The sequence below is a fragment of the Acidimicrobiales bacterium genome (assembly GCA_035294085.1).
GTDB lineage: Bacteria > Actinomycetota > Acidimicrobiia > Acidimicrobiales > Bog-793 > DATGLP01.
Genome location: DATGLP010000022.1, coordinates 1 through 57,526, shown reverse-complemented (window position 1 = coordinate 57,526; position 57,526 = coordinate 1). Strand labels below are relative to the sequence as shown.

At 72.5% G+C, this 57,526-nt stretch carries 54 protein-coding genes (1 of these 54 cut by a window edge); 46 read left to right on the top strand and 8 right to left on the bottom strand.

Features of this window, described 5'->3' with window-relative positions:
- Positions 1 to 907, top strand: partial view of a hypothetical protein gene (locus VKV23_07550; protein HLI15889.1) — the end only. It extends 1,946 nt beyond the left edge of the window; only the last 907 of its 2,853 coding nucleotides appear in the window; its start codon lies off the left edge, out of view; it ends in the stop codon at positions 905 to 907.
- On the opposite strand, the gene VKV23_07545 is transcribed toward VKV23_07550, so the two are convergent.
- The 4 genes from VKV23_07545 to VKV23_07530 form a co-directional block, all read right to left on the bottom strand.
- The gene (locus VKV23_07545) at positions 871 to 1,653 is read right to left on the bottom strand and encodes an MGMT family protein (protein ID HLI15888.1); all 783 of its coding nucleotides are present in this window, start codon (positions 1,651 to 1,653) and stop codon (positions 871 to 873) included. The two genes, VKV23_07550 and VKV23_07545, sit on opposite strands and share 37 nt — an antisense overlap.
- A 48-nt stretch (positions 1,654 to 1,701) precedes the next feature.
- Complete coding sequence (glnII, locus tag VKV23_07540) at positions 1,702 to 2,709, bottom strand: glutamine synthetase GlnII (protein ID HLI15887.1); 1,008 nt, start codon at positions 2,707 to 2,709, stop codon at positions 1,702 to 1,704.
- Positions 2,710 to 2,868: 159 nt separating this feature from the next.
- Positions 2,869 to 4,179 (bottom strand): sensor domain-containing diguanylate cyclase, encoded by a 1,311-nt coding sequence (locus VKV23_07535; protein HLI15886.1) that lies wholly within the window; start codon positions 4,177 to 4,179, stop codon positions 2,869 to 2,871.
- Between the two features lie 107 nt (positions 4,180 to 4,286).
- Positions 4,287 to 5,249 (bottom strand): aldo/keto reductase, encoded by a 963-nt coding sequence (locus VKV23_07530; protein ID HLI15885.1) that lies wholly within the window; start codon positions 5,247 to 5,249, stop codon positions 4,287 to 4,289.
- Between the two features lie 133 nt (positions 5,250 to 5,382).
- Here VKV23_07530 and idi point away from each other — a divergent pair, with 133 nt between their 5' ends.
- From idi to VKV23_07445, 17 genes are all read left to right on the top strand, one after another.
- Positions 5,383 to 5,907 (top strand): isopentenyl-diphosphate Delta-isomerase, encoded by a 525-nt coding sequence (gene idi, locus VKV23_07525; protein ID HLI15884.1) that lies wholly within the window; start codon positions 5,383 to 5,385, stop codon positions 5,905 to 5,907.
- Positions 5,908 to 5,943: 36 nt separating this feature from the next.
- Positions 5,944 to 7,299: an adenosylmethionine--8-amino-7-oxononanoate transaminase gene (gene bioA, locus VKV23_07520; GenBank protein ID HLI15883.1), complete on the top strand. Its 1,356-nt coding sequence runs from the start codon at positions 5,944 to 5,946 to the stop codon at positions 7,297 to 7,299.
- Complete coding sequence (gene bioD / locus VKV23_07515) at positions 7,296 to 8,009, top strand: dethiobiotin synthase (protein ID HLI15882.1); 714 nt, start codon at positions 7,296 to 7,298, stop codon at positions 8,007 to 8,009. Before bioA ends, bioD begins: the two co-directional genes overlap by 4 nt.
- Positions 8,002 to 9,000 (top strand): biotin synthase BioB, encoded by a 999-nt coding sequence (gene bioB / locus VKV23_07510; protein ID HLI15881.1) that lies wholly within the window; start codon positions 8,002 to 8,004, stop codon positions 8,998 to 9,000. Before bioD ends, bioB begins: the two co-directional genes overlap by 8 nt.
- Complete coding sequence (bioF, locus tag VKV23_07505; protein HLI15880.1) at positions 8,988 to 10,190, top strand: 8-amino-7-oxononanoate synthase; 1,203 nt, start codon at positions 8,988 to 8,990, stop codon at positions 10,188 to 10,190. The genes bioB and bioF overlap by 13 nt, the downstream gene beginning before the upstream one ends.
- A complete protein-coding gene (locus VKV23_07500) occupies positions 10,102 to 10,896 on the top strand; it encodes an alpha/beta hydrolase (protein ID HLI15879.1) in 795 nt (264 codons plus the stop codon). Before bioF ends, VKV23_07500 begins: the two co-directional genes overlap by 89 nt.
- Entirely contained in the window at positions 10,893 to 11,699 is an 807-nt protein-coding gene (locus tag VKV23_07495; GenBank protein HLI15878.1) for a methyltransferase domain-containing protein, read from the top strand. The genes VKV23_07500 and VKV23_07495 overlap by 4 nt, the downstream gene beginning before the upstream one ends.
- 9 nt (positions 11,700 to 11,708) lie before the next feature.
- Positions 11,709 to 12,878, top strand: a complete 1,170-nt coding sequence (locus tag VKV23_07490) for a hypothetical protein (protein HLI15877.1) — start codon at positions 11,709 to 11,711, stop codon at positions 12,876 to 12,878.
- 226 nt (positions 12,879 to 13,104) lie between these two features.
- Entirely contained in the window at positions 13,105 to 13,902 is a 798-nt protein-coding gene (locus VKV23_07485; protein HLI15876.1) for an IclR family transcriptional regulator, read from the top strand.
- Between the two features lie 260 nt (positions 13,903 to 14,162).
- On the top strand, positions 14,163 to 15,173 hold the full coding sequence (locus VKV23_07480; protein ID HLI15875.1) for a DUF6282 family protein: 1,011 nt from the start codon (positions 14,163 to 14,165) through the stop codon (positions 15,171 to 15,173).
- 4 nt (positions 15,174 to 15,177) lie between these two features.
- Positions 15,178 to 15,993 (top strand): CoA-transferase, encoded by an 816-nt coding sequence (locus VKV23_07475; GenBank protein ID HLI15874.1) that lies wholly within the window; start codon positions 15,178 to 15,180, stop codon positions 15,991 to 15,993.
- Complete coding sequence (locus tag VKV23_07470) at positions 15,993 to 16,787, top strand: CoA-transferase (protein ID HLI15873.1); 795 nt, start codon at positions 15,993 to 15,995, stop codon at positions 16,785 to 16,787. The genes VKV23_07475 and VKV23_07470 overlap by 1 nt, the downstream gene beginning before the upstream one ends.
- Before the next feature lie 46 nt (positions 16,788 to 16,833).
- Complete coding sequence (locus VKV23_07465; protein HLI15872.1) at positions 16,834 to 17,862, top strand: LLM class flavin-dependent oxidoreductase; 1,029 nt, start codon at positions 16,834 to 16,836, stop codon at positions 17,860 to 17,862.
- A gap of 3 nt (positions 17,863 to 17,865) precedes the next feature.
- Positions 17,866 to 19,032 carry an acyl-CoA dehydrogenase family protein gene (locus VKV23_07460; protein HLI15871.1) on the top strand — a complete coding sequence of 389 codons (1,167 nt, stop codon included), beginning with the start codon at positions 17,866 to 17,868 and terminating at the stop codon, positions 19,030 to 19,032.
- Between the two features lie 3 nt (positions 19,033 to 19,035).
- Positions 19,036 to 19,935, top strand: coding sequence for a CoA ester lyase (locus VKV23_07455; protein HLI15870.1), 900 nt, complete (start codon positions 19,036 to 19,038; stop codon positions 19,933 to 19,935).
- Positions 19,935 to 20,447 carry a MaoC family dehydratase gene (locus VKV23_07450; protein ID HLI15869.1) on the top strand — a complete coding sequence of 171 codons (513 nt, stop codon included), beginning with the start codon at positions 19,935 to 19,937 and terminating at the stop codon, positions 20,445 to 20,447. The genes VKV23_07455 and VKV23_07450 overlap by 1 nt, the downstream gene beginning before the upstream one ends.
- Complete coding sequence (locus VKV23_07445; GenBank protein ID HLI15868.1) at positions 20,437 to 21,633, top strand: CaiB/BaiF CoA-transferase family protein; 1,197 nt, start codon at positions 20,437 to 20,439, stop codon at positions 21,631 to 21,633. Before VKV23_07450 ends, VKV23_07445 begins: the two co-directional genes overlap by 11 nt.
- A 40-nt stretch (positions 21,634 to 21,673) precedes the next feature.
- Here the strand turns inward: VKV23_07445 and VKV23_07440 are convergent, their stop codons facing one another.
- A complete protein-coding gene (locus VKV23_07440; GenBank protein ID HLI15867.1) occupies positions 21,674 to 22,834 on the bottom strand; it encodes a cupin domain-containing protein in 1,161 nt (386 codons plus the stop codon).
- Between the two features lie 472 nt (positions 22,835 to 23,306).
- Here VKV23_07440 and VKV23_07435 point away from each other — a divergent pair, with 472 nt between their 5' ends.
- From VKV23_07435 to VKV23_07340, 20 genes are all read left to right on the top strand, one after another.
- Positions 23,307 to 24,440, top strand: coding sequence for an ABC transporter substrate-binding protein (locus VKV23_07435; GenBank protein HLI15866.1), 1,134 nt, complete (start codon positions 23,307 to 23,309; stop codon positions 24,438 to 24,440).
- Between the two features lie 203 nt (positions 24,441 to 24,643).
- Complete coding sequence (locus VKV23_07430; protein HLI15865.1) at positions 24,644 to 25,495, top strand: ABC transporter permease; 852 nt, start codon at positions 24,644 to 24,646, stop codon at positions 25,493 to 25,495.
- A gap of 3 nt (positions 25,496 to 25,498) precedes the next feature.
- A complete protein-coding gene (locus VKV23_07425; protein HLI15864.1) occupies positions 25,499 to 26,425 on the top strand; it encodes an ABC transporter permease in 927 nt (308 codons plus the stop codon).
- Entirely contained in the window at positions 26,422 to 27,237 is an 816-nt protein-coding gene (locus tag VKV23_07420) for an ABC transporter ATP-binding protein (GenBank protein HLI15863.1), read from the top strand. Before VKV23_07425 ends, VKV23_07420 begins: the two co-directional genes overlap by 4 nt.
- Positions 27,238 to 27,653: 416 nt before the next feature.
- Positions 27,654 to 29,018, top strand: a complete 1,365-nt coding sequence (locus VKV23_07415) for a biotin carboxylase N-terminal domain-containing protein (GenBank protein ID HLI15862.1) — start codon at positions 27,654 to 27,656, stop codon at positions 29,016 to 29,018.
- A gap of 167 nt (positions 29,019 to 29,185) precedes the next feature.
- Positions 29,186 to 30,646 (top strand): hypothetical protein, encoded by a 1,461-nt coding sequence (locus tag VKV23_07410; protein HLI15861.1) that lies wholly within the window; start codon positions 29,186 to 29,188, stop codon positions 30,644 to 30,646.
- A gap of 15 nt (positions 30,647 to 30,661) precedes the next feature.
- Positions 30,662 to 31,888 (top strand): CaiB/BaiF CoA-transferase family protein, encoded by a 1,227-nt coding sequence (locus tag VKV23_07405; protein ID HLI15860.1) that lies wholly within the window; start codon positions 30,662 to 30,664, stop codon positions 31,886 to 31,888.
- A gap of 52 nt (positions 31,889 to 31,940) precedes the next feature.
- Complete coding sequence (locus VKV23_07400) at positions 31,941 to 32,810, top strand: amidohydrolase family protein (protein HLI15859.1); 870 nt, start codon at positions 31,941 to 31,943, stop codon at positions 32,808 to 32,810.
- A 562-nt stretch (positions 32,811 to 33,372) separates the two neighbouring features.
- Complete coding sequence (locus VKV23_07395) at positions 33,373 to 33,936, top strand: biotin/lipoyl-containing protein (protein ID HLI15858.1); 564 nt, start codon at positions 33,373 to 33,375, stop codon at positions 33,934 to 33,936.
- An 883-nt stretch (positions 33,937 to 34,819) separates the two neighbouring features.
- A complete protein-coding gene (locus VKV23_07390) occupies positions 34,820 to 35,794 on the top strand; it encodes an amidohydrolase family protein (GenBank protein ID HLI15857.1) in 975 nt (324 codons plus the stop codon).
- Positions 35,795 to 35,930: 136 nt separating this feature from the next.
- Entirely contained in the window at positions 35,931 to 37,109 is a 1,179-nt protein-coding gene (locus VKV23_07385; GenBank protein HLI15856.1) for a Rieske 2Fe-2S domain-containing protein, read from the top strand.
- Between the two features lie 18 nt (positions 37,110 to 37,127).
- Complete coding sequence (locus VKV23_07380; GenBank protein ID HLI15855.1) at positions 37,128 to 37,370, top strand: hypothetical protein; 243 nt, start codon at positions 37,128 to 37,130, stop codon at positions 37,368 to 37,370.
- Between the two features lie 67 nt (positions 37,371 to 37,437).
- The gene (locus VKV23_07375) at positions 37,438 to 38,511 is read left to right on the top strand and encodes a hypothetical protein (GenBank protein ID HLI15854.1); all 1,074 of its coding nucleotides are present in this window, start codon (positions 37,438 to 37,440) and stop codon (positions 38,509 to 38,511) included.
- Positions 38,508 to 39,458: a hypothetical protein gene (locus VKV23_07370; GenBank protein ID HLI15853.1), complete on the top strand. Its 951-nt coding sequence runs from the start codon at positions 38,508 to 38,510 to the stop codon at positions 39,456 to 39,458. The genes VKV23_07375 and VKV23_07370 overlap by 4 nt, the downstream gene beginning before the upstream one ends.
- A gap of 37 nt (positions 39,459 to 39,495) precedes the next feature.
- Entirely contained in the window at positions 39,496 to 40,326 is an 831-nt protein-coding gene (locus VKV23_07365; protein ID HLI15852.1) for an alpha/beta hydrolase, read from the top strand.
- Positions 40,327 to 40,551: 225 nt separating this feature from the next.
- Positions 40,552 to 41,334 carry a 2-keto-4-pentenoate hydratase gene (locus VKV23_07360; protein HLI15851.1) on the top strand — a complete coding sequence of 261 codons (783 nt, stop codon included), beginning with the start codon at positions 40,552 to 40,554 and terminating at the stop codon, positions 41,332 to 41,334.
- A gap of 60 nt (positions 41,335 to 41,394) precedes the next feature.
- Positions 41,395 to 42,270, top strand: coding sequence for an acetaldehyde dehydrogenase (acetylating) (locus VKV23_07355; protein HLI15850.1), 876 nt, complete (start codon positions 41,395 to 41,397; stop codon positions 42,268 to 42,270).
- On the top strand, positions 42,270 to 43,328 hold the full coding sequence (dmpG, locus tag VKV23_07350) for a 4-hydroxy-2-oxovalerate aldolase (GenBank protein HLI15849.1): 1,059 nt from the start codon (positions 42,270 to 42,272) through the stop codon (positions 43,326 to 43,328). Before VKV23_07355 ends, dmpG begins: the two co-directional genes overlap by 1 nt.
- 328 nt (positions 43,329 to 43,656) lie before the next feature.
- Complete coding sequence (locus tag VKV23_07345) at positions 43,657 to 44,502, top strand: IclR family transcriptional regulator (GenBank protein ID HLI15848.1); 846 nt, start codon at positions 43,657 to 43,659, stop codon at positions 44,500 to 44,502.
- Positions 44,499 to 44,942, top strand: coding sequence for a cupin domain-containing protein (locus tag VKV23_07340; GenBank protein HLI15847.1), 444 nt, complete (start codon positions 44,499 to 44,501; stop codon positions 44,940 to 44,942). Before VKV23_07345 ends, VKV23_07340 begins: the two co-directional genes overlap by 4 nt.
- Before the next feature lie 16 nt (positions 44,943 to 44,958).
- Here the strand turns inward: VKV23_07340 and VKV23_07335 are convergent, their stop codons facing one another.
- Positions 44,959 to 46,008: a hypothetical protein gene (locus VKV23_07335; GenBank protein HLI15846.1), complete on the bottom strand. Its 1,050-nt coding sequence runs from the start codon at positions 46,006 to 46,008 to the stop codon at positions 44,959 to 44,961.
- 229 nt (positions 46,009 to 46,237) lie between these two features.
- Here VKV23_07335 and VKV23_07330 point away from each other — a divergent pair, with 229 nt between their 5' ends.
- From VKV23_07330 to VKV23_07305, 6 genes are all read left to right on the top strand, one after another.
- Positions 46,238 to 47,365, top strand: coding sequence for a hypothetical protein (locus VKV23_07330; GenBank protein HLI15845.1), 1,128 nt, complete (start codon positions 46,238 to 46,240; stop codon positions 47,363 to 47,365).
- A gap of 84 nt (positions 47,366 to 47,449) precedes the next feature.
- The gene (locus VKV23_07325; protein ID HLI15844.1) at positions 47,450 to 48,823 is read left to right on the top strand and encodes a hypothetical protein; all 1,374 of its coding nucleotides are present in this window, start codon (positions 47,450 to 47,452) and stop codon (positions 48,821 to 48,823) included.
- Between the two features lie 468 nt (positions 48,824 to 49,291).
- Positions 49,292 to 50,398, top strand: coding sequence for an ABC transporter substrate-binding protein (locus VKV23_07320; protein HLI15843.1), 1,107 nt, complete (start codon positions 49,292 to 49,294; stop codon positions 50,396 to 50,398).
- Positions 50,399 to 50,725: 327 nt separating this feature from the next.
- Positions 50,726 to 51,598, top strand: a complete 873-nt coding sequence (locus VKV23_07315; protein ID HLI15842.1) for an ABC transporter ATP-binding protein — start codon at positions 50,726 to 50,728, stop codon at positions 51,596 to 51,598.
- Positions 51,599 to 51,702: 104 nt separating this feature from the next.
- Positions 51,703 to 53,340, top strand: a complete 1,638-nt coding sequence (locus VKV23_07310; protein ID HLI15841.1) for a CocE/NonD family hydrolase — start codon at positions 51,703 to 51,705, stop codon at positions 53,338 to 53,340.
- 91 nt (positions 53,341 to 53,431) lie between these two features.
- Positions 53,432 to 54,289, top strand: a complete 858-nt coding sequence (locus VKV23_07305) for an ABC transporter permease (GenBank protein HLI15840.1) — start codon at positions 53,432 to 53,434, stop codon at positions 54,287 to 54,289.
- An 81-nt stretch (positions 54,290 to 54,370) separates the two neighbouring features.
- Here VKV23_07305 and VKV23_07300 read toward each other — a convergent pair whose 3' ends face one another.
- Positions 54,371 to 55,315 (bottom strand): zinc-binding dehydrogenase, encoded by a 945-nt coding sequence (locus VKV23_07300; GenBank protein HLI15839.1) that lies wholly within the window; start codon positions 55,313 to 55,315, stop codon positions 54,371 to 54,373.
- A gap of 126 nt (positions 55,316 to 55,441) precedes the next feature.
- Between VKV23_07300 and VKV23_07295 the strand changes: the two genes are divergently transcribed.
- Positions 55,442 to 56,239, top strand: a complete 798-nt coding sequence (locus VKV23_07295; protein HLI15838.1) for an SDR family NAD(P)-dependent oxidoreductase — start codon at positions 55,442 to 55,444, stop codon at positions 56,237 to 56,239.
- A 29-nt stretch (positions 56,240 to 56,268) separates the two neighbouring features.
- Here the strand turns inward: VKV23_07295 and VKV23_07290 are convergent, their stop codons facing one another.
- Complete coding sequence (locus VKV23_07290; GenBank protein HLI15837.1) at positions 56,269 to 57,204, bottom strand: C-terminal binding protein; 936 nt, start codon at positions 57,202 to 57,204, stop codon at positions 56,269 to 56,271.
- 70 nt (positions 57,205 to 57,274) lie between these two features.
- Here VKV23_07290 and VKV23_07285 point away from each other — a divergent pair.
- Positions 57,275 to 57,526: aminopeptidase P family N-terminal domain-containing protein (locus VKV23_07285; protein HLI15836.1), on the top strand; the 252-nt coding region annotated here is incomplete at its 3' end.

Genomic DNA, 57,526 nt, shown 5'->3' with positions numbered 1-57,526 from the left:
CCCGCGTCCGGGGACCGCCTTCGGAACGGGCGCCGCCGCGACGTTGCGTCGCAGCGGGCCGTGGCGGCTCGCGCCAGGCGCGCGCCAGGCCTTCGCTCTCGGGCAGGTGCACGACGTCGTGCGAGCCACGGTCGCGCTCGCGGGTCCGGCGGCGCCACGGACGCTCGAGATCGGCGTCGGGCGCGCCGGTGCCCTCCTCGCCGCACGCCCTGTCCCCGTCCGCAGCCGGGCGGCCGAGCTCGTGCTCGCGAGCCCGCGGCGCGCCGACGAGATCGTCGTCGCCAACCGGTCGTCTCGGCCAGCCGTGGTCGAGAGCGTCGTCGTCGTCGCCCACGACCCCGGCGAGGACGAGCGGCTCGTCCTCGACGGCCCGCTCCAGGGGGCGCTCGCGCCGAGCCGCTGGCGCCTCGTCGCGTCGCTCGACGGCCTCAGCTTCTTCCGCAACGGCGGGGCCCGCGGGCTCGCCTGGCTCGCCGCGCCCGGCGCGCGCGACCCCGCCGCCCCGCCGCTGCGGGCGGGTCGGATCTCCGTGCGGCTCGAGCGCGCCACGGCCGCCGAGACGATGCTCGTCGACGTGCCCCGACCGGCGCTCCTCGTTCGCAGCGAGACCTACTCGGCAGGCTGGACCGCGCGGGTCACGCCGGTGGGCGGCGGTCCGACGCGCGTCCTCACCGTCGAGCGGCTCGGCCTCGTCCAGGCGGTGCGCCTCGGGCCCGGCCGCTACCGCGTCGTGTGGCGCTACGCGCCGGTCTCGATCGTCGCCGGCCTGCTGGCGAGCGGGCTCGGCCTCGCGGCGCTGCTCTCGGGCCTCGCCGTGGCGCTGCGCGCCGGCGAGGCGGGCGAGGAGCGCAACCGGCCGGGCGCGCCGGCTCAGCGGGTGGGCCGGCAGGCGGGGCAGGGGCGGTAGCCGGCGGCGAGCGCGTCGGCCAGTCGGGCGAAGCCGCCGTGCCGCCCCGGCGTGTCCTGCCGGGCGCGCCGGCACGACGGCAGGCAGACGGCGCGCCCCGAGCGGGACACGACGAGCCGGACCCCGGCGCGCCGGAGCGCCTCGAGGGCCGCGAGGTCGACGCCCTCGGCCGAGAGGAGCGCCGCCTTCATCGGCGCTCCGTAGGCGTAGTTGCCGATCGCGCCGTCGCTGCGGATCACCCGGTGGCAGGGGACGAGGATCGGCACGGGGTTGCGCGCCAGCGCCGAGCCGACGGCGCGCACGGCGCCCGGCCGCCCGATCTCGGCCGCCACCCAGGCGTAGGGGCGCACCTCGCCACGGGGGATCTCGGCGACGACGGCGAGCACGGCACGATCGAAGTCGCCCATCCCGCCGAGGTCGAGCGGGACCTCGCCGCGGCCGGCGAGCGCCGGCTCGAGCCCGGGCGGCGGGGCGGCCTCGTGCACCGCCTCGCCGAAGCGCTCCCGCCAGCGCGCCGCGAAGCGCCCCGGGTCGTCGCCGACGAGCGCGACCGGCTCGACGAGGCGGACACCGAGGTCGCCGAAGGCGACGAAGAGCGGGCCGGCGGGGCCGTCGAGGCGTGCGAAGCGGGCGCCGGCGCCTCCAGCCGAGTGCGAGCCCGCCGCCGCCTGAGGACGGCGGACCTGCCTCGTCCTCGGTGCCCAGGCGGGCGTCGCCGCCTGCCCCGGGTGCTCGGGTAGCGCCACCCCGGCGAGCCTACCGGGGGGGCCTGGGACCGGGCCTTCGCCGTCCGCTCAGTCGCCGCCCGCCGCCGCGCCGCAGATCGTCTCGATCATCAGGCGGGCGACGACGTAGGGGTCGGCGTTCGCGTTCGGGCGCCGGTCCTCGAGCCAGCCCTTCTTCGCCTTCTCCACCGACCAGGGGATGCGCACCGAGGCGCCGCGGTCGGAGGTCCCGTAGGAGAAGGTGTGCCAGGGGGCCGTCTCGTGGGCGCCGGTGAGGCGGTCTCGGATCCCGTGGCCGTAGTTCTCGATGTGCTCGTCGACGCGCTTCGCGAGCGCCTCGCAGCCGGCGATGATGGCGTCGTAGCTCTCGCGCATCGCCTTCGTCGAGAAGTTCGTGTGGGCGCCGGCCCCGTTCCAGTCGCCGTGCACCGGCTTCGCGTCGAGGCTGACGCTCACGCCGTAGTCCTCGGCGATGCGCTCGAGCAGCCAGCGGGCGAGCCAGAGGTGGTCGCCGATCTGCGGCGGCGGCAGGATGCCGATCTGGTACTCCCACTGGCCCTTCATGACCTCGGCGTTCGTCCCCTCGATGGCCAAGCCGGCGTCGATGCACGCCTGCGTGTGGCGCTCGACGATCTCGCGCCCGACGATGCGGTCGCCGCCGACGCCGCAGTAGTAGGGCCCCTGCGGGGCGGGGTAGCCGACCTCGGGCCAGCCGAGCGGCCGGGCGTTGCGGAACAGGGTGTACTCCTGCTCGATGCCGAAGAGCGGCTCCTGGTCGGCGTAGCGCTCGGCCACCGCCACGCACGCCGCGCGCGTGTTCGAGGGGTGCGGGCTGAAGTCGGTGAGGAGGACCTCGCACAGCACGAGGACGTTGTCGCCCTTGCGGATCGGGTCGGGCGTGACGAGGACCGGCTGCAGGACGCAGTCGGAGTTCGAGCCCGGCGCCTGGTTCGTGCTCGACCCGTCGAAGCCCCAGATGCCCGGCTCCCTGCCGTCGGCGATGATCTTCGTCTTGCACCGCAGCATCGCCGTCGGCTCGGTCCCGTCGATCCAGATGTACTCGGCCTGGTAGCTCACGCAGCCACTCCCGCTCGTCTCGCTCGACCCCGCGCCGCAGCGCCGGCTCGCGTGCCCGTGCGGCACGCGTCGAGCCTGTCAGCTGGCGATTTCCCGGCGGTGTCCTCGGTGTGAACGCTGTGTGAACCTGCGCCACACGAGCAACGGAGCGACCAGCGCTCAGGGGCGCGTCGCCCGGGCGAGGAGGTCGCCGCCGACCGTGGCGATCCCTCGGCGCCGCTTCTCGGCGTACATCGCCCGGTCGGCGCGCCGGACGAGCGAGCGGGGGGAGTCGCCCCGCCGGCCGCGGGCCACGCCGGCGCTCGCGCTGACGCCGTAGCCGACGGCGGCGCCGATCGCCGCCTCGAGGCGCCTGGCCAGCGCGTCGAGGTCGCGCGCCTCGTCCTGGTCGACGATGACGAGGAACTCGTCCCCGCCGAAGCGCGCCACCGCGTCCTCGGCCCGCGTGCCCGCCCGGAGCGTCCGGGCCGCCTCGACGAGCACGGCGTCGCCCGCGTCGTGGCCGTAGGTGTCGTTCACGACCTTGAAGCGGTCGAGGTCGAGGTAGACGAGGGCAACGTGCTCGGCGCCGCGCCGGATCCGCTCCCGCAGCACCGCCTCGGCGCCGCGCCGATTGAGCAGCCCGGTGAGCGGGTCGGAGGACGCCTGGCGCCGCAGCTCGTGCTCGGTGTGGTGCCGGTCGGTGACGTCCTCGAGCGCGGCGACGAGGGAGGGCGTGCCCGTCGCCCTGGCGCGCGCCGAGAGGTGGACCTCGAGGAGCGGGGCGGCCGGCGAGGCGCCGTGCGGGTCGAGGTGCATCGTGAGCGTGGCATCTCCCGGTGCCGCCTCGAGCGCCTCGAGCGCGGCACGGACCTCGCCGCGCTCGTCGGGCGGGCACAGCGCGAGGAGCCCGCCGCGCGTCGCCGCCTCGAGGTGGTCGCCGAGGAGCTTGCGCGCCGCCGCGTTGGCGAAGGAGGCCCGCCCGACCTCGTCGAAGAAGAGCACCGGGACCGGCAGCGCGTCGGCCAGCGCGTCGAGGTCGAGCTCGAGGCGCCGCGGCTCGCGCTCGGCGGCGGGGAGGACCTGGCGCAGCCGCACGACGAAGCCGGCGAGCGCCGGGTCGTCGCGACGGTCCACGACGGCGACGTCGTAGCTGCGGTAGCCGCCACCGGCGTGGCGCAGCCGGATCGGTCCGCACGCCTGCCCGTCCGGCGCGCGCGAGAGGGCCTCGAGCGCCCGTTCGGGCTCGGCGGGGCGGTCGTCGGGGTGGAGGTGGTCGACGAGCGCCGTGCCGATCGGGTTCCCCGTGCCGAGCACGCCGGGCGCGCCGAGGGCGGCGCGGATGCGGCCGTCGGCGCCGACGACGCACACCGCCTCGCTGAGGAACTCGCCGAGGCGGCCGTCGACCGGCTCGGGGCCGTGGCCAGGGTCCGACGAGTTCGCCCCCTCGGCCGCCCTGGCCGTCGCGAACGACCTCGGACGCTCGGGCATCTCGGCGACAGTACCCGACGTGGCCGGGCGGGTCCACCACTCAGCGTGTCACCGCGGCCACCGTGGGTGACGGCCGCCGGGGCACCCCGGCTCGGGGCTGGGCGCCCTCAGCGCGGCGCGGTCAGCTCGTCGAGGCGAGCGAGCACCGAGTCGTCGAGGCGCTCGAGCACCTCGAGCGCGCCGAGGTTCTCCTCGAGCTGCTCGAGGCTGCTCGCGCCGGTGATCACGGTCGACACGTGCGGGTTGCGCGCGCACCAGGCGATCGACAGGCGTGCGAGGCTGACCCCGAGCTCGTCGGCGACCTGCTGGAGCGCAGCGACCGTGCGAGTGCGCTCCTCGCTCAGGTTGGCGCTGAGCCACTGGTACTCCGGGAGCGTGAGGCGCGCGCCCTGCGGCGCGCCGGCGAGGTACTTGCCGGTGAGCACGCCGGAGGCGAGCGGGCTGTAGGTCGTCAGACCGAGGCCGACGTCCTCGTAGAGGCGGGCGTACTCGTGCTCGACGCGCCGACGGAAGAGCAGGTTGTACTGAGGCTGCTCGACGACCGGCGGGTGCAGGTGGTGGCGCTCGGCGAAGGCGTGGGCGGCGCGGATCTCGTCCGCCGACCACTCCGAGGTGCCCCAGTAGAGGGCCTTCCCGGAGCTCACGATGTCGTGCATCGCCCACACCGTCTCGCCGACGGGCGTCTCGGGGTCGGGGCGGTGGCAGAAGACCAGGTCGACGAAGTCGAGGCCGAGGCGCTGGAGCGAGCCGTCGATCGCCTGGAGGAGGTACTTGCGGTTCAAGGTCCGCCGCATGTTCACGCAGTCGTGCAGGCCCCAGAAGAGCTTCGTCGAGACGAGGTAGCTGTGCCGGGGCCAGCCGAGGCGTCGGATGGCCTCGCCCATCACGACCTCGGCCTCACCCCCGGCGTAGACCTCGGCGTTGTCGAAGAAGTTGACGCCTGCCTCGTAGGCGGCCTTGAGGCACGCCTCCGAGACCGATCGGTCGCGCCCGCCCCCGAAGGTCACCCACGAGCCGAACGACAGCACGCTCACCTTGATCCCGGACCGACCGAGCCGGCGGTACTCCATGCGACGATCCTCCCCGTCCGAGCCTGCCCCTCGCCTCCGCCGGCGCCGCGAAGCGCCCGGCAGGGCCGGTAGCATTCTGGCCGACCCGGTCGGCCCGCCGCCGAGCCGGGCGAGGACGCTCGGCGGAGATCGCGTGGCCAGCTCAACTCGACAGGTCGTCGTGCTCGTCGACGAGCGCGACCGGGAGCTCGGAGTGGCGGGCAAGCTCGCCGCGCACGAGCCGCCGGGCCGCCTGCACCGCGCCTTCTCGGTGTTCCTGCTCGACGGCTCGGGGCGCACGCTCCTCCAGCAGCGCGCGGCGGCGAAGTACCACTTCCCGCTGCACTGGGCGAACGCCTGCTGCTCGCACCCCGGGCCAGGCGAGGACGTCCTCGCCTCGGCGTCCCGACGCGTGCGCGAGGAGCTCGGGGTCGAGGCGACCCTCGAGCCGGCGGGCGCCTTCACCTACCGGGCGACCTGCCCGGCGAGCGGCCTCGTCGAGCACGAGCACGACCACGTCTTCGTCGGCGCCTTCGACGGCGACCTGTCGCCCGACCCAGCGGAGGTGGCGTCGACCGCCTGGGTGCACGTCGACGACCTCGCCGCCGGGCGCTTCGGCGAGCCGCTCGCCCCGTGGCTGCTCGAGGGCCTCGCCCTCGCCACGCGGGTGCGCCGCTGAGGCCCGGGCGCTGCGAGCGCGCCGATAATGGCCCCGATGGCACCGCCTCGCCGCTACGAGGAGCTCCTCGAGAAGAACCGGCGCTACCTGTGGAACCCCTTCACGCAGATGAAGGACTACCTGGCCGACGAGCCGGTGATCGTCGAGCGGGGCGAGGGCTGCCGCCTCGTCGACGTGAACGGGACCGCCTACCTCGACGGCAACGCGTCGCTGTGGCTGAACGTCCACGGGCATGCCCGGCGGGAGCTGAACGAGGCGATCGCCGCCCAGCTCGCGAAGGTGGCGCACTCGACGCTGCTCGGGATGGGCAGCGTGCCGGCGATCGAGCTCGCCGAGCGGCTCGTCGCCCTCACGCCGAGCTCGCTCCGGAAGGTCTTCTTCTCCGACTCGGGTGCCGCCGCGGTGGAGGTCGGCCTGAAGATCGCCTTCGCCTACTGGCGGCGGGTCGGCCGGCCGGGCAAGCGTCGCTTCGTGTGCTTCGAGAACGGCTACCACGGGGACACGATCGGCGCGATGAGCGTCTCGGGCATCGAGCTGTACCACGCGGAGTTCGGACCGCTCCTCTTCCCTGCCGACCGCGTCCCCTACCCCTACCCCTACCGCTTCCCCGGCAGCGAGCAGGAGTGCGTCGCCTACTGCCTCGGGCGCCTCGAGGAGCTGCTCGACCGGCAGGCCGACGAGACCGCCTGCATCGTCGTCGAGCCGGTGATGCAGGGCGCCGGGGGGATGATCGCGATGCCGCCGGGCTTCCTGGCGGCCCTCGCCGACCTCGCCCGGCGCTACGAGGTCCTCCTCTTCGCCGACGAGGTGGCGACCGGCTTCGGGCGCACCGGGAGGCTGTTCGCCTGCGAGCACGAGCAGGTGGCGCCCGACCTGATGGCGGTGGGCAAGGGGCTCACCGGCGGCTACCTCCCGGTCGCCGCGACGCTCACCTCCGACGCCCTCTACGACGCGTTCTGGGGGGAGCCGGCGGAGCTGAAGGCCCTCTACCACGGCCACTCGTTCACGGGCAACCAGCTCGGCTGCGCGGCCGCGCTCGCGAGCCTCGACCTGTTCGAGCGCGAGGACCTCGTCCGGCGGGCGGCCGAGGCCGGCGAGCGCCTCGGGGCCGCGCTCGGCGGCCTCGCCGAGCTCGAGCACGTCGGGGAGGTGCGCCGTCGCGGCCTCATGGTCGGCATCGAGCTCGTCGCCGAGCGCGACTCGAAGGCCCGCTACGACCCGAAGGAGCGCGTCGGCTGGGCCGTGTGCCGCCGGGCTCGCGAGCTCGGGCTGCTGACGCGCCCCCTCGGCGACGTCGTCGTGCTCATGCCCCCCCTCGTGGCGAGCGACGCCGAGCTCGACGAGATGGCGGCCGTCGTCACGCAGGCGGTCGCCGAGGTGACGGGACGGTGAGGGGCCTGTTCGTCACCGGGACGGACACCGAGGTCGGCAAGACCTTCGTCGCCTCGGCGCTCGTCCGAGCGCTGCTGCGCCGTGGCGTCGACGTCGGCGTCGCGAAGCCCTTCCAGAGCGGGGCGCTCGCCACCGACCCGGCCGGCGACGCGGCGGCGCTCGCCCGGGCGGCCGGGGTGGCCGACCCGCTCGAGGCGATCGCACCGAACGCCTTCCGGGCCCCCCTCGCCCCCCTCGTCGCGGCCCGCCTCGAGGGCCGAGAGGCCGACCTCGACGCGACGCTCGGCGCGCTCGAGGCGCTCGCCGCCCGCCACGACGCCCTCGTCGTCGAGGGGGCGGGCGGCCTCCTCGTCCCCGTGGCGCCGGGCGCGACGATCGCCGACCTCGCCGCCGCCTGCGGCCTGCCGCTCGTCGTCGTCGCCCGGGCCGGCCTCGGGACGGTGAACCACGTCGCGCTGACCTGCGCGCTCGCCGCGGCGCGGGGGCTGCGGGTCGCGGGCGTGGTGCTGAACGGCGCGGCCGACGCGTCGAGCGCGGGGAACCCCGGGCTCATCGAGGAGCTCGCCGCCGTGCGCGTCCTCGGGCACCTCCCGCCGCTCGTCGGCCCCGCGTCCCCTGACGCGCTCGCGGACCACCTCGAGCGCCACGTCGACCTCGCGCCGCTCCTCGCGGCGGTGGCGCCAGCTCGGAAGGAGGAGCTCCGTGCCTGAGCCCGTGCCCGCGGGCCGCTTCGAGCAGCTTGCCGACAAGGTCCTCGCCGGCGAGGCGCCGACGAGGGGGGAGGCGCTCGCCGTCCTCGCCTGCGACGACGACGAGCTCCTCGCCCTCCTCCAGGCCGCCTTCCGCGTCCGCCGGGCGCACTTCGGGCGCCGGGTGAAGCTCAACATGCTCGTCAACGCGAAGAGCGGCCTGTGCCCCGAGGACTGCGGCTACTGCTCGCAGTCGGCCGTCTCGACCGCCCCGGTCGAGCGCTACCGGCTCCTCGATCGGGAGGTGCTCCTCGCCGGGGCGCGCGAGGCCGCGGCGAGGCGGGCCGGCACCTACTGCATCGTCGCGAGCGGGCGCCGTCCGAACCCGCGCGAGCTGCGGGCGGTCGCCGAGGCGGTGCGCGCCATCAAGGCCGAGCTGCCGCTCAAGGTGTGCGCGTGCCTCGGCCTGCTCTCGGAGGCCGACGCCGCGCTCTTGGCCGAGGCCGGCGTCGACCGCTACAACCACAACCTCAACACCTCGTCGGACCACTTCGCGCAGGTGACGACGACGCACACCTACGCGGACCGCCTCGCCACGCTCGAAGCGGTGAAGGCGGCGGGCATCTCCCCGTGCTCGGGGCTCATCGCCGGCCTCGGCGAGACCGACGAGCAGCTCGTGGACCTCGCCTTCGCGCTGCGGGCGCTCGACGCGGACTCGATCCCCGTGAACTTCCTCCACGCGATCGACGGGACCCCCTTCGGCGGCATGCCCGGGCCCGACCCGCGACGGTGCCTCAAGGTCCTCGCGCTGATGCGCTTCGTCTGCCCGACGAAGGAGATCCGTGTCGCCGGCGGGCGGGAGGTGAACCTCGCCAGCCTGCAGCCGCTCGCGCTCTTCGCGGCGAACGCGCTCTTCGTCGGCGACTACCTCACGACCGCCGGCCAGCCGCCCGAGGCCGACTACCGGATGATCGAGGACCTCGGCTTCGAGATCGAGGCGTGCGCGCGCTAGCGGGCCACCTCGAGGCCGATCTCGAGGCGCAGGCCCGCCGGCGCCGCGACGCCGGGCTCGAGCGGCGCCTGCGCCCCCTCGAGCGGCGCGCCGGGCACATCCTGACGGCGGACGGCCGTCGCCTCCTCGACCTCTCCTCGAACGACTACCTCGGCCTCGCCGGCCACCCGGCGGTGCGCGAGGCGGCGGCCGAGGCCGCCGCCGGCGCTGCCGGCGCGGGGGCGTCGCGCCTCGTCACGGGGACGAGCCGCGCCGTCGCCGAGCTCGAGGAGCGCCTCGCTGCCCACCGCCAGGCGCAGGCCGCCCTCGTGCTCTCGAGCGGCTACCTCGCCAACCTCGGGGTGATCGGCGCGCTCGTCGGGCGCGGCGACGCCGTGGTCTGCGACCGGCGCAACCACGCGAGCATCCTCGACGGGTGCCGACTGTCGCGCGCCACCCTGTACCGCTACCGCCACGGCGACCTCGCCGACCTCGAGGCCAAGCTCGACCTCGCCCGCTCCCGCGGGGCGCGCCGCGTCCTCGTCGTCACCGAGAGCGTCTTCTCGATGGACGGCGACGTCGCGCCGCTCGCCGAGATCGTCGAGCTGAAGGAGCGCTACGGCGCCGTGCTCTACCTCGACGAGGCGCACGCGGAGGGCGTGTTCGGGCCGCGGGGGGCGGGGGTGGCCGCCGCGGCCGGTCTCGGGCAGGCCGTCGAGTGCCATCTCGGGACCTTCTCCAAGGCCTACGGCGCCTACGGGGCCTACATCGCCGGCTCGCGACGCCTCGTCGACCACGTGGCGAGCACGGCTCGGCCCTTCCTGTTCACGACGGCGCTCCCGCCGGCGGTCGTCGGCGCCGTCGCCGCCGCGCTCCCGCTGCTCGAGGCGGCTGACGCGGCCCGCGCCCGCCTCCTCGAGCAGGCCGCCCGCCTGCGCGAGGGGCTCGCGCGGCTCGGCGCGGACGTGGGGCGCTCGGCGAGCCAGATCGTCCCGCTCCTCGTCGGCTCGGCGGCTCGGGCGAGCGAGCTGTCCGCGCTGGCCGAGGCGCGCGGCGTCCTCGCCGTGGCGATCCGCCCGCCGACCGTCCCGCCGGGCACGGCACGCCTCCGCCTGTCCCTCAGTGCCGCCCACCGCGCCGAGGACGTGGAGCGGGCGCTCGACGCGCTCGGTTCCTGTCTCGCCGAGTCAGAGGCCGCGAGCGATCGCTGACGAGCCGGTCTGCTGGCTGCCGGGGTGGTCGTTCGGCCCCGGCGTGTTCGCCGAGGCGATCGCGGCCCTCCCCGGTTACCGCCACCTGGCCTGCGAGTTCGCGTCGTGCCGGGCCGCGGCCGACCACGCGGCCGCCGCTCGGCGCCTCCTCGAGGGCTGCGGTGCCCCGGCCCGCGTCGTCGGCTGGTCGCTCGGCGCGCTCGTCGCCCTGGAGGTGGCAGCTGCCGCGCCCGCGCTCGTGCGCCGGCTCCACCTCGTCGCCCCGACGCGCCGCTTCGTCGCCGACGGGCCGGGCGAGCCCGGCGTCGCCCCGGAGGCCCTCGACGCGCTCGGCGCGCGCCTGCGCCGCGACCGCGAGGGCGCGCTGCGCGCCTTCCGACGGCAGATGCTCTCGGCGGCGGAGCGGCGGGGCGGGCTCGACGCCGTGCTCGGCGCGCCGGCCGCTGCGCCGCCCGCCCCGCTCGAGGCCCTCCTCGCAGGGCTCGAGTATTTCGCGTCCTTCGAGATCGACCCGGCGGCGATCGCGGTGCCCGTCGACGTGCTCGTCGGCGCGGCGGACCGGATCGTCCCCGCGCGCGCGGCGCGCGTCCTCGTGGGCGGGCTCGCACAGGCCAGCCTCGTGGAGCTGCCGCAGGTGGGCCACGCGCCGCCGATCTCGGCACCGGAGGCGTTTCGCGCCTGGCTCGGCGAGGTGCTCGCGCGGTGACGGCCCACGTCCTCGACAAGCGCCGCGTCGCGGCGCGCTTCGGCCGGCACGCGGGCACCTACGAGGCGAACGCGCTCGTCCAGGACGAGATGGCGGACCGGCTCGTCGCCGCGCTCGCGCGCCTCGCCCTCGCGCCGTCGTCGATCCTCGAGCTCGGGTGCGGGACGGGCCGCCTCACCGAGCGCCTCGCCGTCGCCTACCCCTCCGCCCGTCTGCTCGCCGTCGACATCGCTCGGCCGATGGTCGAGGCCGCACGGGCCCGGCTGGCCGGGCGGCCCCGCGTCGAGGTCCGCCTCGCCGACGCCGAGGCGCTCGAGAGCGCCGAGCGCTTCGACCTCGTCGTCTCGAACGCGACGATCCAGTGGTTCGCCGCGCCCGCGGCCAGCCTGCGCCGGCTGGCCGGGCTGCTTGCCCCGGGCGGGGCGATGGCGCACGCCACCTTGGGACCGGCCACCTTCGTCGAGCTCCTCGCCGCGCTCGGCACCCCGCGCGAGCGCGGCGGGCACGGCGGGCCCTCGCTCGTGCTCCACCCGGCACGCCGCTGGGCCGCCTGGCTCGTCGAGGCCGGCCTCGCCGACGTCGAGGCGCGCCGGCGCCTCGTGCGCCGCGACTACGAGAGCGCCCGCGCCTTCCTCGCGGCGCTGCGCGCGACAGGCGCCGCCTACGCCCACGAGCCCCGCCGCGCCGGACGGCGCCTCGGCGAGGCGATGCGCCGCTACGACGCCGCCTACCGCTCGCCGGCCGGGACCTACGCCACCTTCGAGGTCATCGAGCTGTACGCGCGCGCCGCCGGCGGGTGCTGAGGGCGAGCAGTGAGCGCCCTCCTGCTCGCGTCGGGCGTGCTCGTCGTCGTCCTCTCCGCCTCGGGCGTGCTCTTCACGCTCGTGCTGGCGCGGACCCCGGCCGGCTTCGAGCTCGTCCCCCTCGCCGTGGCCCGCGGCGTGCACGCCGCCTTCTGCGGCCTCGCCCGCCTCGCTCGCACCTACGAGGCGAAGGACGGCCTCCTCGCGCTCGGCGCCCCGACGGCGGTGGCCGCGGGGATCGCCGTCTGGGCGGGGGGCTTCGTCCTCGGGTTCGGGCTCGTCATCACGCCGCACGTGCACAGCCTCGGCGCGGGCGTCGCGCAGGCGGCGGCCGCGCTCTTCACCGCCGGCACCCTGCACGCGGCCGGGCCGCGCGACCTCGCCCCGGACGTCGCCGCCGGCGCCAGCTGGGCCGTCATCGTCGCCCTCCAGATCGCCTACCTGCCGACGCTCTACTCGGCCTTCAACCGACGCGAGACGCTCGTCTCGCTGCTCGAGAGCCGGGCGGGACTCCCCGCGTGGGGGCCCGAGCTCCTGGTCCGCCACGAGCTCGTCGGGATCACCGACACGCTCGCCGAGCTCTACGCCTCCTGGGAGGCGTGGGCGGCGGAGGTCGCCGAGACGCACACGACCTACCCCGTGCTCTGCTTCTTCCGTTCGCCCGAGCCCTGGTACTCCTGGCTCGGCGGGCTGCTCGCCGTGCTCGACGCCGCGGCGATGCAGCTCGCGCTCGCACCGGCCGGGGCGCCCTCGACGGCGCGCCTGTGCCTGCGGATGGGCTTCACGGCGCTTCGCCGCATCGGCACGATGCTCGCCGTGCCGATCGACCCCGATCCGAGCCCCGAGGGGCCGATCCGCCTCGCCTTCGAGGAGTTCGCCGCGGCCGTCGCCATGCTCGAGTCGGCTGGCTTCCCGCTCGAGCGCGGAGCCGAGGCGGCGTGGCCGGACTTCGTCGGCTGGCGCGTCAACTACGAGGACGCTGCGTACCGCCTCGGCGACCTCCTCCTCACGCCGCCGAGCCCGTGGTCCGGTCCCCGCCGCCAGCTCCCACCGACGCCCGTCCCGCCGCGCCGGCCTCCCCAGCGCCGGCCCCGCTCGACGCCGCCTCCGGGCCGCCACCCGGCATCTCCCCGCGACGGGGCGGGCCCGGCCGCTGGGCCGCCGGCGACGGGAGCGTGAGCGGCGAGCCAACGGGTGCGCACATGGCCCGTCGGCCTCGCCCGATCGCTTAGCCTGAGAGCATGTCGCGTCCTGACCGTCCGGTGAGGCCCGTCGCGCCGGCGCGCGCCGGGGAGCCCCGGGACCGAGCGCGGCCGGGCGGCGAGCGGCGCCGCGGCGTCGTCCCCGGCGCCTCCAGCGCGGGACCGGGAGGCGGGCTCGGCCGCGCGCCGCGCCCCTGAGAGCCATGGGTCGTCCCGCACGCGGACCGAACACGGCCGAGCCGCGCGGCAACGTCACGGCGGCCCGCGCCATTGACCTGCTCTCGCTCTTCGACGACCAGCACCCGGTGATCTCCGCGGGCGAGGCGGCGAAGGCCCTGGGGATGTCGCGCAGCACGACCTACCGCTACCTCCAGAGCCTGCGGGCGGCGGGCCTGGTGGAGGACGACGAGACCTCGGGCGGCCTGCGCCTCGGTCCCCGGGTGCTGCAGCTCGCGGCGATCGCCCGCGCGAGCTGGGACCTCGGCGCGGTCGCCGTGCCGGTGATGCGGCGCCTGACGGAGGCCACCCGTGAGACGACGGTCCTCACGCGCCGGACCGGCGATCACGTCATCTGCGTGGAGGAGGTGCGCAGCCCGAACCCGATCCGGCTGTCCTACGAGCGCGGCCGCGTCCTGCCCGTCCACGCCGGCGCGTCGGCGAAGGTGCTCATCGCCTGGCTGGCGGGCGAGGAGCTCACCGCCCTCCTCGAGCGGACGCAGCTGCGGGACTTCACCGGCGCGACGGTGACGAGCGAGGCGTCGCTGCGCCAGGACCTCGAGCGCATCAGGGCGCGCGGGTACGCGATCACCCGTGGCGAGGTGGACGCCGGCGTGCTCGGCGTGGCGGCCCCGATCTTCCGGCGCAGCGGCGAGGTGGTCGCCGGCCTCAGCGTCGTCGCGCCCGAGTACCGGGTCGCCGAGGGCGAGGTCGACGGCCTCGTCGCGCTGACGCTCGAGGCCGCGACCGAGCTGACGAGGCGCGTGGTCGAGCACGACGTCTGAGGGCGCGCGGCGCACCTCTCGCGGCGCGGGCGCGCCGCTGGCCCGGCTCGGGGACCGGTCGCGACGCCGGGCCTGCGCTGTCCACGGGCGGCACCGCTCCTCGTGTTTCTGCGAGCGCGCGCGATCGCGGGGTTGTCCCGCACCGGAGCAGGGGTTACAGTTCGCTGTAGCGATAGTCGAGCTAGTGATCCCAAAAAATGAGACGGTGAGGAGCGCCCACCGGCGGGGCGCCAGCCGTGAACGCCCGCGAAGGAGGCGCCGTGTGCGATGAGCACGAGCTCTACCGGCCGGGGATGGTCGGCCGGACGCTGAGCGTCGAACGGGTGCGCCAGCTGAACTCGCGCACGTACTTCTACGAGATGCTGAAGGACAACCCGCAGCTGCGCGAGATCCGGCCCGGCGTCGAGGACGACGTGCTCGTCGGGGCGATCGACCACCACATCCACGCCTTCCCCGACTTCGTCCCGCGCTCGCAGGACATGGTGCAGATCGCCGTCGAAGCGTCGAAGGCGAGGATGCGCGCCATCGCCTTCAAGGACCACTGGAACCTCACGGCGAACGCGGCGTACCTCGTCCAGCGCCAGATCGACGAGATGGTGCGCGACGGGCGCCTGGAGCACCGCGTCGAGGTCTACGGCGGCCTCGGCCTCAACCACGGCGTCAACCCCGAGGCGGTGCGCATCGGCCTGCAGTACCCGAACTTCCGGTGCATCTGGTTCCCGACCTTCAAGTCCTACGGCTGGGCACGCTCCGCCGGTCTCGACCCGAGCGAGGACGAGTACGTGCGCCTCGTCGACCCCGACGGCACCGTCCGCCCCGCGGTGCGGGAGGTGCTGCAGCTCGCGGCGGACGCCAACGTCGCCGTGGCGCTCGGACACACGGACTTCGAGGAGCTCCTGCCGCTCGCGACCCTGGCGCGCGAGCTCGGCGTCCGCACCGTCCTCGATCACCCCCTGCTCGAGCTGAACAAGCTTCTCATCGACGAGATGGAGCAGCTCGCAGCGCTCGGCACCTACGTCGGCACCTACTGCCAGCCGATGATCCCCTCGCTGTACCAGCCCGTGCAGGACCCGATGGAGACCGTGGAGACCATCCGTCGGATCGGGCCGGACCGGTGCGTGGCGGGGAGCGACTTCGGCCAGGTGCTCCACCTCGACGCCATCGACGGGATGCGGGTGTTCGTGCGCGCGCTGCTCGGCTTCGGCATCCCCGCGTCCGACGTGCGCAAGATCCTGTGCGACAACCCGGCCAAGCTGCTCGGCCTGGAGTGACGCCGTGAGCAAGGTCGCCCGGCTCGAGGAGGCGGTCGCCCTCGTCGGGGACGGGTGCGAGCTCGCGCTCTGCGGCTTCGCCATCAATCGCAACGCGATCGCCGCGGTCGCCGCGATCGTCGCCCAGGGGACGCGCCGCCTGCGCCTCGTGCAGGTCGTCGGCGGCATGGAGACGGACATCCTGGTCGGCGCGGGCTGCGTCGAGCGCCTCGTCTACTCGGGCGGCTCGCTCGACCGTTTCGGCCCGCTGCACGCGGTGAACCGGGCCATCGCGACGGGGAGCGTGGATGCCCTCGAGTACTCGACCTTGAGCCTCACCCTGCGCCTGTTCGCGGGGAGCCTCGGCCTCCCGTTCGTCCCGAGCCGGACCCTCCTCGGATCCGAGCTGCTGCCCCCCCTCGTCGCGGCGGGCGGGGCCGCGACGATCGAGGACCCGTTCTCCGGGCGCCCCTGCGTCGCCCTGCCGGCGCTTCGCCCCGAGGTGGCGATCGTGCACGCCAACGCGTGCGACGAGGAGGGCAACGCCGTCGTCGTCGGTCCGGCGTGGTCGATCCGCGAGACCGCGCTCGCCGCCGAGCGCGTGATCGTCACCGCCGAGCGGGTCGTGGCGGCGGGGACCCTCGAGCCGGGCGCGGTCACGATCCCCGGCGTGACGGTCGCCGCCGTCGCCGAGGTGCCCTTCGGGGCTCGCCCGACGGCCGTGTTCGGCGCCTACGACTTCGACGCGGCCTGGTTCGACGAGCACGTCGCCGCGAGCCGGGAGGGTGGCGACGAGTTCGCTGCCTACCTCGACAAGCGCGTCGTGGGCGGGTGGGCGTGATGGACGGGCGCGGCGCGATGCCGACGGCCGCCGGCCTCGAGTGGACGCCCGGCGAGATGCTCGCCGCCGCCGCGGCGTCGTTCATCACGAGCGACGACGTCGTCCTCGTGGGGCTCGGGCTGCCGCAGGTCGCCGCGCAGCTCGCCCAGCGCACGCACGCCCCGGGGATGCGGATGCTCCTCGAGATCGGCGTGTTCGCGCCCTGCCCGCGCGAGCCCTCGGCCGGGATCGCCGATCCCCGCATGTGGAGCGGGGCGAGCGCCTACGGCGGCGTCCTCGACGTCCTCGGGACGATGCTGCACGGCGGGCGCGTGACCCTCGGACTGCTCGGCGCGCTGCAGGTCGACGGGGACGGCTCGATCAACACGACGCTCGTGCACGACCGCGCGGGCCGGACGCGGCGCTTCAACGGGTCGGGAGGGGGCAACGACGTGGCCTCGCTGGCCGAGCGCGTCCTCGTCGTGATGCGGCACGATCCCCGCAAGTTCGCGCCCGCGCTCGACTTCCTGACGAGCCCGGGACGGCGGGTCAACGGGCGCGCCCGAGGCGACGTCGGCCTCGCGGGCCGCGGGACGGTCGCCGTCGTCACGGACCGGGCGGTCCTCGAGATCGGCGACCAGGGGCCGGTCCTCGCCTCGGTGCACCCCGGCGAGGACGTCGACGCGGTCCTCGCCGACACGCCGCTTACGGTGCACCTGCCGCCCGGTGGCCCGGCGCGCACCGATCCGCCCACCGCCGAGCAGTGCCGCGTCGTTCGCGAGGAGCTCGACCCGAAGCGGTGGTACACGGCATGAGGGGCACGCTTGGCCCGGTCGGGCGGGAGCGAGGAGGACGACGCCGATGATCATCGACACCGAGTTCAACTCGGCGGCGCAGGTGCCGATCGACATCTGCGTGCGCGCGGCGGAGGAGGCCGAGCGGCGCGGGTTCGGTGCCGTGTGGAAGGGGGAGTCGAACAGCCGCGACCCGCTCGTCATGCTCTCGGCGATGGCGGCGCGCACCGAGCGCCTCGCGCTCGGCACCGCCATCTACCACGTGTTCGGGCGCTCGCCCGTCACGATGGGGATCCAGGCGGCGACGCTCAACGAGCTGAGCCGCGGTCGCCTGATCCTCGGGCTGGGGGTCGGCAACGAGGTCATCGCCGGGTGGCACGGCGAGCGCTTCGAGCGGCCCCTGCGGCTCGCTCGCGAGTACGTCGACATCGTGCGCGCCGTCTACTCGGGGCAGAAGCTCCCCGACTACGTCGGCGAGCGGTTCGCGACGCGCGGCGGGTTCCGGCTGGCCTTCGAGCCCCCCGAGTACGAGCTGCCGATCTGGCTGGCCGCCCTCGGGCCCCAGATGGCACGCCTGGCCGGCAAGCTGTGCGGCGGCATCATCATCAACATGGCGAACGGCGACATGATCGCCGAGATCGTGAAGAGCTTCCACGAGGGGGCGCGCGAGGCAGGGCGCGATCCGTCGCAGCTGGCGGTGGTGTCGAAGATCCGGGTCTGCCTGAGCGATGACGTCGGCGCGGCGCGCTGGGCGCTGAAGAAGGTGCTCACCTTCTACTGCCTCCAGCGGGGCTACTCCGACCTCCTGCGGCGCATGGGGTGGAGCGAGGTCGTGGACCGGGTGAAGCAGCTGCACCTGACGGAGGGCTTCACGGCGGCGCGCCGCTCCATCCCCGACGAGATGGTGGACGACGTCCCGATGTACGCCGGGCGCGACCTCGGGGGGCTCCCCGCCAAGCTCGCCGGGCACGAGCGGGCCGGCGTCACCCGCTGCATCGTCGCGTGCGTCCCCGAGGCCGAGGACCGCCAGTGGGAGGAGCTCTCGAGCTTCCTCCGGCAGGCGGAGCCGCTCGTCCGGTCGGGCCACTTCGCCTGAGCCATGGACTTCGCCCTCAGCGAGGACCAGCTCGCGATCCGCGACGCCATCCGCGAGCTGTGCTCGAAGTTCCCCGGCTCGTACTGGCGGGACCTCGAGGAACGCCGGGAGTACCCGAGCGAGTTCGTCGACACCCTGACGAGCCTCGGGTGGCTCTCCATCCTCATCCCGACCGAGTACGGTGGCGGCGGCCTCGGCGTCACGGAAGCGGCGATCGTCCTCGAGGAGATCCACCGCTCCGGCGGCAACGCCAACGCCTGCCACGCCCAGATGTACACGATGGGCGCGCTCCTGCGGCACGGCAGCGAGGAGCAGAAGCGTCGGTACCTCCCCGAGATCGCCGCCGGCCGGCTGCGCCTCCAGGCGTTCGGCGTCACCGAGCCCGACGCCGGCTCCGACACGACGCGCATCTCGACCCGGGCCGAGCGCCGCGGCGACACCTACGTCATCAGCGGCCAGAAGGTGTTCATCTCGCGCGTCGACCAGTCCGACCTCATGCTGCTCCTCGCTCGCACGACGCCGCTCAAGGACGTCGAGCAGCGCACGGACGGGCTGTCGCTCTTCCTCGTCGACCTGCGCGAGGCGCGCCGGGCGGGGACGATCGAGACGCACCGCATCCCGGTCATGTTCAACCACCACACCTACCAGGTGTTCCTCTCGGACCTGGAGGTACCGGCCGAGAACCTGATCGGCGCGGAGGGCCAGGGGTTCCGGCTGATCATCGACGGGTGGAACGCCGAGCGCTGCCTGATCGCCTCCGAGGCGATCGGGGACGGCCGCTTCCTCGTCGAGCGGGCGAGCGAGTACGCGTCCCGCCGCGTCGTGTTCGGCCGGCCCGTCGGTGCGAACCAGGGCGTCGCCTTCCCCCTCGCCCAGGCCTTCGCCGCGCTCGAGGCCGCGTCCCTGCTGCGCTTCAAGGCGACCACGCTCTTCGATGCCGGTGCGCCCGCCGGCATCGAGGCCAACGCCGCGAAGCTGCTCGCCTCGCAGGCCTCGGTGCAGGCGGCGAACGCGGCGATGCTCGCCTTCGGCGGCAACGGCTTCGCAACCGAGTACGACGTCGAGAGGAAGTACCGTGAGACCAAGCTGCTCGAGATCGCCCCGGTCAACAACAACCTCGTGCTCGCCTTCCTTGCCCAGCGCGCGCTCGGCCTGCCCCGGTCGTACTGAGCGATGACGCCAGCGATCGAACCGAGGAGCGCGCGACCGGCGCGCTCGTGGATGTTCGTGCCGGGCAACCGCGAGCGCTTCCTCGAGAAGGCCGCCTCCTCGGACGCGGACTGCGTCCTGCTCGACCTCGAGGACGGCGTGCTGCCCGAGCACAAGGCCGAGGCGCGCGCGATGGTGGCCGAGGCGCTGCGCAAGCCCTTCCAGCCGCAGCGCTTCGTGCGCGTCAACGCGGTGGCGACCAGCTGGTTCGAGGAGGACCTCGCCGCCGTCGTGCCGGCCGCGCCGGACGGCATCTGCCTGCCGAAGGTCGAGGAGCCGGGCGACGTGGGACGGGTCGCCGCCCTGCTGGAGCGGCTCGAGGCGGCGCACGGCCTCGAGCCAGGCTCGATCGGCATTCTGGCGGCGATCGAGAGCCCCCGCGCCGTGCTCGGCGCGGCAGAGATCGCCCGCTCGCACCGGCGCCTCGTCGGCTTGATGCTCGGCGCCGAGGACCTCGCGCTCGAGATCGGCCTCGGCACCGAGCGGGTGGGCGAGGCGGCGCAGCTGCTCTTCGCGCGCTCGTTCGTCGTCTTCGCCGCCGCGGCGGCCCGGGTGCTGTCGGTCGACGGCGTGTTCCCGAACCTCGACGACCCGGAGGGGATGGAGCGGGACGCGCTGACGGCGCGCCGCCTCGGCTTCTCGGCCAAGTCGACGTTCAACCCTCGCCAGGTCGAGGTGATCAACCGGGTCTTCAGCCCGCAGCCCGACGAGCTCGCCTACGCCCGCCGGGTCGCCGACGCCTTCGAGGCGGCCCAAGCCCGCGGGGACGCCTCGGTGGCGCTCGGAGGCCAGCTCGTCGACCGACCCATCGTGCTGCGGGCGCTGCGGGTGCTCGAGCTCGCCGGCGAGCCGAGGGGGCAGTGATGGGGACCGTCAAGCCGGGCTGGGAGGGGCGCTTCTTCGAGGACTTCGAGGTCGGTGACGTCTACCGCTGCCGGTACGGCAGGACGGTGACGGAGGCGGAGAACACCATGTTCACCCTCCTCACGAACAACACGAACCAGATCCACTTCAACCGTCACTACGCGCAGCGGACGGAGTGGGGCAGGCCGCTCGTCAACAGCGCCTTCACCCTCGCGATCGTCGCCGGGATGGGCGTCGCGGACGTGAGCGAGAACGGCTTCGCGCTCGGCTGGGACGAGATCTCGCTGCCGCACCCGGTCTTCGCCGGCGACACCCTCTACTCGGAGTCCGAGGTGCTCGAGACGCGCGAGTCCCGCAGCCGACCGGGGCAGGGGATCGTCAAGATCGAGACGCGCGGGTACAACCAGGACGGCACGCTCGTCATCCGGTACCGCCGCTCCGTCATGGTCTGGCGGCGCGACCACGCGCCCTCGGTCAACCTCTTCCCGGCCGTCGACGGCGATGGGGCCTGAGCGCGCCGGCGAGGCCGAAGCCGCCACCGGGCCCGCCGGCGCGACCGGGGCTGGCCCGCTCGCCGGCGTGCGCGTCCTCGCGCTCGAGCAGGCCGTCTCCATGCCCTTCTGCTCGTTCGCGCTCGCCGAGATGGGCGCCGAGGTGATCAAGATCGAGCGGCCCGGCAGCGGGGACCTCGTGCGCGGCTGGGACTCGGCGGTGCGAGGGCTGTCCACCGGCTTCGTGTGGCTGAACGCGAACAAGCGCGACGTGACGCTCGACCTGGCGAGCGAGGCCGGGCGCGAGGCGGTGCGCCGGCTCGCCGCCCGCTGCGACGTCGTGCTCGAGAACTTCGCGCCGGGCGTGGTCGGGCGCCTCGGCCTCGGGCCCGAGGAGCTGCGGCGCGACAACCCGCGCCTCGTGTACTGCTCGCTCTCCGGCTACGGCCAGGACGGCCCGTACCGTGACGTGAAGGCCTACGACCTGCTCATCCAGGGCGAGTCGGGGATCCTGCTCACCAACGGCCAGCCCGACGCGCCGGCCAAGGTGGGCCTGCCGATCACCGACCTGATCGGCGGGCTCACCGCCGCGCTCGGCGTCGTGGGCGCGCTCTTGCGCCGCGAGCGCACGGGCGAGGGGGCGTACCTCGACGTCGCGATGCTCGACTCGGCGGTCTCCTGGCTCGGCTACTTCCCCCAGCACGCCTGGCACGGCGGGGGGGAGCCGCCGCGCACCGGGATGCGCCACCAGTACCTGTGCCCGTACGGGCCGTACCTCGCGGCGGACGGGCGCTGGGTGAGCGTCGTCGTCGCCACGCCGAGCGACTGGGAGCGCTTCTGCACGCGCGTGGTCCGTCGGCCCGAGTGGCTCGACGACCTCCGCTTCGCCGACGCGCCGTCTCGCCGGGCCAATCGCAGCGAGCTCGAGGCGCTCGTCGAGGCCGCCTTCCGGGAGGAGCCCGCCGACGTCTGGCTCGAGCGCCTCCAGGCGGCCGGGCTCCCGCACGGCGAGGTCCGGACGATCGCCTCGGTGCTCTCCCACCCGCAGCTCCTCGCCAGGCGGATGTTCGTCGAGGCGACCTCGCCCGTCGGCACGCTGCCGATCGTCCGCTTCCCGCTCGGCTCGCCCGACGCGCCCCGTCACATCCCCGCGCTCGGCGAGCACAGCGCGCAGGTGCTCGCCGAGATCGGCTACCCCGCCGGGTAGGAGCGCGCGCAGGTCGTCCCTGGCAGGCCGAAGGCGGCGCTCAGGTGTCGCGCTCGTCGGTCGGGCCGACCTCGCCCGTGCACCAGGGGACGAACGCCCGCATCCGGCACGGCGCGCCGCGCCGGGCCAGCTCGGCCTCGAAGAGCTCGTGGACCTGCCTCGCCTCGTCCTCGTACTCGATCTGCCAGCCGCCTTCCTGGATGCTCACCTGGGCGTCGGGACGGCGGTAGGAGGGGGGCGCGGTGGTCCCCATGTTCCCGGGCCGGATGGCGAGGTAGCGGGCGCGTGCGGTGCCGGTGTTGAAGTGCTGGTGGAAGCAGGCGTGGCTCGGGATGATGACCATCGAGTTCTTCGACCAGTCCCGCTTCTCGAGGTCGGACATGTCCGGCGCCGTCCACAGCAGACTGAAGCCGTGGCCGCCGAGGATGACGAGGTGGTAGCCCGGCCCGTGCCGGTGGGCCTTCTTGTAGGTGCCGACCGGGAACTCGGAGATGTGCGGCTTGAGCGAGGTGTTGCCCCCCATCTCGAGGAGCACGTTGGCGCCCCCGCCGCCGCGCTCCTTCCAGGCGTAGACGTCGGCCGCCGGCGCGTCCGGCACGAAGTTCGAGCGCCACACCCGCGGCGCGTACAGCCGGCCGCCGGCGGAGTAGAAGTCGGGGTCGATCTCGTAGCGGCCGGGGAAGGCGAGCGGGCAGTCGAACACGGCGTCGTCGTCGGCCAGCAGGCGCATCATCGGCGGCGCGTTCGTGACGGCGAGGTACCGGAGCGGCTCGGTCCCGCTCAGGTTGCGGTGCTCGTACCACGCGTTGAGCGGGATCGGGAAGAGCGCGCCCGCGCCCCACTCGACGCGGGCCCGGCGGTTGCCGGACCAGATGGTCGTCTCCCCGTGGCCGGCGAGGACGTAGACGAGCTCCTCGTAGAGGTGGTGCTCGGGCTCGGACCGGCCCGCGGGCGCGATCTCGACGAGGTGCGCGTCGGTCAGCAAGGTCTCGCCCGCGAGGTTGACGACCGCCCCGCGCCCGCCCTTGCGAGGCCACGGCCCGAGCTCGACGGCGAGCAGGTCGCCGAAGGCGTGGTCCGTGATCACCTCGACGCCCTCGCGTGCCAGCCACTCACGGTAGGGGTCGCGAAGCTCGAGCTCCTCGAGGGTGGCCGGGGGTGCTACGGCCGGTTCGCTGCGGCGCACGTCCACCTCTGCCATGTCCGAACCCCCTGCGATCGACGTGCCGAATGCCGCGGCCAGCGCGAGGGCGGGCGGAGCGTCGGCGCAAGACGCCATGTCGCGCCGCCCGTTCGCCGCCCGCGCGCCGATCCCGAGCCTACGCCACCCGGAACCAACGGCAAAGGGGTGCAGCGGTCTCGCCGTGCTGACCGGGCTCGAGGACGGCCTGCCGAGCTGGCGCCGCGGCGCTCGCCCGCGGCCCGTCCACGCCGCGAAGCCGGCAGCTGCGGCGGGACTCTTCTTCGCTCCAGCGATTCGTTCCATTGAGTGGTCGGCCGTGCTTGACGTGCACGCCAGCGCCCGTACCCTGGGAGCGTCGCAAGACGGTGCTGCGACCGGGGGCCGTTGCGTGGCGCATCGGCCGCTCGAACGTACGCGTTCCGTGACCGCCAGAGGCGGGTCGTGCACCACGCCTCTGGGCGGTCGATCGAACTGGGGGGTTCTGACCGAGATGCATCGCAGATCCAAGGTTTCACTCATCGCCAGCCTCGCCGTCGCGCCGCTGCTCGTCCTCGGCCTCGGCGCCTTCCCGGCTGGCGCCACGGTCCGTCACCCGGCATCGGTGCACCACTCGAAGAAGCGTGGGCCGACGAAAGCGAGGGTGACGAGAACGACGGCGAAGAAGCTCGGCTTCACGTCGCGCGGGACGCCGAACCTGAAGGGGTGGAACATCCCGATCGCGACGGCCGGGAGTCACCCGGGCGTCGAGGACACGCTCGGCTACATCATCGAGCAGACGCTGCAGAAGTGGGGCGCGACCTCGAGCCTGACCCTCGCGGAGTCGCCGACGGGCCAGGACGCCGTCGTCGCCGGCAAGATCGACGCGATCAACAGCGACATGCCGAGCCTCATCAACCTGCCGCTCGAGATCTTCATGCCGAACCAGGCGCGCCTCGACTACGTCTTCGTGGCCCGGGACGTGCCGACGCTCGCCCAGCTGAAGGGCAAGACCATCGACGTCGGCACGACGACGAGCGCGGAGTACACGCTGATGCCGGCACTGCTGCGCTACGCGCACCTGAAGCGGAGCCAGGTGACCTACGACGTCACGGGCTCGTCGTCGGGGTCGTCGATCGGCGCCGTCCTGATCGCCGGCAAGGCCGACGCGGCGTGGATCCACGTGTCTGCGCTGCAGAGCCTGCGCTCCGCGCTCGGCGGGCACCTGTACGTCCTGGCCCGCGCGTCGCAGGTCGACCCCGGCATCGCCGACAGCTTCTGGGGGGCGACGCCGCAGTTCATCGCGCACGACCCGGCGATCGTCGAGGCGCTGTGCCTCGCGTGGATCTCGGCCGCGAAGACCTTCAACGACCACTGGATGCGCTGGGTCACCTACGCCGAGCACTACACGCTGAACGCGGATCCGCCGTCGGCCGTCGAGAACGACCACACCATCTTCAAGAGCCTCAACCTGTGGCCGCTCCAGGAGTCCGACTACACGCCTCAGATCGTCCGGTACAACTACGACTTCTACAAGGCCTACGGCGAGTTCGCCGGTGCGGGCCTCCGTCCGCTGAACCGGGTGGCGGTGTTCGGGCCGTGGAAGGCCGCCTGGAAGGTCTATGAGGCGCACCCGAACGCGTACTAGGCGCGAGGCGCACCCGTCCGACGGGTCGCTCCGTGAGAGGGTGGCGGGTGTCCGCCACCCTCTCACCACGCGCGCTACGGTGCGCGGGTGGGTGCCCGGCGGGCGGCACGGCCTCGTCGCAGGTGTGACGCGAGGAAGCGCTGCCGCGAGGGCGGACCGGGGATCTGCAGAGGATCTTGCATGAGCACGGCAGAGGGTCTTGCATGAGCGTGGCTGGTTCGACGATGGTCGAGGACCCGGGCACGGCTGCGGCCGACGCGCCAGCAGCGCGGACGAGCTCGCTGCTGCGAGCGTGGGACGGCCGGGGCATCGGCCTCGTCGCCGTCGCCGTCTTCGTCGGCCTCTGGCAGTGGTACGGCGACAGCTACCCGCACGCGCTCTACCTCTTCTCGACCCCGAGCGCCGTCGCGACCGCGTTCGGCCACATCGTTGCCAGCGCCGAGCTGCCGCGCGCGTTCGCCGACAGCGTCGCCGAGGAGGTCGTGGGCTTCGCCATCGCCGCGGTCCTCGGGATCGCCGTCGGGCTCGCGATGGGGTCGCTCCGCTTCGTTGAGATGTCGCTCGACCCGCTCGTGACGATCGGCATCGCCACGCCGGTCGTCGTGCTCCTGCCCGTGATGGAGGACTGGTTCGGCTTCGGCTACGTGGCGCGCGTCGCCTTCATCACGGTGCTGTCGGTCTGGCCGATCCTGCTGAACTCCTGGATCGGCGTGAGGAACGTGAGCAGTACCTACCACCTCGTGAGCAGGGCGCTCACGCTCGGGCGCCGCCAGCGCGTCTGGAAGGTCGTCCTCCCGGCGGCCGCGCCGTACATCTTCGTCGGCCTTCGCCTCGGTCTCGCCATGGCGACCCTCGGGATGGTCCTCGCCGGCCAGGAGGTCGGGGACGCGGGGCTGGGCGGGTTGACGGAGATCTTCGGGCAGAAGGGGCTGGTGGGCGCGCTCATCGCCGCGATCCTGTCGGCGACCGGCCTCGCCTTCCTGCTCTTCTGGCTCCTCAGAGTGGCCGAGGAGCGGCTCTTCCCGTGGATCCGGGAGACGAGCGGGAGCCGCTGAGCCATGGCCGACGAGATGCTCGAGCTCGAGTCCCGCGGGGCTGGGCCCCTGCTCGCGGAGGGAGCCGCGATCGGCGCGCGCTCGGCGAGCCGCGCGCGCGAAGCGCGCGAGGCGGAGGTCGCGGCGCTCCTTCGCAGCCTGCCGGGGCGCAGCCGCACGAGGGAGCGCTGGCTGCGCGTCCTGCTGCCGGCGGGGGCGATGGCGCTGCTGCTCGGCGCCTGGCAGCTCTCCAGCCTGTGGCTGAACCCGCTCCTCTTCTCGAACCCGTGGCGGGTCGCGCGCGCCTACCGGTACCTGTTCGACTCGGGGACCCTCGGGTCGGCGCTCGCCTCGACGATGTCGGAGTGGGCGATCTCGCTCGCGATCGGCATGGTCGGGGGCGTCCTGATCGGCACGGTGATGGGTCGCTTCCGCCTGGTGGAGCGACTCCTGAACCCGTTCGTGAACTTCCTCATGGCGACGCCGCGCGTGGTCCTCATCCCGCTGCTCATCGTCTGGATCGGCGTCGCGTCCGAGGGCCGGATCCTCTTCGCCGTGCTGACGAACATCTTCGTCGTGATCCTCAACACGATGGCCGGCGTGCGCAACGTGAACAGGACCTACCTCGACGTCGCCCGCGCGACGGGGCTCACTGCCTGGCAGACGACGCGCAAGATCAGAGTCCCCGCCGCCGTGCCCTACATCCTCGCCGGCGCGCGCCTGTGCGCGAGCGTCAGCCTCGTCGGCCTCATCATCGCCGAGCTCGAGTTCTCGAACGTCGGCATCGGCTACCTCCTGCAGCTCTACCAGACGGAGCTCGCGACGGACAGGATCCTCGCCATCGTCGTCGTCACGGCGGGGATTGGTCTCGGAATCGTCGGACTGTTCAAGGGGATCGAGAGAATGTTCTTCAGCTGGGTGCGCGCGACGGGCACGATGGGGCAGGCATGACCGCCGACGTGGACGGCCAGGCGATCCTCGAGGCCCGCAACATCACGAAGGTCTTCGAGGTCAAGCGGACGCGGGTCGCGGCGCTCTACGACGTCAGCCTCTCGGTGCGGCGGGGCGAGTTCCTCAGCCTGGTCGGACCGAGCGGCTGCGGCAAGACGACCCTGCTGCGGATCCTCGACAACCTCACGACCCCGGATGCCGGCGAGGTGCTCTTCGAGGGCGAGCCGCTGCGCACGAGCTCGCGTGACATGGCGTTCGTCTTCCAGGAGACAGCGCTCCTGCCCTGGCGGAGCGTCTGCCGGAACGTGGAGCTGGGCCTCGAGGCTCGCGGGATCACCGGCAAGGAAGCCCGGGCCGCGGCGATGGAGGTGCTCCGCCTCGTCGGGCTGGGCTCGGTCTCCGAGCAGCCGCCCTACACGCTCTCAGGCGGGATGCAGCAGCGCGTCGGGATCGCGCGAGCGCTCGTGACGCAGCCGAAGGTGCTCCTCATGGACGAGCCGTTCTCCCACCTCGACAACTTCACCCGGGAGGCGCTGCAGGTCGAGCTCCAGCGGCTGTGGTCGCAGTTCCGGATGACGACGGTCTTCGTGACCCACGACATCGACGAGGCGATCTTCCTCTCCGACCGGATCGCGCTCTTCCGCTCGCATCCGGGAAGGATCGTCGACATCGCCGACGTGCCGCTCGAGCGCCCGCGGACCCAGTCGCAGGTGCGCGCGGACCCCACGGCGATCAAGCTGCGGGAGCTCATCGTCGAGGAGCTCGGCGTCCAGGCCGCCGAGGACGCTGCGGCGGCCTCCCCGAAGGCGTGAAGGCTGGGCGTCGACCGTGCTCGCCGACGCCCACGTCCTCCTGTCCCCGCCGGACGACCTGCGCCGAGTGGGAGAGCACGGTGGCGCTCGCGCGCCTCTACGCGGCGCCGCTGGGCAGGATGTCGCTCGCCGAGCGGGTTCGAGCGCCTGGACCGCGCCCGCCTCGATCTGCGGGTGCTCTCCGGCGACGTCCTCCCGCCCTGCTTCGAGGACCGCAGGGTCGCGTCGCCGTCGACCTCCCGAAGCAGCCGAACACCGAACAGACCGCATGGCTTCGATGGGTCCGGCCGTGCCTTCGCCGTCCTGACGATCGCCGTTCGAGCGATCGACGTCGAGCGTGGAGAGTTCGAGGAGATGGGAGCCACTCCTCTGGGGGTGGCGGTCTGGGCTGCAGAACCATGAGGCCCATCCGGCGGGTGCTGATCGCAAATCGCGGCGAGATCGCACTGCGAGTCATCCGAGCGTGCAGAAAGCTGGGCCTTGAGTGCGTCGTAGCGACCACTCCAGCCGACCGAGACAGCCTCGCCGCTGAGTTGGCCGATCGCGCGGTCTGCATCGGTGGCAACAGGCCGGCCGAGAGCTATCTGCGAGTCGAGGCGATCGTGTCGGCTGCGATCGGTACCCACTGCGACGCGGTGCATCCCGGCTACGGCTTCCTCTCCGAGAGCCCTGCGCTCGCTCGGGCGTGCGCTGACACCGGGCTCCGGTTCGTCGGGCCGCGTCGCGAGCTGCTCGAGACGTTCGGGGACAAGGTAGCGGCGCGCGCCGCGGCCGAGGCAGCGGGCCTTCCGACTGCTCGAGGCTCGGGCCCGCTAGCGACTGCGGAGGAGGCTGCGAGCTGTGCTCGCGACGTCGGCTTCCCGCTGCTGCTGAAGGCCGTCGCCGGTGGTGGAGGGCGCGGCCTGCGGCTGATCGAAGACGCGTCGCAGCTGGCGCTCGAATTCTCGGCGGCGTCGGCGGAAGCGGCTGCAGCGTTCGGCGACTCCCGACTCTACCTCGAGTCGTTCGTCCCGTTCGCCCGGCACGTCGAGGTGCAGATCGCGTCGGATGGACAGGGTGCGACGGTGCACTTCGGCGATCGAGATTGCTCGATACAGCGTCGCAATCAGAAGCTGATCGAGGAGGCGCCGGCCCCGTTCCTGGCGGCTCACCTCCAGCAGGCAATACGAGACGCTGCCGTTCGGCTGATGAGGACGGTCAACTACGACGGGCTCGGCACGGTCGAATTCATCGTCGATCCGGCGCGCGACGCGTTCTACTTTCTCGAGGTCAACCCTCGTCTCCAGGTCGAGCACGGCATCACCGAGCTCGTGACCGGATGGGACCTCGTTGCCTTGCAGTTGGCGCTCGCGGCAGGGACCGCCGCCCCGCCACTGCAGCGCGAGGTCGAGGTGCGCGGATCGGCCATAGAGTGCCGGATCAACGCCGAGGACCCGACCAGGAACTTCCAGCCATCGCCAGGTCGCGTGAGCTCCCTGCAGCTGCCAGGCGGGCCCGGAGTGCGTGTCGACTCATCCCTCAGGGTCGGGTCAGCGGTGCCGCCCTTCTACGACTCGTTGGTCATGAAGGTCATGGCTCATGGCCGTACCCGCGCCGAGGCGATAGCCGTGCTCGCGGGGGCCCTCCGCGAGCTCCGGATTGGCGGCATCACGACGACGGCAGGTCTACAGGCGCGCATCCTCGCAAGTACGGCATTCGCCGCTGGGGCGTACTCGACACGTTGGCTCGAAGAGCACTCGGGGCTGGTTGCGGCCAGCACGAACGGAGGGTGGTCGGGCTGAGTATGGATCCGCGAGGCTGCGTATGAATCCGTGCGACGAAGATCCCGCGTCCAGACCCTGCAGCCCGTGCGATGTCAGGGGTCGATCGCCGGGATCTTCGTCATCGTTCCACAGTCGAATACTGTCGGCAGTCCGGTAGGGGGTAGGCCGTGCCCGAGGTCCGTTTCGTGGACACCACCCTGCGAGATGGTGCGCAGAGCCTGTGGGCGGCGCGCCTGAACATCGATGCGATGCTGCCGACGGTAGCGGACATCGATGCGGCGGGGTTCGACGGTGTTGAGTTCCTCCAGCCCGGCCTCTTCGCTCGCCATGTCAAGGACCTTCGGGAGAATCCCTGGGATTGGCTGAAGCTGGGTGTCCCGTTGGCTCGTCGGACGCAGCTTCGGCTGCACGGCGGTGGCACGCCGTACTTCGCGCGGGCAGTACCGAGCTCCGTGCGCGGGGTACTGCTGGATCGAGTGGTGGAACTGGGGATCACCACGACGCGGATCTCTGACCCGTGGAACGACCCTGACGCTCTCGGGGAGGAGCGCGACCGGCTCGCCTCCCATGGGATCAAGTCGGTCGTCAACCTCATCTACTCGGTGTCCCCGCGACACACGACCGACTACTACGAGAATCGAGCCAAGGCGATCGCAGCATTGAAGCCGTATCGGATCTGCTTCAAAGACGTCGGTGGGCTGCTCACGCCAGAGAGGACTCGTGAGTTGATTCCGGTCGTGCTGCACGCGGCCGGCGATGTACCCGTGGAGTTCCATGCGCACTCCAACAACGGGATGGCGCCGTTGAACTACGTGATCGCTGCCGAGCTCGGCGTGACCATCTTCCACACGGCCATTCCGCCACTGGCCAGCGGCACCTCGCAGCCGTCCATCTTCGGCACGGTGCAGAACCTCGAGGCGCTCGGCTTCACGGCAGCGATCGACCTGGCGCCGCTGGAACGGGTTCGCGACCATCTGTCCTACGTGGCGTCGGTCACCGGCATGCCCGAGGGCAGCCCGACGGACTTCGATCAGTCGCTGTACACCCATCAGGTGCCGGGTGGGATGATCGCGCACCTCGCCTTCCAGCTCCAGCAGCTCGGCATGGCGCACCGACTGCCGGAGGTGCTCGCGGAGGTCGCCCGTGTGCGAGCCGAGTTCGGCTACCCGATCATGGTGACGCCCCTGTCGCAGGTCGTCGGCAGTCAGGCGGCCATCAACGTCGCCACGGGGAAGCGTTACGGGACCGTGACCGACGACGTCATCGAGTACGCCTTGGGTCGCAGGGGCCGTGAAGCCGTCGACGTGATGGACCCCGGGATCAGAGAGCAGATCCTCGATCGGCCTCGTGCCGCCGAGTTGGCGGCACGCCGGCCGCCACCGGAGGTCGGCCTCGACGAGGTCCGCCAGCGCCTCGGCGCGTCGATCACCGACGAGGAGCTCATCCTCCGGCTCTACGTCGGCGATGAAGCCGGTCGTGTCTACTCGCCAGCTCCCCGAGCGTATACGGCCACCTACGACGAGTACCGCCGTGTGTATCCCAGGGGCTCAGGCTTGGCAGAGCTGGCCACGGCAGTGGCCAACAATCCCGAGATCTCGCGGTTCTTCCTGTCGCTCGGCGACAGCTCCCTCACCATCGTCCGCTGACAGGACCGACCGACAATGACCACAGCAATCCACCACCCGGCGAGCGAGCACCAGGACGGAAAGCCGATGCCGCCGCTGCACGGCATCCGTGTCATCGAGCTCGCCAATGTGATCAGTGGCCCGTACGCCGCCATGGTGCTGCTCGACCTCGGTGCCGACGTGATCAAGGTCGAGCTGCCGGGAACCGGCGATCCCTTCCGTCGCTGGGATGCCCGCAGCAGGGAGTCGAGCGACGCCTTCAAGTCGATCAACCGCGGCAAGCGCAGCGTCGCCGTCGACATCCGTACCGAGGCCGGTCAACGAGCCGTTGTCCGACTGATCGAATCAGCGGACGTGTTGATCGAGAACTTCCGGCCCGGGTTCCTCGACGCCCTCGGCCTCGGCTACGGCGACCTGATGCAGCACAACCTCAGGCTCGTCTACTGCTCGATCAGGGGAATGAACGACAGCGACCAGCGGCCCGTGTATGACGCCATCGCGCAGGCCCGCAGCGGGCTGTGGAGCCAGTTCACCGACATGACGCGACCCACACCCAGTGGACCGGCCCTAGCCGACCACCTCGCCGGCATGCAGGGAGCCCTCGCCGTGCTGGCCGCTCTGGTCCAGCGGAGCCGCACCGACCGGGGGGCGCACGTGACGGCCACGATGCTGGGTGCCTGCGTCTCCATCCAGGAGATCGCCTTCGCCAACTACTTCTCGTCGGGGGAGGTGGCGGACCGAATGTCGCGTGTCCGGGCCTCGCAGTCGCACGGCTTCGTCTGCGCCGATGGGCTGCCGATCGCCATCCACCTGTCGTCGGTGTCGAAGTTCTGGACGAGCCTCGTCAGCGCGCTGGGGGTTCCGGAACTGGCGGACGACGAGCGCTTCGCGAGCCCGGCTGCTCGTCGCGAGCACTACGAGGAGCTGCACGACGTGCTGTCAAGGGTGTTCGTCACCGAGCCCCGTCAGGTATGGCTGGAGCGACTGACCGCGGCCGACGTGCCTGTCGCCCCAATCCTGACGGTTGCGGAAGCGACCGAAGACGAGCTCGTCACGTCCCTGGATCTGTTCCACCGGTTCGGCAGCGGCGAACGGGCCTTCACAGGCGTCGGCAGCCCCATCGCGGGGTTCGCGGCGCCCGACCGCTCTGCCGCGGTGCCGTGGGTTGGTGAGCACACCGAGGCGGTCCTGGCCGAGGTGGGCATTGATCGGCAAGCGGTCGCGAGCGGCGGCGCCGGCGCTGCAGTCGGAGGGCAGGAGTGACGCGTTCCCGCTACTGCCCGGACAGACGACCTACGGACGGAGGGGTGCCTGCATGACACGGATGACCATCGGCGATGTGGTGGCGATCGACGTGCACGTCCACCTCCGCGACGCTGCCGCCCGCGAGGCGGCCGGCGAGACCGCACGCCAGATGGCGCGGTACGCGGGCCGCCGGTACGAGATCGTCCCCGCGGACGAGATGGCGGAGGAGTACCGGCGCCGTCGGATGATGGCTGTCGTCCTGAACACGACGGACGAGACCGTGACCGGGCGACGCGGGCTGCCGAACGACTACGTGGCCAAGGTGGTCGAGGCGAACTCCGACGTACTGATCGGGTTCGGCATCGTGGACCCCTGGATGGGGCGGTTGGCCATCGAGGAAGTCCGCCGGTGTGCCGACCTTGGACTGAAGGGTATCGGGGAGTTCAACCCAGCCCGCCAGCACTTCTACCCGAACGACCCCCGCTTCTACCCCCTGTGGGAGACGATCCAGGAACTCGGCCTCATCGTGCTGTTCCACACGGGCATGGCGGCGGCAGGCGCTGGGACACCAGGTGGCATGGGCATCAAGCTCAAGTACACCAGGCCCATTCCATACCTCGACGACGTGGCCGCCGACTTCCCCGAGCTGAAGATCATCGGTGCCCATCCCTCATGGCCGTACGATGCCGAGAATCTGGCCGTGGCGCGCCACAAGGCCAACTACTTCATGGACCTGTCAGGGTGGGCGCCAAAGCACTTCTCCCAGGACCTGGTGAACCACGCCAAGAGCATCCTGTCCGACAAGATGCTGTTCGGATCCGACTCAGGGATCGTGTCGGTTGATCGCTGGATGGAGGAATTCAACGCGCTCCCGATCCCGGCGGCGTCGAAGCAGAAGATCATTCGGGACAACGCGGTACGGCTGTTCGGCCTGGAGTAGGAATGCTGGCCATCAGGGGCAGGGAAGACCACGAGACAGCACCCGCACGTCGCCAGAACGAATGGCCCGGCTCTGGCCTGGCCGAGCAGGAGTGCGACTCCGTCGACGCCGTCGTCGGTGCCCGAGGCACCCTCGTCGATGCCCAAGGCACGGTCGTCAACGCCTCGCAGACGGGCTACAAGATCGAGCACGGGTACGAGGGTGCAGATGGCACATGGCGACCCGTCGGCTGTCTTCAGACGCACGCTGATCAGGTCGGTGGTGACCGTCTTCCCGGTGGTCTCGGTGGCGGTCAGGTGCAGCTCCTTGCGCGCGCACTGTCTCCTGGCCGTTCGGCTGCGTCGACGTCGCTGCTCCACACACGCATCGTTCGCTGCGTGAACACCCAGCTGTGGAGGCGACGCGGTCGTCCGAGTTCTGAGAGGAGCCGTACCGCTGAGAAGCTGCGGCCCAGGAGTGCGGTCGGACCGCTGATCTGGCACGGGCGCTGGCGGCCCGGCGAAGGTCGGCTCGGTGCCGTTTCGGTCGGCAGGGGAGTTGTTGCGGCGAGGGGAGATCTGCGGTGTTCGAGTTGCGGAATTCTGAGATCCAGGAGCTCGTCGAGCTGGTGGCGAACAGACGCATCGGCGCGCTGCGCGTCGTGGCCGAGAACGGCGAGCTCGTGATCGGCGTAGATGCCGCCGCCGTGGCCGAACTGAACCGGTTCGGCGTGCCGGCCGCCCTCGCCTCATCCCCGGTTGCGGTCGACCCCGCGGGTACCGTCGGATCGGCGGTTGCGCCAAGGGTAGGCAACCGCGACGAGACAGCCGTGGACGCGGCTTCGTGCTCGCAGGAGACCGAAGCGGCGCCGAACGGTCCTCGTGCCGGTCCTCAGGTCGAAGCACCTGGGGATGTGGTACTGGCGCCGCTGGTCGGTACCTTCTACAGCGCGCCGGAACCGGGTGCTCCGCCCTACGTGCAGGTAGGCGACACGGTCCGTCCCGAGACGACCGTCGGTCTGATCGAGGCGATGAAGGTGTTCACAGCCGTTCTGGCGGGCAAGGCAGGGCGTGTGAAGCGCGTCCTCGTGCAGAACGAGGAGTTCGTTGAGTTCGGTCAGGCTCTGATCGAGCTGGAGGTGGCATAGCCGACCTGTGGCCGGTGCTGGTGTGGTGGGGGGGCGGTGCCGTCGTGGCGTGGTGGTGCCACACGCCCGTCGCGTGCAGCGAGGCGACTCCCGCGCTGGTCGACAGTCAGGCGGCGGAGGTGCGTTGGCTGAGCGCCCCGCTCGGGCTTCGGCCGAGGTGGTGCCTCGGCCCAGCGGCTCGCGCGGGCGGTGTGTGTCGTCGTCCTCGACCCAGGCCGCGATGGCGCCAGCGCCGCGTCGAAGTCGGGGAGGTCGTTGGGTCAGACGCCTCCTCCTCGAGGGTCCGATACAGCCGTTCGAGGGAGGCGATCCCGTTGGGGTGCCGGGAGGCAGTGCAGAACGCCTAGACGCCGCGGGCGTCGGGGACCTGGCGGTCGTCGGTCGAGGTGAACTGGGTGCGGCTGTCGTGCCGGAGCCCGACCCGGATCGCGTCGTCGGGGCTTGGTCCGCGCGGCCAGGTGGTGAACCAGGCCTCCGCCAGCGCCGGCGAGAGGTCTGTGGCCCGACAGAAGGTGGCGAGGGCCGAAAGGTGGTGAGGGTCGAAGCTCGGGACCCTTCGATCTCGTTCCATTGATCGATCTGGCGGCCTTGACGTTCGCGCACGTCCCCCTAGCGTGGGGGCAGCGCGATGCTGCCGCGCGACAGGATGGCGTTGTGTGGAGAGTCCGGGAAATCGGCCTGGCGAATGACGTGCTCGGCGACCGTCATCGGCGACCGCGTCATCGGCGAGCCTGCGTAGGCTGGCTGCGCGTCACGCCTGCGGAGGGGACCGTACGCCCACCGGCGATCAAGCTGCGGCAGCTGATCGTCGAGGAGCTCGGCGTCCGGGCCGCCGAGGATGCCGCTGCCGGCTCGCCGACGGCGTGAGGGGAGGGGATCGCCGGTGATCGTCGACGTCCACGCCCACCTGTTCCCGCCGGACTTCCTGCGCCGGGTGGAGGAGCACGGTGGCGCGCTCCCGCGCCTCAGCGCGGCGCCGCTGAGCAGCCTGTCGCTCGCCGAGCGGGTCGAGCTCATGGACCGCGTCGGCGTCGACCTGCAGGTGCTCTCCGTCGGCGTCCTCCAGCCCTACTACGAGGACCCCAAGGTTGCCGTCGACCTCGCGAAGCAGGCGAACGAGTGCTACCTCGAGACCTGCGAGACGTTCGCGGGCCGCTTCGCCACCTTCATCGCCCTGCCCCTCCCGCACCTCGACGCGGCCCTGGCCGAGCTCGACCGCCTCGTCGGCGAGCCGCGCGTCGCGGGCGTCGCGATGAGCACGAGCGTGCTCGGGCGACAGCTCGACGACCCCGTCTTCGCACCGCTGTACGCGGAGCTCGACCGGCGGGCGCTCACGGTGTTCCTCCACCCGACGATGCTCTACGACGGGTTCGGGCCGAACAGCTACGGCATGGACCGTTCGGTGGGCGCGATGTTCGAGGACACGATCGCGGCCGTGCGCCTGCTCCTGTCCGGCGTGCTCGTCCGCAACCCTCGCCTGCGCATCATCGTGCCGCACCTGGGCGGGACGCTCCCGTTCATTCACGGCCGGATCGCCTCGCACGTGCGGCGGGCCGAGGATGGGTGGCGCTCGAGCGGCATCGCTGAGGGTTCCGGGTCGTCCGAGGAGGGCGTGCGGCGCCTGTTCTACGACACGGCGATGCGGCACGCCCCGGCGCTGCGCTGCGCCTGCGACACGGTGGGCCACGACCGCCTCGTCTTCGGGACCGACTTTCCCTACGTGAAGACGCCCGAGGAGTTCGCTGACCGGATCGAGCACGTCCGCGGCCTCCCGGTTCCCGAGGACGCGAAGGCCGGGATCCTCGGCGCTACCGCGGCGGGGCTGCTCGGGCTGGCGCTGCCCGAGTCCCGGCGCTAGCGGTGCGGCGTGGGCGGAGGCCCGTTTCGTCCAGTCAACCCCGAGCCTTGACCGCCCCCGCGGCCGGGAGGAAGCTAGGAAAGCGTGCTGAAGTGCTGAGACAGACCGTCCCACCGACCTCATCGAGGAGCGCCCCATGCTGAGCAAGGAGATGAACGAGCGCCTGACGCGGGTCGGCCCCGGCACCCCCTGCGGCAACCTGCTCCGTCGCTACTGGCACCCCGTCGCGCTGGCGAACCAGGTCAGCCCCGAGCGACCGATGATGCGCCTCCGAATCCTCGGCGAGGACCTCGTCCTGGCGCTGCAGCCCTCGGGCGAGTACGCGCTCTTCGCGGAGCAGTGCGCGCACCGGTCCTGCTCGCTGCGCTACGGCTTCCTCGAGCCGGACGGCATCCGCTGCCCCTACCACGGGTGGAAGTTCGCCTACGACGGGGGGCAGTGCATCGAGCAGCCGTTCGAGCCGTCGGAGGCCTACAAGCGGCGGATCCGCATCAACGCCTACCCCGTGCAGCGTCTGTGCGGGCTCCTCTTCGCCTACCTTGGCCCCGAGCCGGCGCCGCTCCTGCCGCGCTGGGACGTGCTCGTGATGCGCAACGGCTGGCGCACGCTCTGGCTGCGCGGCCCGCTCGAGTGCAACTGGCTCCAGATCCAGGAGAACACGGCCGACACGACGCACACGTACTACCTGCACGCCCACATGCTGCGCGAGCTCGGCTTCCCGGCCGGCGAGTCGGACCGCATCCGGGCGGCGTACTACGAGCGCCCGATCGTGAGCTACGACTTCGAGCGCTGCGAGTGGGGCATCACGAAGACCGTCGTGTACGGGGGCGACAACCCGGGCGTCGAGGTCCGCCCGCCGCTCATCTTCCCGAACATGCTGCGGATCGGTGACGGCGTGCGCGACGACCTGCTGCACTGGCGCGTCCCGGTCGACGACGAGAACACCTACGTCTTCGAGATGCGGTTCTACCCGACCGAGGGGATGGACGCGGACCCCGAGTCCGAGATCCGGGAGATGAAGGTGCTCCCGCGCGACTTCGGTCGCACGGAGGACGGCGGCTACGACATGCTGACCTTCGAGGTGCAAGACCAGATGGCGTGGGAGACGCAGGGCAGGATCGCCGACCGTACCAAGGAGCACCTCGGGGCGGGCGACCGTGGCATCGCCCTGCTCCGCCGCATGCTGGCCGAGCAGATCGACCGGGTCGAGCGGGGCGAGGAGCCGATGGCGCTCGTGCGCGATCCCGCTGCCAACGAGATCATCCGCTTCCACTACCCGAGGCCCGAGCACGCCGTCGGCTTCGCCCAGAGCTGAGGTCGCGGGAGCGGCGGCGTGGGGGATCGAGACAGCGGCGCGGCGCGCCGGGAGGTGTACCGGATCATCGTCCACGCCGCGCCACCGACCGACGGCGGCTGTCGGCACTGGACCGAGGCGCCCGAGTGCCCCGCCGCGCACGAGTCCGGCGCGACGGCGGAGGAGGCCGTCCGGGCGACGATGGAGGGGATCCGCGGCTGGCACGCAGCTCACGTCGGTTCGGCGCAGGACGTGGAGTTCGACGTCGAGGACACGCGCTGACTCGGCCGGTCGCGCCGGCAGGCGGGCCGACGGCACCAGGGACTTCCTCGAGCGAGGCAGGTGAGCGATGGCGGAGATCATGGGCATCGGGATGTTCCACGGGCCGCAGCCGGGGCTGACCGACGAGACCATGGCCAACGTGTACTTCAAGCTGACCCTCGCCAACCCGGACACCCCGGCGGAGCTGCGCGACCCCGCGAACTGGCCGATCGAGCTCCAGAAGGAGTGGGGCGACGACGAGGCGCTCAGCGCGGCGAGGGCGCATCGCGAGGAGGCCATCGCCGGCTGCCGGCGGGCGCGCGCCATCATCGACGAGTTCGCGCCGGAGGTCATCGTCATCTTCGCCGACGACCAGTACGAGAACTTCAGGGAGGACGTGCTCCCACCGTTCTGCGTGTACGCCATGGACGAGTGCGGTCTCGGCGGCTTCCGCGAGGGTGTCCCGGGCGGCTCGGGGCCCACCGCCTTCGCCCGGCCTCTCGAGAAGCCGCCGCTGCAGGAGACGCTCGCGGGCAGCAGGCGGATCGGTACCGAGCTCGCGAACGAGCTCGTGCTCTCCGACTTCGACGTGGCCTGCAGCTGGCGGCTCCACCACCTGACCCGTCTCGGGCACGCCTTCAGCCACAGCATCGACTACCTGGACTGGGACCGCCGTGGCTTCCCCTACACCGTCATCCCCTTCCACGTCAGCTGCTACGGCGCGGACCTCAAGGTCCCCGCCGCGGGCGGGAAGATCGTCCCGGGGCGGCTGATGGAGGGCGTCGATCAGGCGCCGCCGGCTTCGCCGACGCCTCGGCGCTGCTACGACCTCGGCCGGCGCGTCGCCGAGATCCTCGCGGCGAGCCCGTACCGCGCGCTCGTCATCGGCTCGTCGAGCTGGTCGCACGCGTCGCTGACCCCGATGCACGGCTACCTGTGGGGCGACGTCGAGTCCGATCGCCACCACCTCGAGCAGCTCCGCCAGAACCAGTTCGCCGCCTGGCGCGACCTGTCGCCCGACGAGCTTCGGGCCTCGGGCCAGCACGAGATGCTGAACTGGATCTGCCTCGCCGGCGCGATGGAGGGCCGGCGCGCCGAGGTGCTGGCGTACGCCGAGACCTACGTCTTCAACTCGTCCAAGTGCGTGGCGGCCTTCCGGTGAGGGTCAGCCTCTCGGTCCGACCCTCGGTGCTCGCCGACGCCCTCCTGAGCGGCGAGGTCGTTCCCGATGGCCTCGAGCTCGACGTCTTCCGCCCAGAGACGATCGACGCCAACTCCCGGGCGATGCTGGAGCTGCGCTACGACGTCGGGGAGATGTCGATCGCCACGTTCGTGAGGGCCGTCGAGCGGGGCCTGCCGCTCGTCGCGCTGCCGGTCTTCACTTCGGGCCGGCACTTCGTCCACTCGGGCATCTGCCTCGCGAGGGGCTCCGGCGTCGCCGGCGTCGACGACCTCGCGGGTCGCTGGATCGGGCTCCCGCAGTACTGGATCTCCTCGTGCGTGTGGCAGCGGCTCGTGCTCCAGCAGATGCACGGCGTCCGACCTGAGGACGTGCGCTGGGTGAGCGTCGAGCCGGAGCGCTTCGACGAGGTGGGCCTGCCGTCCGGCGTCGAGCTGCGTCTCGAGGAGGGCCGAGGCCTCGCCGAGCTGATGGCCGAGGGCGCGATCGACGCCTGCCTCGTCCAGGGCGCGCGCGCGATCCCGCCGGACATCGCCGCGGTGAGCACGCCCGCGTACCCGGACTGCGTGGCGGCCGAGCGCGAGTACTACGAGAAGACGGGAGTGCTGCCGGTCATGCACCTCACCGTGGCCCGCCGGAGCCTCGTGGAGGAGCACCCCGAGGTCGTTCCTGCGCTCCTCGACGCCTACAGGCGATCGAAGGAGATCGGCGAGCGCCGCCTCGACGCGCGCTGGCCGCTTCCACCGGCCGGGCATCGCATCGAGGCGCTGCGCGAGCTGGTCGGGGGCGACCCGTTCGCCTTCGGGATCTCGCCGAACCGGCGGGCCATCGAGGCGTTCCTCGCCACCGCGCTCGATCAGGGGCTCGTCTCCCGGCCCGTCGGCCTCGACGAGCTCTTCGTCGCGGCGCTGCCGCCAGAGTACCGGTGAGTGTCCAGCGAGGACGGAGGAAGGAGAGAGCGCGAAGATGCCGGAGCTGCTGAGCAAGGAGGAGACCGACCGCTTCGTCGACGTCGGCGGGATCCGGCTCCACTACAACGAGGCCGGCAGCGGGCCGGCGTTCATCTGCACCCACGGCGGCGGGCCGGGCGCGAACGCCTGGGACAACTCCAAGCACGTGCTCAAGCCGCTGAGCGAGCACTTCCGCACCATCCTGCTCGACTGCCCGGGCTACGGTGAGTCCCAGAAGGGCGTCAGCCGCAACGGCGTGCCGATGGACATCTTCATCGCCCGGCTGATCCGCGACTTCATGGACGTCCTCGGCATCGAGCGGGCGCACCAGTACGGGTCGTCGCAGTTTGCCCCGGCGGCGCTCCGCTTCGGCCTTGAGTACCCGGACCGCTGCGGCAAGATCGTCGTGCAGTCGACGCAGGTCGGCCCGCACGAGGGGGAGCTGCCCGAGGGGATCAAGTCGCTCGGCGCCTTCGCGAACAACCCGACGATCGAGAACATGGAGCGGGTCTTCAGCTACTTCACTCCCCGAGAGGAGTTCCGTACGCCAGAGATCGTGAAGCACCGCTTCGAGATGGCGCTCACGCCTGGGCACCTCGAGTCCCGGCGGGAGATGACCAACGCGTCGAACAGCGATCTGCGGGGCGAGCTGCACCGGCTCCGCACCGACACGCTCATCCTGTGGGGGAACGAGGACGGCATGATCCCCGTGGAGGAGGCCTTCGGCCTGCTCAAGCTCATTCCTCGCTCCCGTGCCGTCATCTGGGGCGACCGCAGCGGGCACTTCGTCATCACCGAGCACCCTGACGAGTACGCGCGCATCGTCATCGACTTCCTGACCCACTGAGCCGGGGACGGCTTCGCGCCAGCAGGCGAGGGCCGAGCGGCGCGCTCGTCTCGGCGAGCTGCCCCGGTCGCGCCGCCGCCTCGGCGCGGCGCGACCGGCCGTCGCGAGCGGCCGCGCGGTCCGCTCCCGAGCCGCGCGACGTCCAGGAGCCGCGGGCGCACGCAACACTCCACTCGCCGGAACGGCACGGTTGGCGCTCGCGAGACCCGTCGGTACGATCGCCTCGTGGACCACGCGACACGAGCACGTGCTGCCGAGGATCTCGCCGTCGCCGAGCGAGATCGCCGGCCCGTGCCTCCGCTGACCGAGACGTACGGGGCGTTCGGCGTCGAGGACGCGTACGCCGTGCAGCAGCTGAACATCGAGGCGCGACGTGCTGCCGGAGGTCGGGTGGTCGGCCACAAGGTCGGCCTCACCGCGAAGGCGATGCAGGAGATGCTCGGCGTCTTCGAGCCGGACTTCGGGGTCCTCCTCGACGACATGGCGCTCGACGACGCTGCGTCGGTGAGCGCGCAGCGCTTCCTGCAGCCTCGGGTCGAGCCGGAGGTCGCCTTCGTGCTGGCCGCTCCGCTCAAGGGCCCCGGGGTGACGGTCGGCGACGTGCGCGCCGCGACGCGCTTCGTCGTCCCGGCGCTCGAGCTCATCGACTCGCGCATCGAGAACTGGCGGATCACGCTGAGCGACACGATCGCGGACAACGCCTCGTCGGCGGCCTTCGTTCTCGGCCGGACGCGCACCGAGCTCGGTGAGCTCGACCTCACGGCGCTCGACGTCGAGCTCTACAAGAACGGGGAGCTCGTCGCGAAGGGCTCGACGAGCGCCGTGCTCGGCGACCCCGCGCAGGCGGTCGCGTGGCTGGCGAACAAGCTCGGGGAGCTCGGCGCCGTCCTCGGTGCTGGCGAGGTCGTGATGCCGGGATCGTGCACGAGCGCGGTGGCCGTCGCTGCCGGCGACCGCATCGTCGCCCGCTTCGGCTCGCTCGGGGAGGTGGCGGTTGCCTTCGAGTGACCGACCCGACGTACCCGATCGACCACTCGACGTACCTGCTCGACGAGGAGTGCACGTGCGATGACGAGACCGACCTGCGCGATCGTTGGATCGGGCAACATCGGCACCGACCTGATGGAGAAGCTGCGGCGCTCGCGGCAGCTCGAGCTGCGCTACGTCGTCGGCGTTGACCCGGCGAGCGACGGCCTCGCGCGTGCGCGCTCGTACGGCCTGGAGGCCTCGCACGAGGGGGTGGACTGGCTCCTGTCGCGCGCCGAGCTGCCCGCCATCGTGTTCGAGGCGACGTCCGCGCGCATCCACGCCGCCAACGCGCCGCGCTACGAGGAGGCCGGGATCCGCGCCATCGACCTCACGCCGGCAGCCTGCGGCCCCTACGTCATCCCGCCGGTCAACCTGACCGAGCACCTCGACAAGTGGAACATCAACATGGTGACGTGCGGCGGCCAGGCGACTGTGCCCATGGTGCACGCCGTCGCGCGCGTCACCGAGGTCGAGTACGCGGAGATCGTCGCGACGGTGGCGTCCCGCTCCGCGGGACCGGGGACGCGAGCCAACATCGACGAGTTCACGCAGACGACCGCCCAGGCGATCTCCGAGATCGGCGGCGCCCGGCGCGGCAAGGCGATCATCATCCTCAACCCGGCCGAGCCGCCGCTCATCATGCGCGACACGATCTTCTGCTCGCTCCCCGAGGGGGCCGACCGCGCCAAGATCGCCGAGTCGATCGCGGCGATGGTCGCCGAGGTCCAGGGCTACGTGCCGGGCTACCGTCTGCGCCAGGAGCCGCAGTTCACCGAGGACCGTGTCGCGATCCTCATCGAGGTCGAGGGGAACGGCGACTACCTCCCGCCGTACGCGGGCAACCTCGACATCATGACGGCGGCCGCGACGCGCGTCGGGGAGGAGCTCGCGTCGCACCTCGTGGGAGCGGCGTGATGCCCGCACGCGTCGCAGCGCCCTACTCGAGCGAGATCGACGTCCGCATCACGGACTCGAGCCTGCGCGACGGCTCGCACCACGTGCGCCATCGCTTCACGGTCGACGAGGTGCGGCGGATCGTCTCGGCCCTCGACGGCGCCGGCGTCCCCGTCATCGAGGTCTCCCACGGGGACGGGCTCGGCGGGTCGTCGTTCACCTACGGGTTCTCGGCCGTCGACGAGCGCGTCCTCGTGAAGGCCGCCGTGGAGAGCGCCAAGCGGGCGAAGATCGCCTGCCTCCTCCTGCCCGGGGTGGGGACGAGGGAGGACATCGAGGCGGTCGCCGACCTCGGGGCGAGCGTGCTGCGCGTCGCCACGCACTGCACGGAGGCCGACATCGCGATCCAGCACTTCGGGCTGGCGCGCGACCTCGGGCTCGAGACCGTGGGGTTCCTCATGATGGCGCACAGCCAGCCGCCCGAGGTCCTCGCCCGGCAGGCCCGCATCATGGCCGACGCCGGGTGCCAGTGCGTCTACGTGACGGACTCGGCCGGCGCGCTCGTGCTCGACGAGGTCGCCGAGCGCATCGAGGCGCTGCGCGCCGAGCTCGGCGCCGACGCGACCGTCGGCTTCCACGGCCACGAGAACCTCGACCTCGGCGTCGCGAACACCATCATCGCCATCTCGGCGGGTGCGAGCCAGGTCGACGGCTGCACCCGGCGCTTCGGGGCCGGAGCCGGCAACACCCCGACGGAGGCGCTCGTCGCGGTCTGCGACAAGCTCGGGATACGAACGGGCGTCAGCGCCCTCGCGATGTTCGACGTCGCCGAGGACGTCGTGCTCCCGGTCATGCGCGAGGAGCCGCGCCTGTCGCGCCTCGCGCTCCTCATGGGCTACGCCGGGGTCTACTCGAGCTTCCTGCGCCACGCCTACGACGCCGCCGATCGCTACGGCGTCTCCGGCGCGGAGATCATCCTGCGCTGCGGCGCGGCCCGGCTCGTCGGTGGCCAGGAGGACCAGATCATCGACATCGCCGCGAGCCTCGCAGCAGCCCAGGCCTCCCCGGCGGGGGCCTGAGCCCCGAGGCGGCCTCCGTTCCGTCCTCGGCGCCGGCGCGCGGCGTGCGTCGCGCGGCCGCCGAGTCGGCGGATCCGACCGGAGCGCGGGACGAGGCGCGCGGCGCTCGCCGACGCTCGGGCGCGACCGTGACGCTCGTGGCGAGACGGCGCCGCGTCTCGCCGCGGTGTCGGGCAACCCCCTCGCCCTGCTCGCGTGACGCGCCGCGCCTGGCGGCCCGGCGCGTGACGGCCTATACAATCCCATTTTTTGAGATATAATTCCCGCACATCAGAAATGAGCCGCACCCGTGGGGGTTGGCGGGCGGCCATCGGGACCGGGGGTGAGCATGCGGTGCTCAAAGCGCGAGAGCGGCAGCTCGGTGCTCGACCGGGCGTTCCGGCTGCTGGAGGCGTTCGGGTCCGACGGCGCGAGCCTCTCGCTCGCGGCGCTCGCGGAGCGGTCGAACCTCGCCAAGCCCACGGCCTACCGGCTCCTGTCGCAGCTCTGCGCGATCGGCGTCGTCTCTCGCGACGGGCGCAACTACCGCCCCGGCATCCGTCTCTTCGAGCTCGGGGCGGGCGTGCCGGAGGCCGTCCGCCTGCGCGACCTCACCCAGCGCTTCGAGCGCAACCTCTTCGAGATCACCCACGAGACCGTCCACCTCGCGATGCGCGCCGGCACGGAGGTCCTCTACCTCGACAAGCTGTGCGGCAACACGAACATCGCAGCCACCCGCATCGGCGGGAGACGCCCCCTCTACTGCACGGCGCTCGGCAAGGCGCTGCTCGCGGCCTCGCCGCCTGAGGTGCTGCGCGCCACGATCGAGGCCGGGCTCCGCCGCTACACGCGCTACACGATCACCGACGAGCGGCGCCTCGTCGCCGAGATCGACGAGGTGCGCCGCAGCGGCGTCGCCTTCGACCGGGGCGAGTTCCACCTCGGGATCCACTGCGTCGCGGCGCCCGTCGTCGACCCGTCGAGGGCCACGGCGCTGGCGATCTCGGTCACCGGACCCTCGGCGCCGCGCTTCGACCTCGACCGCCTGGCCGACCACGTACGGCGGACCGCCCAGGGGATCTCGGCACGCCTGGCCTCGACGGGCACGCCCTCCCTCTCCCTGCTGCGTCAGGTCCGGGAGGCCCGAGACGTTCGCCCGCCGGCGCCGGCGCTGTCCACCGCCTCGGCCCGATGACCCCCCCGGCGAGCGACGCGCCCGAGCCGCAGGCGACGGTCTTCCGCTTCGAGCGCCAGCCGCTCACGACGCGCAAGCGCGTCGACCGGCTCTGCCGCTCCGACCTGCTCGTGGCGGCGGTGCAGAGCGTCGGGTCGGGGGGCGAGACGAACCTCCACGCGCACCGCCACCTGGACGGCTTCTGGTTCGTGCTGAGCGGCCGGGCGCGCTTCTACACGACCGGTGACGAGGTCGTCGCGGAGCTCGGGCCCAACGAGGGCGTGCTCGTCCCGAGGGGCTTCCCGTACTGGTTCGAGCGCGTCGGGGACGAGGTGCTCGAGATCCTGCAGGTGGAGGCGTCCGACCAGGTCATCACGAGCCACGCACAGGTGCTCGCCGACCGGATCGACTTCGCCGAGCCGCACCCAGACCTCGCGCGGGCGCGCGAGGCGGGGGAGTGAGCTCGGACCCCCCTTGCTACAGGTAGCCGCGCTCGCGCCAGAAGCGCTCCGCGACCGGGTGGAGCGGGACGTCGAGGGGCGCCTCGGGGAAGGTCCCGCACATCCGCTCGAGCGGCAGGGGACCGGGACCGTCCCACGGGATGCGGTCGAAGCGGTCGACGATGGCGACACAGAGCCGTTCGACGAGCTCCTCGCTCGCCTCGGCGTGGCAGAAGACCGCCCACCCGCTGAAGTCGATGGCCTGCACCTCGCCCACGAGGCCCGGGCACAGCTCCGGCGTGATCGTGGCGTGACGGTACCCGAGGGCGGTGAGCTTGGCGATCGTCTCCTCGCGCAGCGAGAGGAAGGTCATCCCTGCCTCGAGCGCCGGCCCCGCCCAGACCGGGAAGGCCTCGTCGAAGATGGCGTCGCGCTCGCCGGCGACCACCCCGCCCAGGCGGCCCGGCGCGTCGCCGAGGCCGGGGTCGTAGCAGACGCGCCCGCCCCAGCTCTCGAGGCGATGGAGCGGGCACCCTGCAGCGGCGAGGATGTCGGCGAGCACGAGGTGGATGGAGTGGTTTGGCTCCTGGCCCCGCAGCGACAGCCGCAGCGGGACCCGCTCCTCCGCGAGCTCCTCCAGGTAGGTGAGGCCGGTGCCGGCCTTCACGGCGAGGAGTACGAAGTCGCGCTGGGGCAGCACGGTGATCGCCCGCAGCGGGAGGGGGCGGCGGTAGGCGCTCGTGCCGCGGTAGGCGAGGGTGAGCACCACGGAGGGGTTGATGATCGCGAGGTCGGCCTCGCGCCGGGCGACCGCGTCGATGCCGGTCGGGTTGTCGCTGGCGAGGAACCGGGCGCGCCAGGCCGTCTCGCCCTGACGGCGCATGGAGATCTCGACCTGGTTGCCGAAGCTCGGCCTCTTGCGGTCCGAGATCATCGACGCGCAGGTCTCGAGCATGAAGAGCGACCGGATGGTCGGCGGCGCCTCGAAGCGTCGGACGCGTCGTCCCTGCTCGTCCATGTTCCCTCCGGGCTGTCCTCGGGTCGCCGCGGCGGCGCTCGACGCGCCCGCGGCCTGGCTCACCGCCATTGCAGCACACGCACCCGCCGAGCTCGTCCGCGGAGATCCGCTGGTCGAAACGCGACGCCAGGTCCAATGGGCGACACGGCGTCCTGTACAGCACGCGCCCTCAGCGCTATCTGTCGACGAGGGATCGACCCGCGCGGGGGACGGCGTCCGTGCGCCTCGCTCGGCGACGCGCGACGCTGCGGCTCGCGTGCCGCTCGCGCGCCACGCGCTTTTCGGAAGGAGGTTCGGCATGACCGCAGCGGCGCACTCGACGAGCCCCGGCACCACGGTCAAGCCCGTGACGGAGTACGAACGGTGGATGGCGGACCAGGAAATCCCCATCGTCTACGGCTTCGGCGTGGAGGACGTGCGGAGGATCGAGCGGTCGCACTGGGCCCTCCTCGGCTGCAAGGCGGCCTTCATCCAGCTCTACGGCATGGAGGCCTTCACGGGCATGTTCGTCGCCGAGCTCGGCCCCGGGGAGGAGACGCGTCCCCTGCGGCACCTCTACGAGCAGGTGATCCTGGTCTTCGAGGGCGAGGGCGAAGCGGAGGTCTGGGCGCCGGGCGCCGGTCCGGCTGAGCGCGATCGCTTCTCGTGGCAGCGCTACAGCCTCTTCTCCACGCCGCTCAACTGCTGGTACACGCTGCGGAACACCGGGCCGCGCCCGGCGATCTTCACGAGCGTGACGACCGCGCCGATGGTGCTCGACCTGTTCCACGATCGCCGCTTCGTCTTCGAGAACGACTACCACTTCTCCTCCCGCTTCGCGCCCTCGAGCGGCTTCAGCGCCCGGCACGAGCGCCTCGTCGCCGCCTCCGGCGTGCGTGCGATGCGCTCCAACGTCATCAAGGACGTCGTCGAGGTCCCGATCGACACGGACGAGCGCCGGGGGTCCGGCGTGCGGATCACGGCATTCGAGATGGCGGAGAACGTCCTCGCCGGGCACCTCGCCGAGTGGCCGCCTCGGCACCGCCAGAAGGCGCACTACCACAGCGCCGGCGCCGTGCTCCTCATCGTGCGCTCGGAGGGCTACACCCTCATGTGGCCGAGCCAGGTGGGGCTCCGTCCCTTCGAGTCGGGCCACCAGGACAAGGTCGTGCGCGTCAAGTGGCAGGTCGGCTCGGCGTTCTGTCCCCCGGACCAGTGGTTCCACCAGCACTTCAACACCGGTTCCGAGCCGGCGCGCCAGATCGCCATCCGCTACGGCAGTACCGACCATCCCGTCGGCTTCGCCGCCGGGCTGCGCATCGGCGCCGATCGGGACATCGTGCCGACCCGCACGAGCATCAAGGCTGGGGGGACCGCCATCGAGTACGAGGACGAGGACCCGAGGATCTTCGCCGAGTACCGCGAGATCGTCGGCGAGATCGAGTGAGCCCTCGGATCGCGCCGGGAGCAGGCCGGGCGGATCCCGGAGGAGTGGCGCTGGGCCGTCGCCGGGCGGCCGGCGGGGGAGGCGATGACGGTGTGTGAGGAGACCGCGAACCCAGCGCAGGCGACGGCCACCACGACGGTCGCTCGAGGCGAGCGGGCGACGTTCCTCGAGACGAGCGACCTGCTTGGCGTCGCCCGCTACCTCGTCCGCCACGAGGGGCGCCGGTCCGTCTCCGTGGGGTTCATCGGCTACGGACCGGTGCGGCGCGGGGACCGCATCCTGCTCGCCGTCGACACGGAGTTCGACCTCGAGGTGGTGGGGGCCATGGCCACGGCGCTTCGCGAGGCCGGCGCCTTCGTGGACGTGGTGCAGACGACGGCGGAGCCGGACCGGGAGTTCGAGCCGTGCGACGAGATCCGCGTCAGCATCCGCCGGGGGCACTGGCTCGACGACCCGAGGCGCTGGGAGGGCCTGCCGCGCATCGAGCGCCTCGCGGAGCGCGAGGGCTACGACCTCCTGATCCACGGCAAGGGCGGGCCCATCCCCCGGACGGCCTACCGCTACGAGCACTTCCCCTGGCTCGGCAGGGAGCACTTCCTCTCGCGCGCGTCGACCTTCCCGAACGACGTCCACCTGCTCGTCAACAACCTCGTCTGGGAACGCCTCCTCGAGGACGGGCCAGGGGGCAGCATCCACCTCACCGACCCCGAGGGGACCGACCTCAGGTACTCGCTCCTGCCGGGGTACTTCGACGGCCGGCACTCCAAGTTCGGCGTTCCCGATCCCGTCCTCGGCCACCTCCACCTCCACCCGCTGCCGCCGTTCCTCGAGTCCCACGACACCCGCGGCGTCATCGCCGGGACGACGAGCCACTTCGAGCGCGCCTTCCCGCGCATCGAGCTCGAGGTCGAGGGCGGGGTCGTCCAGGAGATCCGCGGCGGCGGCGCCTACGGCGACGGGTGGCGGGCGCTGCTCGAGGAGACCCGGTCGATCCTCTACCCCGGCTACCCGAGGCCGGGGATGTTCTGGCCGCTCGAGGTCGCGCTCGGGACGAACCCGAAGATCTGCCGCCCGTCGAACGTGAAGATGCGCTCGTCCGGCGGCTTCGAGTGGGAGCGGCGACGCGCCGGCGTGATCCACGTCGGCGTCGGGACGGCCTGGCGCTCCGAGACGGAGCAGTGGGCCGCGGCGAACCAGGTCCCCTACGGTCACCTGCACGTCCACCTGCTCTTCCCGACGATGGTGCTCACGACGGCGAAGGGGCGGGACGTCACGCTCGTGCGAGACGGCCACATCACCGCCCTCGACGACCCACGGGTGCGCGAGCTCGCGGCAGCGCACGGCGACCCCGACGAGCTCCTGGCGCTCGAGTGGGTACCGAGGATCCCGGGCATCTCCTGCGAAGGGTCCTACGCCGACTACGCGGCCGATCCGGCGCGCTACATCTACGCGGCATGAGCGCTGCGGGCGCCGGCCGCTCGCGCTGGCGCGGCGACCGGCGACGGCACCGCCTCGGAGGTGCGCAGCTCGCGGGCGACCCGCGTCGTCGCGCGATCGTGGGCCGGCGCGCGTCGTCGTGCGTGCTGGAGGGATCCGAGGTTTTCGTTCCGTTCAGTGGATTGCTGGTGGAGCCGTGCACACTCCACGTCTACGCTGCAGGAGAAGGGCAAGGCCATCCTTTCGTCACGAACCATGCACGATCTAGATGCGGTGAGCTACCGCGCGCCGAGACGTCGCCAGAGCTGCGGCGGCGGAGCTCGCCGCCGGAGTCGGCGTCCCTCGTTGCCAGGGATCCGTGACATTTTGATTCCGACTGAGTTACAATCACGTTAACGAAGGCTCAGAGCAGGCCACGTTGGCACCGAGCGTGGCCTCGGGGGGTGGTGCACCATGACCGTGCCGTCGAGTACGCAACCGAGGACGGCGGTGTCGCGCGGCCGCGCGCGCCGCGTCGGTCACCGGGGTCTCGTCGTGCTGCTGGCGGCGTGCACGGCGCTCGGCGCGCTCCTCACCTTCGCGCCCCTCGCGAGTGCCGCGAGCGGGCGGGCGAAGGCGCGAGGCGCGGCCGGACACAAGACGCTCGTCCACAAGAAGAAGGCGAAGCCGCGCTCGCTCTTCCCGGTGACGTTCGCGTTGCCGGGCGCCTCGGTCGACTGGGGCTTCCTCTACCTCGCGAACCGCGCCGGCTACTTCCGCGACAACGGCATCAAGGTGACCTTCGACACGGTGTCGGTCCCAGCGATCGTGCCGGGCCTCGTCTCGGGCACGTTCCAGGCCACCCCGCTCACCGGCACGGTCCTGCGTGCCGCCCTCGGCGGCGCACCGGTCGTCGACGTCATGACCGTGGAGAACCGCGACGACGCGGGCCTCGGCGTCGCGCCCGGGATCAGCTCCGTCGCGCAGCTCGCCGGCAAGACGATCGTCACCTCTCCGGTCGGGTCCTCGCCCTACGTCACGTTGAAGCAGCTGCTCGTGAAGGCGGGCGTGTTCGGGAAGGTGAACATCCTGTCACTGGGCACGGAGACGGCTCAGGAGACGGCCTTCATCTCGGGCCAGGCCCAGGCGATCTTCCTCTCCTTCGACAACGTCGTCACGGCCGTGTCCAAGGTCCGGGGCGCCAAGATCCTCGTCACCCCGCTCCAGGCCGGGCCGACCGGTGGGTACTCGGGTCTCGCCGTGTCGAGGTCGTTCCTCGTCCAGCACGGCACGGTGGTGCTGGGCCTCATCAAGTCGATCCTCGAGGGCGTGAAGCTCGTGCTCACGCAGCCGGCGCGCACCGAGAAGCTCATCCAGTCGCTCTTCGGCTACACCAAGGCGCAGGCGAAGCTGCTCTACAACGACATCATCCACGTCTACCAGCTCAACCCGGTCCCGACGAAGGCGGAGCTCGCGAACGACGCGGCGCTCACGAGCCTGTCCACCGGCAAGTCCCTGAGCGAAGCGGACATCGCCTCGTTCTGGTCGACGACGATGGCAGCGCGGGCGTACAAGGAGCTCGGGTGCCCGAAGCTCTGCGCGCCGAGGCGCTCGTGACCGGATCCGGCTCGTGGGCGGCAGCGCAGCAGCGCGGCCGTCGGAGCGACTTCCCGCGGCGCGCCGGGAACGGCGGCGTCGGAGCTCGAAGGCGGCTCGGGCGGTGCGCGCCGGCTCCCTGAAGGGACGGGGCGCGCACCGGTGCCGATCCCGGCGGACGGGACGCCCGGCCGAGCCAGGACCGTCGGGGCGCCGGCCCTCGCGACGGGTGCCCGCCATCCGCGGGCACCCGTCGTGCGCGCCGCGTCCGGAACGAGCCGATGTAGAGTGCTGCCAGCGGGTGGTGGTACGGCTGTACCAGGACGCGGCTCCCGAGGCGCCGAGGCGATGAGCACGGGCGTGCAGAGCGGCGACAGCGCGATCGCGCCGGAGCGCTACGACGGCGCCCAGCCGGGAGGCGCCTCGCGTCGCAGCGGCCTCGTCGTGGAGCGCGTCGGCATCGAGTACTACGTGCCGCGCCACGAGAGCTGGTACCAGGCGGTGCAGGACGTGTCGTTCACCGCGGACCGGGGATCGTTCGTGTCCGTGATCGGGCCGACCGGCTGCGGGAAGTCGACCCTGCTGCGCGCCGTCGCGGGGCTCGTCCCCTACGCCCGCGGCTCGATCACCTGGAACGGCGAGCGCGTCACGGGCCCCGCGAGGACCTGCGCCGTCGTGTTCCAGTCGCCGGCGCTCCTGCCGTGGCGCAGCGTCGCCCGCAACGTGGCGTTCGGCCTCGAGGCCCGCCGCCTGCCCCGCGACGAGATCGACGAGCGGACGACGCAGATGCTCGAGCTCGTCGGCCTGGCGGCGTTCCGCAACGCGTACCCCCACGAGCTCTCCGGCGGGATGCAGCAGCGGATCAACCTCGCGCGCGCGCTCGCCGTCGACCCCGAGCTGCTCCTCCTCGACGAGCCGTTCTCGGCGCTCGACCGCCAGACGCGCGAGCACATGGGCGACGAGCTGCTGCGCATCTGGGAGCAGACGAGGAAGACCGCCGTGCTCGTCACCCACCAGATCGACGAGGCGGTCTACCTCTCGGACAAGGTCGTCGTGCTCTCGCCCGGTCCGCGCAGCACCGTCCGCTCGATCGTCGAGGTCGACCGGGACCTGCGCCGCAACCCCGCCAAGCGGCACAGCCTGGAGTTCACCGAGGTCGTCGAGTCGATCTGGCAGGTGCTGCGAGAGGGATGGTTCCAAGCGGAGGCGACTTCGGGTTGACCCCGACGGAGGAGACCGCCCGGTCGGCCGCGGCGCCGTCGCGCCGGCCGCCGCAGGGGAGCGTACGCGCCCGACCGCGGGCGTGAGGCCGGCGAGCTGAGGCGATGGCTGCAACGCGCCGGCCGGCGTGGCTCCCCGAACCGATCGAGCTCGAGGTGACCTCGCGCTTCGGCACGGTGGTGCGCGCCGACGCCTACCTCCCCGAGGGCAGCGGCCCGTTCCCGGTGCTGCTCGCGGCGTCCCCGTACCAGAAGGCGCTCATCGGGCTCCCCGCCTACTGGGCGTTCCCCTTCCGCGAGACGGGGCCGATCGACCTGTACCTCGAGCGCGGCTACGCCTTCGTTGCTGTCGACGTGCCCGGCACGGGGCGCTCGGAGGGCGCGTGGGACCTCGTCTCGCGTGAGGAGGGGCTCGCCGTGCACGACGTCATCGAGACGGTGGCCACCCAACCGTGGAGCACGGGCCGCGTCGGCATGATCGGCCAGTCGGCGTTCTGCTGGAGCCAGTGGAACGTGGCGCGCACGTGCCCGCCGCACCTCGCCACGATCGTCGCCTACGACGGCGCGACCGACATGTACCGCGACTGGATGTACCACGGCGGCATCCCGACGACGAACTTCGTGTCGAACTGGTACACGAGCGTCCTGAGCCGCCACCAGGACCAGGGCCACGACGTCTTCGGGAGCGATCGGTACAAGCTGATCGCGAACATCTTGTCCCACCCCTTCGACGACGAGTGGCAGCGGCGCCGCGCGCCCTTCTGGGAGCTCGACCGCGTCACCATCCCGGTCCTGTCCATCGGCTGCTGGGGGAAGGCGGGCCTGCACCTGCGCGGCAACGTCGTCGGCTTCAACCGCGTCGCTGGCCCGCGCAAGCTGCTCGTCGTCGATGCGATGAGCTCGCGGGAGGCCTTCCAGCTGTACTCGACGCGCTCGTTCCACGAGGCGGAGATCCTCCCGTGGTACGAGCGCTACCTGAAGGGGGTCGAGACCGGCGTGGAGGACCTCCCGCCCGTCCGCTACAAGATCCCCGGCCGGCCGGGCCTGCGCACGGCTCGCTCGTGGCCGCCCGAGGACGCGCAGGTCGTGACCTGGTTCCTGTCGGGCGAGCGGTCGGGTGCGCTCCGGTCGCTCAACGACGGCAGCCTCGTCGACGAGGTCCCGGAGCGCGGGCCGGACGCGACCTCATGGTCGTACCCCGACGAGCGGTGGATGCTCGGCACGACGACGATCGAGGAGGGAGCGCTCGACCACCTCGCGCGGGTGAACACGTTCGCCTCGGGCCCGTTTCGCGAGGCCTGCGAGTTCACCGGCGACGGCAAGGTGGTCCTCTTCGCCTCGAGCGACCAGCAGGACTTCGACGTGGCCGCCAAGCTGAGCGTGGTTCCCGCCCACGGCGACCAGCGCGGCGCGCGCCGGGTCGCCGCGGGGTGGCTGCGCGCCTCGCACCGCGAGCTCGACCCGAGCCTGAGCACCGACCTGCGGCCGTTCCACCGCCACGAGCGCGCGCTGCCGGTCGAGCCGGGGGAGGTCTACGAGCTCGAGATCGAGCTCCTGCCGTACTCGTTCGTCGTCTCACCCGGCGAGCGGCTGGTGCTCGAGCTCTCGAACGCGGATTCGCAGGTGCTCGACTACGTGCAGATCATCTACGGGGAGAAGTGGGGCACCGACACCTACCACCACTCCCGCCGGTACCCGTCCCGGCTCGTCCTGCAGCGGCGCCCGACCGAGGAGGGGCCGTGACGGTGGGCCGCCGCGCGCACGCGGGACGAGTCGAGCGGGCAGGAGGGCGGTCCGTGTCGGGGATCGACCGAGCGAGGGGGAGGGCCGCGTGATGGCACGTGCCGGGTCCATGGCCGCAGAGCAGCTCCTCGGGCAGGGCGAGCCGCGCTACGCCTCGGCGCTCGAGTCCCGCGGCCGGCCGAGCTTCTACCGTCGCCACGAGCGCGTCCTGCTCGGCCTCGCGAGCATCGTGGTCGTCATCGCCGCCTGGCAGGTGTGCTCCGACCTCGGCGTGGTGAACCCGCTCTTCGCGAGCTCGCCGTCGCTCGTCGCGCGCGCCGGCTACCACTACGTGACGTCGGCCGCCTTCGGGCGCGACATCGGGGCGACGGGCCTCGCCTTCGCCATCGGCTTCGCGCTGTCGGTGGTCGCGGGCGTCGTCATCGGCTTCGCCATCGGCTGGTACCGGCGGGTGAACTACGCCCTCGACTACCTGATCAGCTTCGCGTACGCGGCGCCGCGCATCGCGCTCATCCCGATCATCATCGTGTGGTTCGGGATCGGGGTGAAGGCGTCGGTCGCCATCGTGTTCCTGCTCGCGGTGTTCCCGGTCCTCGTCAACACCGCGAACGGCGTGCGGACCGTCGACCCGACCTTGGTCGAGATGGCTCGCTCCCTCGGCGTGAGCCGCTGGGACATGTTCCGCACGGTCCTGCTGCCGGCGGCCGTGCCGTCGATCATGACCGGCATCCGGCTGTCGGTCGGCCTCGGCCTCGTCGGCGTGATCGTCGCCGAGTTCCTCGCCTCGACGGCGGGCATCGGCTACATGATGAGCAACGCAGCGTCGAACTACGACACGACGAAGGTCTTCGTCGGGCTCGTCATCATGTCGGTCCTCGGCGTCGTGCTCACCGAGCTCTTCAAGCGGATCGAGCACTACTTCGACCGCTGGCGCCCCGCGGGCAGGTAGGCGCGCCCGGCATCTCTGCGAGCCGCGGGCCGGCGCGCTCCGCGTGGCGGCGCGACCCGCCTCGCCCGCGTGCTCGGTCGCTCAGCGCCGGACGAGGACGATCTTGCCGAGCTTGCCGCGGGCGAAGTGCTCGTAGGCGCGCTCGACCTCGCCGAAGGCGTACGTCGCCTCGACGAGGACGCGCACGCGTCCCGCGGCGAGGAGCGGGAAGACGTGGTGCTCGAGGGTGCGCGCGAGGATCGCCTTCTCCTCGAGCGACCGGCTGCGAAGCGTCGAGGCGAGGATCCGTCCCCGCCGCGCCATGAGCACCCGCAGGTCGAGCTCGCTGCGGGCGCCGGCACCGACGCCGATGACGACGACGCGCCCGCCCGTCGCGAGCGCATCGAGGTCGCCGGGGAGGTTCACCGCGCCGACGAGCTCGAGGACCACGTCGTAGGGGCCGCGGGAGAACGCGCCGTCCGGTCCGACCGCCTCGGCGCCGAGGCTCGCGACGCGCTCGCGCAGGTGCTCGGCGCGCACGCTCGCCACGACGCTGGCACCCGTGGCCACGCCGAGCTGCACCGCCGCGGTGCCGACGCCGCCGGCCGCGCCGTTGACGAGGAGGCGGTCGCCCGCGCCCAGCTGCGCCTGCGTGAACAGGGCGTCGTAGGCGGTGGCGAAGACCTCGGGGAAGCCGCCGGCCGCCTCGAGGTCGAGCTCGGCGGGGACCGGGAGCGCGACGCGCTCGTGGAGGACGGCGAGCTCCGCCTGCGCGGCGCCCTCGGCGAGCCCCATGACGCGGTCTCCGACGCTGAAGCGGCGCACCGAGGACCCGGCGGCGACGACGACCCCGGCGAGCTCGAGCCCGGGGACGTCGGCGGCAGCCCGCGAGCCCGGCGGCGGCGGGTAGCGGCCCGCGACCTGGAGGAGGTCCGCACCGTTGAGCCCTGCGGCGCGGACCTCGACGAGGAGCTCGTCGCTGCCGAAGCCCGGCTCGGGCCGCTCTGCCCAGGCGACGCGTCCACCTGAGATGACGACGGCGTGCACGCGGCCACGCTAGCCGAGCGCGGCGAGGCGACAGCCTTGCCGTGCGACCGACCCACTCCTACGATGACCGGCGGCCAGGACCCGCCTCGCAGGTCGTGCCGGCCGAGCTCGCGTGGGGAGGGCGCCATGGGGGTTGGTCCGTCCGAGGAAGCGGCCGGGCGCTGGTCGTCCGGGTGGGATGGCCGAGGGCCGGTCGTCGCGATCACCGGCGCGAGCAAGGGGATCGGTCGCACCCTGGCCGTCGGGCTGGCGAGGAAGGGCGCGCGCGTCGGGATCCTCTCGCGCGACGTCGAGAAGATGGCGGCCGTGCGCGCCGAGGTGGAGGCGGCCGGTGGCGAGGCTGTTGCCGTGCGCACCGACGTGACGGACGAGGCCTCGGTGGAGGCGGCGCTCGACGAGCTCACGGCCGCCTTCGGACCGGTCACCGGCGCCATCGCGAACGCCGGCATCACCGAGGTCGGGCCCGCCGAGAAGATGAGCGCCTCGACGTTCCGCCGGGTCGTCGACACCAACCTCACGGGGGTGTTCATCACCGCCACCGCGGCGGGCCGGCGGATGCTCGACGGCAGCGGCGGCTCGATCGTCCTCATCGGCTCGACCTTCGCCAGCTCGGCGATCGTCGACTGGGCCGCCTACTCGGCGAGCAAGGCCGGCGTCCTCCAGCTCGGCAGGGTGCTCGCCCTCGAGTGGGCGAAGCGGGGCGTGCGCGTCAACATGGTGTGCCCGACGGCGGCGCTCACCGACCAGAACCGCGCGCTCATGCAGGACGAGTCGTTCCGGGCGGGGATCGTCTCGCGCATCCCGATGGGGCGCCTGCTCGAGACCGAGGAGCTCGTCGGCCCGGTCGCCTTCCTGCTGAGCGACGAGGCCTCGATGGTGACCGGCCAGGCGCTCTACGTCGACGGCGGCTGGACGCTCCCGTGACCCCGGCGCGAGCGCGCCGGTCCGGCCCGTCAGCGCACGGGGTAGTCGGGCGGCTCGCCGGAGAGCACCTTCACGACCTGGGTCGCCGCCTTCACCTGTGACTCGGCGAGCGCCTCCTCGGAGTAGAAGGCCATGTGCGGCGTCGCGAGCAGGTTCGGCACCGCCGGGGAGGGGAGCGTCGGCGGCTCGGTCTCGAACACGTCGAGCGCGGCGCCGGCGATCTCGCCCGCCTCGAGCGCGGCGCGCAGGGCACCGAACTGCACGAGCGGTCCGCGGGAGGTGTTGACGAGGACGGCGCTGCGCTTCATGCGCGCGAGCTCGTCCGTGCCGATGAGGCCCCGTGTCGCCTCGGTGAGCGGGCAGTGGAGGCTCACGACGTCGGAGCGCGCGAGCAGCTCGTCGAGCTCGACGAGGCGGGTTCCCGGCGGCGGTTCGCTCAGGAAGGGGTCGTAGGCGAGCACCTCGGCGACGAGCGGGCCGAGCGCGCCCGCCACCCAGCGGCCGATGCGTCCGGTGCCGACGAGGCCGAGGACGAGCGTCGAGAGGCGCCGGATCGGCCGCACCCCCTCGATCCCCCAGCCGCCGGCGGCCACGATGGCGGCGCCCGCGGGCACGCGGCGCAAGAGCGCGAGCACGAGGGCGACGGTGTGCGCGCCGACCTCCTCGATGCAGTAGTCGGGGACGTTGGTGACGACGATCCCGCGCTCGGCCGCCGCGGCGAGGTCGATGTTGTCGACGCCGATGCCGTAGCGGGCGATGACCCGGCAGCGTTCGAGCCCTTCGATGAAGGCGCGGTCGAGCGGGTAGTAGGTGGTGAGGATGGCGTCCGCGCCGGCGGCCGCCTGGAGGATCTGCGCGCGCTCGCCGCTCGCGACCTCGAGCGTGGCGTCGATCGTCGCCAGCAGCTCGCGCTCGGTGTCGACGCTCGGGAAGACCTGATCTGTCAGGACGACGCGGTAGCCCACGGGACCCCCAGCTCTGTCGCGGCGATCCGGCACTTTATAGGATTGCCCGCACCCGCGGGAAAGGAGCGCCATGGCCTCGTTCGGCACGGTCGGGATGGACTGGCAGGAGCGCATCAACTGGGCCCGCATGCGCGAGTACCGCCTCGGCCGGGCACGCGAGGCGATGCGCCGCCACGGCCTTGGGGCGATCCTGTGCATGTACGACGAGAACGTCCGCTACATCACCTCGACGCTCACCCCGGGCTGGAACCGCCTGAAGCCGGGGCTGCGCTACGCGATCTTGGTCGAAGGGCGCGAGCCGATCCTCTACGAGCAGGGCGAC

What these genes read in the sequence shown, in the direction of transcription:
- VKV23_07535 (HLI15886.1), bottom strand. Translation starts at nt 4,179, where the DNA reads ATGCCCGAGCGTCCGAGGTCGTTCGCGACGGCCAGGGCGGCCGAGGGG.
- VKV23_07530 (HLI15885.1), bottom strand. Translation starts at nt 5,249, where the DNA reads ATGGAGTACCGCCGGCTCGGTCGGTCCGGGATCAAGGTGAGCGTGCTG.
- bioA (HLI15883.1), top strand. Translation starts at nt 5,944, where the DNA reads ATGGCACCGCCTCGCCGCTACGAGGAGCTCCTCGAGAAGAACCGGCGC.
- VKV23_07485 (HLI15876.1), top strand. Translation starts at nt 13,105, where the DNA reads ATGGGTCGTCCCGCACGCGGACCGAACACGGCCGAGCCGCGCGGCAAC.
- VKV23_07470 (HLI15873.1), top strand. Translation starts at nt 15,993, where the DNA reads ATGGACGGGCGCGGCGCGATGCCGACGGCCGCCGGCCTCGAGTGGACG.
- VKV23_07465 (HLI15872.1), top strand. Translation starts at nt 16,834, where the DNA reads ATGATCATCGACACCGAGTTCAACTCGGCGGCGCAGGTGCCGATCGAC.
- VKV23_07460 (HLI15871.1), top strand. Translation starts at nt 17,866, where the DNA reads ATGGACTTCGCCCTCAGCGAGGACCAGCTCGCGATCCGCGACGCCATC.
- VKV23_07455 (HLI15870.1), top strand. Translation starts at nt 19,036, where the DNA reads ATGACGCCAGCGATCGAACCGAGGAGCGCGCGACCGGCGCGCTCGTGG.
- VKV23_07450 (HLI15869.1), top strand. Translation starts at nt 19,935, where the DNA reads ATGGGGACCGTCAAGCCGGGCTGGGAGGGGCGCTTCTTCGAGGACTTC.
- VKV23_07445 (HLI15868.1), top strand. Translation starts at nt 20,437, where the DNA reads ATGGGGCCTGAGCGCGCCGGCGAGGCCGAAGCCGCCACCGGGCCCGCC.
- VKV23_07440 (HLI15867.1), bottom strand. Translation starts at nt 22,834, where the DNA reads ATGGCAGAGGTGGACGTGCGCCGCAGCGAACCGGCCGTAGCACCCCCG.
- VKV23_07435 (HLI15866.1), top strand. Translation starts at nt 23,307, where the DNA reads ATGCATCGCAGATCCAAGGTTTCACTCATCGCCAGCCTCGCCGTCGCG.
- VKV23_07430 (HLI15865.1), top strand. Translation starts at nt 24,644, where the DNA reads ATGAGCGTGGCTGGTTCGACGATGGTCGAGGACCCGGGCACGGCTGCG.
- VKV23_07425 (HLI15864.1), top strand. Translation starts at nt 25,499, where the DNA reads ATGGCCGACGAGATGCTCGAGCTCGAGTCCCGCGGGGCTGGGCCCCTG.
- VKV23_07420 (HLI15863.1), top strand. Translation starts at nt 26,422, where the DNA reads ATGACCGCCGACGTGGACGGCCAGGCGATCCTCGAGGCCCGCAACATC.
- VKV23_07405 (HLI15860.1), top strand. Translation starts at nt 30,662, where the DNA reads ATGACCACAGCAATCCACCACCCGGCGAGCGAGCACCAGGACGGAAAG.
- VKV23_07400 (HLI15859.1), top strand. Translation starts at nt 31,941, where the DNA reads ATGACACGGATGACCATCGGCGATGTGGTGGCGATCGACGTGCACGTC.
- VKV23_07385 (HLI15856.1), top strand. Translation starts at nt 35,931, where the DNA reads ATGCTGAGCAAGGAGATGAACGAGCGCCTGACGCGGGTCGGCCCCGGC.
- VKV23_07375 (HLI15854.1), top strand. Translation starts at nt 37,438, where the DNA reads ATGGCGGAGATCATGGGCATCGGGATGTTCCACGGGCCGCAGCCGGGG.
- VKV23_07365 (HLI15852.1), top strand. Translation starts at nt 39,496, where the DNA reads ATGCCGGAGCTGCTGAGCAAGGAGGAGACCGACCGCTTCGTCGACGTC.
- VKV23_07355 (HLI15850.1), top strand. Translation starts at nt 41,395, where the DNA reads ATGACGAGACCGACCTGCGCGATCGTTGGATCGGGCAACATCGGCACC.
- dmpG (HLI15849.1), top strand. Translation starts at nt 42,270, where the DNA reads ATGCCCGCACGCGTCGCAGCGCCCTACTCGAGCGAGATCGACGTCCGC.
- VKV23_07345 (HLI15848.1), top strand. Translation starts at nt 43,657, where the DNA reads ATGCGGTGCTCAAAGCGCGAGAGCGGCAGCTCGGTGCTCGACCGGGCG.
- VKV23_07340 (HLI15847.1), top strand. Translation starts at nt 44,499, where the DNA reads ATGACCCCCCCGGCGAGCGACGCGCCCGAGCCGCAGGCGACGGTCTTC.
- VKV23_07335 (HLI15846.1), bottom strand. Translation starts at nt 46,008, where the DNA reads ATGGCGGTGAGCCAGGCCGCGGGCGCGTCGAGCGCCGCCGCGGCGACC.
- VKV23_07330 (HLI15845.1), top strand. Translation starts at nt 46,238, where the DNA reads ATGACCGCAGCGGCGCACTCGACGAGCCCCGGCACCACGGTCAAGCCC.
- VKV23_07325 (HLI15844.1), top strand. Translation starts at nt 47,450, where the DNA reads ATGACGGTGTGTGAGGAGACCGCGAACCCAGCGCAGGCGACGGCCACC.
- VKV23_07315 (HLI15842.1), top strand. Translation starts at nt 50,726, where the DNA reads ATGAGCACGGGCGTGCAGAGCGGCGACAGCGCGATCGCGCCGGAGCGC.
- VKV23_07310 (HLI15841.1), top strand. Translation starts at nt 51,703, where the DNA reads ATGGCTGCAACGCGCCGGCCGGCGTGGCTCCCCGAACCGATCGAGCTC.
- VKV23_07305 (HLI15840.1), top strand. Translation starts at nt 53,432, where the DNA reads ATGGCACGTGCCGGGTCCATGGCCGCAGAGCAGCTCCTCGGGCAGGGC.
- VKV23_07295 (HLI15838.1), top strand. Translation starts at nt 55,442, where the DNA reads ATGGGGGTTGGTCCGTCCGAGGAAGCGGCCGGGCGCTGGTCGTCCGGG.